The 57671-nt window shown below is 48.1% G+C and carries 41 protein-coding genes and 1 tRNA gene (2 of these 42 cut by a window edge); 10 read left to right on the top strand and 32 right to left on the bottom strand.

Annotated features, from left to right (window positions below; all coding sequences use genetic code 11):
* Positions 1-1499, bottom strand: the 5' portion of a protein-coding gene (locus ACUZ8J_RS10460; protein WP_446693775.1) for a DUF3369 domain-containing protein. Its footprint begins 88 nt before the window's first position; only the first 1499 of its 1587 coding nucleotides appear in the window; it begins with the start codon at positions 1497-1499; the stop codon falls past the left edge of the window.
* 171 nt (positions 1500-1670) lie between these two features.
* On the opposite strand from ACUZ8J_RS10460, the gene ACUZ8J_RS10465 reads away from it, so the two are divergent.
* The gene (locus tag ACUZ8J_RS10465) at positions 1671-1889 is read left to right on the top strand and encodes a hypothetical protein (protein ID WP_446693776.1); all 219 of its coding nucleotides are present in this window, start codon (positions 1671-1673) and stop codon (positions 1887-1889) included.
* Between the two features lie 61 nt (positions 1890-1950).
* A complete protein-coding gene (locus tag ACUZ8J_RS10470) occupies positions 1951-3246 on the top strand; it encodes a tyrosine-type recombinase/integrase (RefSeq protein ID WP_446693777.1) in 1296 nt (431 codons plus the stop codon).
* 143 nt (positions 3247-3389) lie between these two features.
* Here ACUZ8J_RS10470 and ACUZ8J_RS10475 read toward each other — a convergent pair whose 3' ends face one another.
* The 5 genes from ACUZ8J_RS10475 to ACUZ8J_RS10495 form a co-directional block, all read right to left on the bottom strand.
* Positions 3390-6377 carry a Tn3 family transposase gene (locus tag ACUZ8J_RS10475; protein ID WP_446693778.1) on the bottom strand — a complete coding sequence of 996 codons (2988 nt, stop codon included), beginning with the start codon at positions 6375-6377 and terminating at the stop codon, positions 3390-3392.
* 200 nt (positions 6378-6577) lie between these two features.
* The gene (locus ACUZ8J_RS10480) at positions 6578-7327 is read right to left on the bottom strand and encodes a superoxide dismutase (protein ID WP_007645336.1); all 750 of its coding nucleotides are present in this window, start codon (positions 7325-7327) and stop codon (positions 6578-6580) included.
* 53 nt (positions 7328-7380) lie between these two features.
* Entirely contained in the window at positions 7381-8748 is a 1368-nt protein-coding gene (gene chrA / locus ACUZ8J_RS10485) for a chromate efflux transporter (protein WP_007645338.1), read from the bottom strand.
* The gene (locus ACUZ8J_RS10490; protein ID WP_007645340.1) at positions 8741-9679 is read right to left on the bottom strand and encodes a chromate resistance protein ChrB domain-containing protein; all 939 of its coding nucleotides are present in this window, start codon (positions 9677-9679) and stop codon (positions 8741-8743) included. Before ACUZ8J_RS10490 ends, chrA begins: the two co-directional genes overlap by 8 nt.
* A gap of 157 nt (positions 9680-9836) precedes the next feature.
* Positions 9837-10844, bottom strand: coding sequence for a site-specific integrase (locus ACUZ8J_RS10495; protein WP_446693779.1), 1008 nt, complete (start codon positions 10842-10844; stop codon positions 9837-9839).
* A 205-nt stretch (positions 10845-11049) separates the two neighbouring features.
* On the opposite strand from ACUZ8J_RS10495, the gene ACUZ8J_RS10500 reads away from it, so the two are divergent.
* The gene (locus ACUZ8J_RS10500) at positions 11050-12105 is read left to right on the top strand and encodes a DNA-binding protein (protein WP_446693780.1); all 1056 of its coding nucleotides are present in this window, start codon (positions 11050-11052) and stop codon (positions 12103-12105) included.
* 1173 nt (positions 12106-13278) lie between these two features.
* Here the strand turns inward: ACUZ8J_RS10500 and fdhE are convergent.
* The 7 genes from fdhE to ACUZ8J_RS10535 form a co-directional block, all read right to left on the bottom strand.
* Positions 13279-14178, bottom strand: coding sequence for a formate dehydrogenase accessory protein FdhE (fdhE, locus tag ACUZ8J_RS10505; RefSeq protein ID WP_446693781.1), 900 nt, complete (start codon positions 14176-14178; stop codon positions 13279-13281).
* A gap of 2 nt (positions 14179-14180) precedes the next feature.
* Positions 14181-14804, bottom strand: a complete 624-nt coding sequence (locus ACUZ8J_RS10510; protein ID WP_446693782.1) for a formate dehydrogenase subunit gamma — start codon at positions 14802-14804, stop codon at positions 14181-14183.
* Positions 14801-15703, bottom strand: coding sequence for a formate dehydrogenase subunit beta (gene fdxH, locus ACUZ8J_RS10515; protein ID WP_133181055.1), 903 nt, complete (start codon positions 15701-15703; stop codon positions 14801-14803). The genes ACUZ8J_RS10510 and fdxH overlap by 4 nt, the downstream gene beginning before the upstream one ends.
* A gap of 2 nt (positions 15704-15705) precedes the next feature.
* Positions 15706-18723, bottom strand: coding sequence for a formate dehydrogenase-N subunit alpha (fdnG, locus tag ACUZ8J_RS10520; protein WP_446693783.1), 3018 nt, complete (start codon positions 18721-18723; stop codon positions 15706-15708).
* A 524-nt stretch (positions 18724-19247) separates the two neighbouring features.
* Positions 19248-20150, bottom strand: coding sequence for an SMP-30/gluconolactonase/LRE family protein (locus tag ACUZ8J_RS10525; protein WP_446693784.1), 903 nt, complete (start codon positions 20148-20150; stop codon positions 19248-19250).
* A 99-nt stretch (positions 20151-20249) separates the two neighbouring features.
* Positions 20250-21101, bottom strand: coding sequence for a DMT family transporter (locus ACUZ8J_RS10530; protein WP_446693785.1), 852 nt, complete (start codon positions 21099-21101; stop codon positions 20250-20252).
* 99 nt (positions 21102-21200) lie between these two features.
* Positions 21201-24566: a LamG-like jellyroll fold domain-containing protein gene (locus tag ACUZ8J_RS10535; RefSeq protein ID WP_446693786.1), complete on the bottom strand. Its 3366-nt coding sequence runs from the start codon at positions 24564-24566 to the stop codon at positions 21201-21203.
* 587 nt (positions 24567-25153) lie between these two features.
* Between ACUZ8J_RS10535 and ACUZ8J_RS10540 the strand changes: the two genes are divergently transcribed.
* The gene (locus tag ACUZ8J_RS10540) at positions 25154-27964 is read left to right on the top strand and encodes a TonB-dependent receptor (protein WP_446693787.1); all 2811 of its coding nucleotides are present in this window, start codon (positions 25154-25156) and stop codon (positions 27962-27964) included.
* Between the two features lie 175 nt (positions 27965-28139).
* On the top strand, positions 28140-28895 hold the full coding sequence (locus ACUZ8J_RS10545) for a sulfite exporter TauE/SafE family protein (protein WP_446693788.1): 756 nt from the start codon (positions 28140-28142) through the stop codon (positions 28893-28895).
* Positions 28896-29072: 177 nt separating this feature from the next.
* On the opposite strand, the gene ACUZ8J_RS10550 is transcribed toward ACUZ8J_RS10545, so the two are convergent.
* On the bottom strand, positions 29073-30977 hold the full coding sequence (locus ACUZ8J_RS10550; RefSeq protein ID WP_446693789.1) for a family 43 glycosylhydrolase: 1905 nt from the start codon (positions 30975-30977) through the stop codon (positions 29073-29075).
* Positions 30978-30979: 2 nt separating this feature from the next.
* A complete protein-coding gene (locus tag ACUZ8J_RS10555; RefSeq protein ID WP_446693790.1) occupies positions 30980-32047 on the bottom strand; it encodes a family 43 glycosylhydrolase in 1068 nt (355 codons plus the stop codon).
* 206 nt (positions 32048-32253) lie between these two features.
* Here ACUZ8J_RS10555 and ACUZ8J_RS10560 point away from each other — a divergent pair, with 206 nt between their 5' ends.
* The gene (locus ACUZ8J_RS10560) at positions 32254-33699 is read left to right on the top strand and encodes an MFS transporter (protein ID WP_086904285.1); all 1446 of its coding nucleotides are present in this window, start codon (positions 32254-32256) and stop codon (positions 33697-33699) included.
* A gap of 107 nt (positions 33700-33806) precedes the next feature.
* Positions 33807-36194 (top strand): beta-L-arabinofuranosidase domain-containing protein, encoded by a 2388-nt coding sequence (locus ACUZ8J_RS10565; protein WP_446693791.1) that lies wholly within the window; start codon positions 33807-33809, stop codon positions 36192-36194.
* A 269-nt stretch (positions 36195-36463) separates the two neighbouring features.
* Here the strand turns inward: ACUZ8J_RS10565 and ACUZ8J_RS10570 are convergent, their stop codons facing one another.
* The 10 genes from ACUZ8J_RS10570 to ACUZ8J_RS10615 form a co-directional block, all read right to left on the bottom strand.
* Entirely contained in the window at positions 36464-37054 is a 591-nt protein-coding gene (locus ACUZ8J_RS10570; protein WP_446693792.1) for a DUF4303 domain-containing protein, read from the bottom strand.
* Between the two features lie 283 nt (positions 37055-37337).
* Positions 37338-38339, bottom strand: a complete 1002-nt coding sequence (locus ACUZ8J_RS10575) for a family 43 glycosylhydrolase (RefSeq protein WP_011622757.1) — start codon at positions 38337-38339, stop codon at positions 37338-37340.
* A 61-nt stretch (positions 38340-38400) separates the two neighbouring features.
* Positions 38401-39537 carry a glycoside hydrolase family 43 protein gene (locus tag ACUZ8J_RS10580; protein WP_446693793.1) on the bottom strand — a complete coding sequence of 379 codons (1137 nt, stop codon included), beginning with the start codon at positions 39535-39537 and terminating at the stop codon, positions 38401-38403.
* On the bottom strand, positions 39512-40474 hold the full coding sequence (yjfF, locus tag ACUZ8J_RS10585; RefSeq protein WP_446693794.1) for a galactofuranose ABC transporter, permease protein YjfF: 963 nt from the start codon (positions 40472-40474) through the stop codon (positions 39512-39514). The genes ACUZ8J_RS10580 and yjfF overlap by 26 nt, the downstream gene beginning before the upstream one ends.
* Positions 40471-41688 carry an ABC transporter permease gene (locus ACUZ8J_RS10590; protein ID WP_446693795.1) on the bottom strand — a complete coding sequence of 406 codons (1218 nt, stop codon included), beginning with the start codon at positions 41686-41688 and terminating at the stop codon, positions 40471-40473. The genes yjfF and ACUZ8J_RS10590 overlap by 4 nt, the downstream gene beginning before the upstream one ends.
* Positions 41689-43188 carry a sugar ABC transporter ATP-binding protein gene (locus ACUZ8J_RS10595; protein WP_282634311.1) on the bottom strand — a complete coding sequence of 500 codons (1500 nt, stop codon included), beginning with the start codon at positions 43186-43188 and terminating at the stop codon, positions 41689-41691.
* A 29-nt stretch (positions 43189-43217) separates the two neighbouring features.
* The gene (locus tag ACUZ8J_RS10600) at positions 43218-44159 is read right to left on the bottom strand and encodes an ABC transporter substrate-binding protein (protein WP_446693796.1); all 942 of its coding nucleotides are present in this window, start codon (positions 44157-44159) and stop codon (positions 43218-43220) included.
* A gap of 93 nt (positions 44160-44252) precedes the next feature.
* Positions 44253-45308: an aldose epimerase family protein gene (locus tag ACUZ8J_RS10605; RefSeq protein WP_446693797.1), complete on the bottom strand. Its 1056-nt coding sequence runs from the start codon at positions 45306-45308 to the stop codon at positions 44253-44255.
* An 80-nt stretch (positions 45309-45388) separates the two neighbouring features.
* Positions 45389-46159, bottom strand: a complete 771-nt coding sequence (locus ACUZ8J_RS10610; RefSeq protein ID WP_140907324.1) for an SDR family NAD(P)-dependent oxidoreductase — start codon at positions 46157-46159, stop codon at positions 45389-45391.
* A 60-nt stretch (positions 46160-46219) separates the two neighbouring features.
* Complete coding sequence (locus ACUZ8J_RS10615) at positions 46220-47953, bottom strand: IlvD/Edd family dehydratase (protein ID WP_446693798.1); 1734 nt, start codon at positions 47951-47953, stop codon at positions 46220-46222.
* Between the two features lie 176 nt (positions 47954-48129).
* Between ACUZ8J_RS10615 and ACUZ8J_RS10620 the strand changes: the two genes are divergently transcribed.
* Positions 48130-49077, top strand: coding sequence for a glycoside hydrolase family 43 protein (locus ACUZ8J_RS10620; protein ID WP_446693799.1), 948 nt, complete (start codon positions 48130-48132; stop codon positions 49075-49077).
* Between the two features lie 87 nt (positions 49078-49164).
* On the opposite strand, the gene ACUZ8J_RS10625 is transcribed toward ACUZ8J_RS10620, so the two are convergent.
* The 5 genes from ACUZ8J_RS10625 to ACUZ8J_RS10645 all read right to left on the bottom strand — a co-directional run bounded on the left by ACUZ8J_RS10625 (position 49165) and on the right by ACUZ8J_RS10645 (position 54713).
* Positions 49165-49881, bottom strand: coding sequence for a FadR/GntR family transcriptional regulator (locus ACUZ8J_RS10625; protein WP_446693800.1), 717 nt, complete (start codon positions 49879-49881; stop codon positions 49165-49167).
* Between the two features lie 235 nt (positions 49882-50116).
* Positions 50117-50725: an HAD family hydrolase gene (locus ACUZ8J_RS10630; RefSeq protein ID WP_446693801.1), complete on the bottom strand. Its 609-nt coding sequence runs from the start codon at positions 50723-50725 to the stop codon at positions 50117-50119.
* A gap of 76 nt (positions 50726-50801) precedes the next feature.
* The gene (gene araA, locus ACUZ8J_RS10635) at positions 50802-52304 is read right to left on the bottom strand and encodes an L-arabinose isomerase (protein ID WP_446693802.1); all 1503 of its coding nucleotides are present in this window, start codon (positions 52302-52304) and stop codon (positions 50802-50804) included.
* 38 nt (positions 52305-52342) lie between these two features.
* The gene (locus ACUZ8J_RS10640) at positions 52343-53038 is read right to left on the bottom strand and encodes an L-ribulose-5-phosphate 4-epimerase (RefSeq protein ID WP_011626173.1); all 696 of its coding nucleotides are present in this window, start codon (positions 53036-53038) and stop codon (positions 52343-52345) included.
* A gap of 1 nt (position 53039) precedes the next feature.
* Positions 53040-54713, bottom strand: a complete 1674-nt coding sequence (locus tag ACUZ8J_RS10645) for a ribulokinase (RefSeq protein ID WP_446693803.1) — start codon at positions 54711-54713, stop codon at positions 53040-53042.
* Positions 54714-55082: 369 nt separating this feature from the next.
* On the opposite strand from ACUZ8J_RS10645, the gene ACUZ8J_RS10650 reads away from it, so the two are divergent.
* Complete coding sequence (locus tag ACUZ8J_RS10650) at positions 55083-55613, top strand: hypothetical protein (protein ID WP_446693804.1); 531 nt, start codon at positions 55083-55085, stop codon at positions 55611-55613.
* Between the two features lie 231 nt (positions 55614-55844).
* Here the strand turns inward: ACUZ8J_RS10650 and ACUZ8J_RS10655 are convergent.
* Positions 55845-55935, bottom strand: a tRNA-Ser gene (locus tag ACUZ8J_RS10655).
* A gap of 80 nt (positions 55936-56015) precedes the next feature.
* The gene (gene punC, locus ACUZ8J_RS10660) at positions 56016-57287 is read right to left on the bottom strand and encodes a purine nucleoside transporter PunC (RefSeq protein ID WP_446693805.1); all 1272 of its coding nucleotides are present in this window, start codon (positions 57285-57287) and stop codon (positions 56016-56018) included.
* A 115-nt stretch (positions 57288-57402) separates the two neighbouring features.
* Here punC and punR point away from each other — a divergent pair, with 115 nt between their 5' ends.
* Positions 57403-57671 carry the 5' end (the start) of a DNA-binding transcriptional activator PunR gene (gene punR / locus ACUZ8J_RS10665; protein ID WP_039977075.1) on the top strand. 634 nt of this gene lie beyond the right edge of the window, so the window shows 269 of its 903 coding nt (coding positions 1-269); its start codon is at positions 57403-57405; the stop codon falls past the right edge of the window.

Genomic DNA, 57671 nt, shown 5'->3' on the forward strand with positions numbered 1-57671 from the left:
GGGTCAAAATGTTTACCCGCACCTTTACGCATTTCGACAATAACATCCTCTAATGGCCAGGCAGCTTTGTAGCATCGTGCGTGTGATAGGGCGTCGAACACATCTGCGATAGCAACTATGCGGGCAAAAATGTGAATTTGATCTTGTTTTAAATTGCTTGGATAGCCAGAGCCGTCAAATTTTTCATGGTGTTGTAGGGCGATAATCGCCGCAGCTTTTAAAATTGGCCGTTCGGAATTGGCGAGGATCTGGTATCCAATGCTGGGGTGCTGACGCATTACAGACCATTCTTGGTCATCTAATTTGCCAGGTTTAAGTAATACCGCATCGGGGATCGCGATTTTACCTATATCGTGCATTGGAGAGGCGCGGCGCAACAAGTCGGCTTCGGTCTCGGTTAACCCCGCCAGTAACGCCAGTTGGGCACAATATTCCGCCATGCGCTTAACATGATTGGCGGCTTCTTTAGAACGACTCTCGACCACATCGCCCAAACGCAAGATCAGTTCTGATTGAGTGTCTTCCACCTCTTGATTTAAGAGGAGATTCTCAAAGGCAACCCCGACATTTATCGCAAAGATATCGACCAGCTTTTTATCCAAATCATCAATTTTATCAATGCCATCCATATAAAGCAGGTTAATAAGGCCGCTCTTTGTTGGAAAATAGCCGATAAAACAATTGTCTTCGTACAAGCAGCGCTTTTGCATTAAGGCGCTACGCAACAGCGTGGCAATATGCTCAGGGAGCTCTTTATGTGAAGGGCTATTGGCAAATTGCCCTGTACCGGCGAGGATTTCGATTTCAGCCGTATCCACATGACCACTAATCGCATCCATGGCATTGCAGGTCAGCAGCAAGGTTTCGGTATCAAGATTAAGCAGAGTCGCAACTTGAGTGAGTAGGCCATCGGCAAATCGATGTAAGGTTCTGAGTTCAAAGAGACCCGAGGTGGCTTCAAGCACCCGCTCTAAGCCCTTACGATGATTCACTTGCGCTCGCCTTGCTTGCTCAATTTCCATAATGTCGCGATAGGAGCGTAGGGCAGAGTAGACGCTGGTCATGAGTTTGCGGGAATCGAGTTCAGATTTAGCTTTGTAATCATTGATATCGTAGTTGACTATTACATCCTCTTCGGGGGCTTGTCCGGGCTGGCCTGTTCGGAGAATGAGTCGAATATTTTTGTTCACTTGCACTTCGCGGATCCATTTAACCAGCTCGAGTCCCGCATGGTCGCTTTCCATCACCACATCGATAAAAGCAACGGCAATATCTTGTTCATGGGCGAGCAGATCCTTTGCCTGTTCGCCACTGTAGGCATTAATAAAGGTGAGGGCACGGCCATCGAGGCGAAAACGGGAAAGGGCGAGTTTAGTCACGGTATGGACATCGGGCTCATCATCGACAACAAGGATCTTCCAGGGGGCCCCAGAGGTAGATGTTTCAGTGGTTTTCTTAGTGGAGAACAACGGCTTTTTGTTTGTAAGATCAATCACCATCCGGTACCTCAACACGTAAAGGAGCAGCACACAGTTAGAGTGTAGTAGAAGCCAATCAGATCAGTTGAAAATAATTAAGATAGTGGGGGAGTTAGCATTATTGCATTAAGCTTGTTGATAACTATTCTCATTTTAGTATTATCGACACAGGGTTAATCGCAGGGGATTTATATGGCTGAACGTATCAATCTATCCATATCAGAGGAAAAACTCGCGCAGCTTATTCGCGAAGGTACGTTATGTGCGGCGGACTTTTCTTGTCTCGATAGTCAATCAAAACGTAAAGTCTGGCAGCTTTGTCTGATTTGCTGCCAAAAACGCATCGGTTGCCAGCAATGTACACAAATGAGCTGTCCACAAATTGAGTTTTTGGTTAATGCCGATAAATAACGTTATCGGCATTTGCATTTAAGTATTATCATGCAATAAACCATTAAATTTTAAAGTTAATATGCAGCTTCCTCCAGTATTACCATTATTTGATTCAATTCAATTCATACAAGACGGAAACAGTGTGGTGAATCAATACATCACACAAGTCAGCCTTGCAGATGTACCTGATGCGGGTTTAGTAATGGAACACGCAACTGATTGGTTATTCGAGCAAAAACACAGTGAAAACAACTACAAAGCCTATCGGAGTGAAGTAACAACGTTCCTACATTGGTGTTTTGATGTCGCGAAAATGTCGCCCACACAGGTGTTGCGTAAGGATATGAGTCGCTATGTGGATTATTGCTTGGCGCCACCAATAACGCTAATCGGTTACTTTAACGTGCCACAGTTTAAACTCGATAAATTGCGGGATGAGCGAGTGCCTAACAGCCTTTGGCGGCCATTTGTCGGCAAGAAAACCCTTGGGCAAGTACAGCCTTATGTACTGAGCGATAACGCCTTAAAGACCAAGATTGCTATTTTATCCTCGTTTTATAGCTATTTAATGAGCGAGGAATTTTGCGAGCGTAATCCTGCGCAAATTTGGTTGAATCACAGTCGTTTTGCGCAAAACAAGCAGTATCAAAGACAAACTGATGAAGATGAAAACAGCTTGGCTTTCACAGAATTACAGTGGTCCTATGTGATGAGCACAGTGACTCATCTGGCAGAAACGACACCTGAATTACACCAACGTAGTTTGTTTTTGATTTCATTGATTTATTCCTGTTATTTGCGAATTTCAGATGTTTCGGCTCGGGTTGGCTATTCGCCCGTTATGGGGCAATTTAGGCAAAATCCACAGACTGGAATTTGGAGTTTTCACATTCCACTCAGTAAAGGTGGGAAAAAACGTAGCGTGGCGATTTCTAAGGCGTTACTCGTTGGTTTGGTTAAATACAGGCAATTTTTGGGGCTGTCAGATTTTCCAAGCCAAGGTGAACATCATCCTTTGTTTGTTCGCCATCGCGCCGCCGGTCGTGGCCGCGACGCGGGTCTTGTAAATGCCAATCTCGGGATCCGGCAAATTCGTGAAGACATTCAAACCATTATCAATCTCGCCGCGGATAATGCTCAAACCGATGGCTTTAACCAGGATGCTGAGCAAATGCGAAAACTCACCGCGCACAACATTCGGCACACGGGGATCACTCATGATATCAATATCAATCGTCGGCCGTTGTCACACGTACAAGCCGATGCTGGCCATGAGAGTATCGACACCACATCGAAATATTTGCATACCACACAAATAGAAAGACACGAAAGCGCCTTCAATAAGCCATTAGACCATTTACGAGGGATTGACTAGTACCGCGCTGGCATCCCAAATCCCTCCCATACAAAACTGCGTACAATGTATATTATGTTAAATAATATAGGTGAATATGAGGTCCGGCCGGTAAAAGTGTTGGAATTAGCCACTTCGAGTATAACTAACTGAATAATAAAGATTTAATCAACCAGCAACTCAAATGACATTGGTTTAACCTGCTTGGTCAAATCCAGCTCAAAGCTTCCCAATCTGCCCAAGTGCTCGGTATGGTACGGCGAGAATGCGGCCATGAGGTCGCGGGTGATATTGTGGCCCTCCGACTTCAACTGGTTAAACACTTCCGTCATCGCGTTCACGTTGTATAGGATTGTGAAGTTCGCCAGCAAATGATTGTATTTCACGATTTTGCTTTGCTCATGCTTTAGGTTAGCGGGAATTTTTCCGGCATTCGCAAAAAACAACCAACGTGCAAACTCGTTGAACTCCTCACTCTTACAGGTCGCTGCCTGGATCGTTTTGCGTAGATCAACATCGGTGATGTATTCCAAAAGGAACATAGTTCTGACCACTCGCCCGAGTTCGCGGAACGCAAAATACAGCTTGTTTTTCCGGTTCTTGGTGCCGAACCGGCGCAGGATTGTCGAGGCGGTAATTTTTCCTGCTTTAACGGACATAGCTGTTCGCATCATATCCGCATAGTGCTTTTCAATAAGGTCCCACTTGATAGGCTCTTTGAACAAGGACTGAATATGCTTAAGCACCATAGCGCGGTCAGGCTTGTAGAAGCTGAGATCTTTGATATTTCGGATACGCGGCATGAGCTTGATGCCCAGTAGGTACGCCAGGCCAAATACCGGTGTTGATTGCGCCTGCGTATCCCCGTGAACGGTGTCTGGATTAAAATCTGATTCGTCGTTGAGCAGACCGTCCAGGATATAAATCGCCTCGTAGACACCACAGGGGATAAACCGGCTGAACAACGCAATGTAGGTGTCTGAGACGTGGTAATAGGCAATGCCGCCATAGCTGCCGTAACGAATATGGTATTCCGATAGTAAATTATCTTCGTAGAGATCCCAGAGCTTGCCATCAGCGGACACACTGTTGCCCGAACCCCAACACTCAATGAGCCGGTATTTCTTGTACTCGCTGTTGATCTTAGCAATCGCTTTATCGAGACGGGCTTCCGTAGTGCGCTTTAAGTTAAGCCATGCAACTTGCTTGCGCGACACACCCTGCACGGATCGCACGGTTTCGGTAGGGCCAATATTGGTGCCGTAACAAAACACAGTCAGAACAAAACGTAACACCGGGTCGCTGATACGTGACTCGAAACCCGACAACGGGCCAAAATGTTTGTTCAAGTTCAACCATTTTTCGACATTAATGATTACATCGAGCAGGTTGATCTTGTCCAAGCGATCGCGCAAGAGCGCTCCAATTTCTTCGACCTCTGGCGAAGGTTGATCCGGTTTTGGTTTACCGATAATCAGGTTCCCGTTTTCTATACGGACCAGTTCATCCTCTGGAAATTGGCTATCAGCTTTCTGGCAGCTCGCCTCCATGGACTCCTTCAGTGTTCTTGCAAATTCAGTATCACCGGCGATAAGTCCTACCTCCTCGCAATAGGTAGGCAGCTGCGCCTCGTATTCTTCCCAGGTGATCATTTGCTCCCGGTAATCATCGAAGGTTTCACTGTAGGGAATGAACAAGTCACCGGTACTCAGTTCTTCGGCGATCCGTTCAAACACACACAGCTCAAAACAGGTTTTATTGACCTCGGTGACTTGCGCTGATTTAGTCGATTTTCCTGTGACCAGTTTCCACCAGCTTTCGCGAATCCAGCGAATGTTGATGACATTTTTGGAGGATGGATCGTTTGGATCACTTTGAATGGACAGGAACTCGGCGCGCCGTTGTTTGTATTTCAAAATAAATTGAAATGCATTCAGCAGATCCTTGTCTTCCGTGGACGAAGCCAGATTGAGTATTTCAATCGTGCGAAACAACGTTGATCGCTGCTTTTTGTAGAGTTGAACCATGAACGGCAAGTAGTTGTTACCCGCGAACGCCATGTAGTGTTCACACATTTGCAGCAACTGATCGCTGTTCTTTCCCAGGACAGGATCAAAAGCTGACACCGATTCGGGTTTATCCAAATAAACCTTGACCGTTCCAGTCAGCACAGAAATCAAATGATCAGTTTGCTTTTGATGGTCTGCAAGGTATTTCTCCAACAGTTTCTGCGCCGAGCGATCCATTTTTAACAGCAGTTTGATAAAAATATCGGCGGCATTATCCAGAGTTCGTGCGTATTGGTGTCGGATTAAAACGATGACCAGAGCGAGTCGCTTGTTCAGCTTTAGCTTCATCAATTCGGCGTAATCCAGGGCCTTGGCCTCGTCGATAAACTGCTGGTGTTTCACCGGTGGCAACCCCAAATCCGCAGGCAGTAGTGTTTGCAGGGAGGTCAGCCATTCCAGGTAGTGGATGTACGCATGGATATTGCGAGGAGTTGGGCGTTTCGGTTCATTTTTCAGCGTGCTCCAGCCAAAACCATTCGGCCCGGTGCTGGAACGGAGAATATCCGTGATGCACTGGCGACTTTCAGCCGTCAAAAATTCACACAGTTGACCGTAATACCGGGTGTTGACTTCCGCTCTGGCTGTTTGGCAGATTCGCTCAAGCACGCTGAACGCTGGCAACTCGTATCGCTCCTTGACCAAGTATTCCAACGTGACATTGATGATATCCGGCAGGGCTTCTTTAGTTGTTGCTGCCTCTTGCGCCCAACCCTTTGTTAATCCGGAGGTCTTGGCTGCATCGTAGGGTTTTATATCGAGATAACGTCGAATCAGTTTTACATGACGATCCTTTGCCCCTGACACGTAATAGGTTTGAAGATCCTTGAATGATGCTCTTGAACGACACTGGCTTTTGATGTGTGCGATGATGACGTTTGGAATTTCACCCAATGTGACAAATCTGCCTAATCGTTGGGTCGTCTTTAACTGGATTAGTAATCCCAGAAAGGAAGTGCTCGCCCGTTTGCAATGTTTCACAGCAAACTGCTGCTCTTCCGGTGTCGGTGTGTAGACATCCCCTAACTCGACATGCGTGATATCTGACTTGATCCGCGGATAGGCTGTCTGGTAAATGGCCGCCATCGATCCGCTACTTTGTTAATGGCAGTTTCAGTTGGGACAGTTTTCGCAGGTGGGCTAGTTGCAGGTTTCTGGTCGCCATTTGGTTTTCTCTTAATTTAGTCACACGTCACTCAGCGCCGGATCAATAACGTCCGTGTCCTTGATTGGTTGCGCCGAAGCGAATGGTATGCCCCCTAAGAGAAGGCATACCAATAGCGTTTTTAGGATGTTGTCTTCGTGTGAGTGGCTTGGAGCCGATGAGCAACCTCATCCCAATTAATATTATTGAAAAAAGCATCAATATATTTACCGGCAGCCGCGCCAAAGTCCATGTGATAAGAATGTTCATACATATCCATGACCAACAACGGAACTGTGCCTACCGGGAAATGTGCGTGATCACCCATCCAATAATTTTCCAGCTTATTGAAATGCGTGTTATACCCCAGAACAACCCACCCGGAACCACCGCCCAAGCCTTGGGCGATTTTGCGGAATTCGGTTTCCCAGCGATCAAAAGTACCAAATTGTTTGGCGAAAGCTGAGCGTAATTCACCATCGGCTTTGCCATTACCGCCCAGGTTATCAAAATATAATTCGTGCAAAATGACCGAGCCTGTGCGAATCAAATGCTCCCGCTTGAGATCATTGTAGAGAAACGCTGGCGTGTCGGGGTTTGCGAGTGCCTGACTCAACTGATCATTCACCGCATTCAATGTTTTTACCGAACCGCTGTAATTGTTAGTCCAATGCGACTCGATCAAATTGGCAGAAAGGCCTTTTAATTTTGCGGCATTGAAGGATAAAGGTTTTGGTTTTATTTCGGTGATCATCCAATTTGCTCCTTTAGGTGCTGCCTGAGACGACGATTCAGCTGCGCTAACATTTGATGCCGATGCAATAAGCAACCCTGCGGCAGCGGTCGCACTGGTAGCCAGGAAATCACGTTTGTTTTGGTTAAAATCATTCATTGGTTTTCCTCCGTTAAGTGTAAGCAATGAGTTCGAGCAGATCGAAAGATGACTTAATTAATCCCCATTAACGACACCGCAAGCCCAACAAGCGCCGACATGCCAATCACCTTCATCACATTCATTTTGTAACGAAATAATGCGATACCCGCTGCAACAGCAATTACCGCTGATATCCATTCAAACCGCCCATCAAAGCCTTCTGGCCACAAAATGTGGTAACAGAAAAACAGGGCGAGATTCAAGATCACACCTACCACCGCCGCCGTGATGGCCGTGAGTGGCGCAGTGAATTTCAAATCATTGTGCGTCGTTTCAATAAAGGGGGCACCCGCAAAAATAAAAATAAACGAGGGCAAGAAGGTAAACCAGGTGACAATGGTGGCGGCTACTGCGCCCGCGAGAAATACCATGTCGGTGCCAAATACGGCTTGTACATATCCCCCAATAAAACCGACAAAGGCCACCACCATAATCAGCGGCCCTGGTGTGGTTTCACCGAGCGCGAGGCCATCGATCATTTGCGTGGGCGTGAGCCAACCATAGTGGCCGACCGCACCCTGATAAACATAGGGCAATACCGCATAGGCACCACCGAAAGTGAGTAGTGCCGCTTTGGTAAAGAACCAGGCCATTTGTGTCAGTGTGTGATCCCAACCGAAATAACTCCAAAGTGCAAACAGCGGAACAGCCCAGAGTAATGCACCGGAGATCAAGATCATGCTGAAACGCGACCAGCGGAACATGGCGTGCGCGGGCGTGGGTGTGTGATCATCGAATAACGCGGTGCCGAAGGATTTATCAGCCTTGCCATGGCCACCGCCGCTGTTGAAGTAGTCAGGTAGAAACCGCCCACCCAAATAACCAATCAGTGCCGCTGCAATCACGATGTAAGGGAATGGGATATTGAGTGCAAAAATGGCCACAAACGCGGCGGCAGCAATCGCCCACATCACATTATTTTTCAACGCGCGTGAACCAATGCGATGGGCGGCATGCACGACGATGGCAGTCACCGCCGGTTTGATACCGTAGAACAAACCGGCTACCCAACTTACGTCGCCGTAAGCGATATATACCCACGAGAGTCCAATCAAAATGAAGAGTGATGGCAACAAAAACAGCACACCCGCCACTATACCGCCCCAGGTACGATGCATTAACCAGCCAATGTAAGTGGCAAGTTGTTGCGCCTCCGGACCAGGCAACACCATGCAGTAATTGAGCGCATGCAAAAACCGTTTTTCGCTGATCCAGCGCCGGCGCTCCACCAGCTCCTGGTGCATGATGGCTATTTGGCCTGCCGGGCCACCAAAGCTGACAAACCCGAGCTTTAACCAGAAACGGAAGGCTTCCCAAAAACTGACCGGCGCAGGCGCTTCAACCGGCTGGTGAGCTATTAATTCGGTGGTGTTACTCATGGTGTGTTTCCTTATCTGTAAAAGCAGCCAGTAAGGCATCGAAGACACCATTAGCCGTGGCGATGAGTTGATCGTCGTCATGAATACTGTTGCGCAATCCCCACAGGATTTGCTCCAGCCCACTGGCTTCACTGGGCTGGATACCCCCTACGTCCAGAAAATGCACCAAGGCTCCCAAGCGCGTTAAGCCGGGGTGATCGAGCCTAAAACTGTCAAGCAGAACCTCAAAAGTGACCTTGCCATTCAGGTGAGTGAAACTGGCTCCGTCAAAATCAAAGCCCAGCGCATCGGCGGGACAATCCTTCGGTGCTTGCAACCACACAAAGCGAGCCTCCGGATCGATAAAACGGCGGATTAGCCAGGCACAGGCAAGGCGATCCACCCAGGGACGTTGACGGGTTGCCCATAACCGCCCGCGATAGAGGCTGATATCCAACCGTGGGATTTCACCGGTGTGCTCATGGGGTTCGTTGGGCGATAACTGGCGATTGAGCTGAAGTTCAAGCTGTTGCAGCGCCTGCTGGGTTTGTGCCTGCGCTTCACCGGGGAAAAAATCCGTTGCGGCGATAGCGGTGAAGTTTTTGCGCAGTTTACGCAGCTGTCTGGTTGCTTCTTGCAGGGAACTACTGGCCAATTCTTTTATTGGGGGCAGCTCGTGTAAAAGATGGGCGTAATCATCCTGACGATCAAACAGGCCGCTGAATTGGCCAGCATCTTCGGTATCGACCAGGAGCACATAGGCTGAGCCTTCACTTGCCTCTACTTCTTGCAGCAAGCCATCGAACAATTGCTGATGTTCTGGTCGATGGGGAAGCAGATAAACGCCGTCACGCAATACTGCTGCACCGGAGGACTTGAGGGTTCGCCATACCCGCATACGCACTGTCGCGTTTTGGGTGGGCAGGGATAAGATCAGTAATACCCATTTCATATATTGTAGATCTAGTTACACAAAGGTAGGAAAATCTACAATATTTTATCGATGGTGTAAAGCGGCCAGAATGATCCATGATCGTGGCGGTAACATTACCAGCTTTGGTATTTGGGTTTGGCCCGATACATTGATTCTGCCCCGAATGTTGACCGAATCATTCAGCATCCATCAGGGTTGCCATCTTCTCCATTAAGATAATTGACGCATTATTGCTGAGCTGCTGGCCTTCCTCGATATACTCCCAGACGGTGGCATCGCTCTTCCAGCCGCCTTGTTTCTTGATCAACTCAAAATCCACTCGCTCACGCGCTGCCGATGTGGATAACCCTCTACGGAAACTGTGGCTACTGAGTTCAGGCACAAAATCAAACTCACAGGCTTGCCCCAGCGTTTTGAGCAAAGCATTGACCGCACCTGGAGCCAGCGCTTTTTCCTGAATGTGATCCCAGCGGTTGGTGGGACGAAACACCGGACCGTTGGTGATGCCCGCTGCATCTAACCAAGTTTTCACGGCGGTAGCCGGACAACAAGCGGCCTTTCCGTAAGGTAAAGCTCGCATTAAACCCATGCCTTGCTGGTCGGTCTTGGAGCGCGGCAACCGGATGAGTAGCCCCTCCGGCTCCCAAACCAGATCATTGACCTGAAGAGCAACCAGCTCACTGCGACGCAAGGCGCCGAAGAACCCGGTGAGTACCAAGGCAATATCCCGGTATTTCTTTTTGTTGTCCGGTAAGTGCCGCAAGTAATTTACTAGTTGGGCGATGTGCTCCAAGCGCAACGCCTTGGCCTTGCGCTTGGGCTGTCCATGGGTGCGGCGAATGCCCTCCATGGTTTTACATACCAGCGGATCACGAACCGGGTCAGTCAACCCTTGGTAGTGGTGCCATTGGCTAACGGCCGTGAGGTGAAGGGCGAGAGTCCGGCTATTCAGCACATCGGCCTTGGCCACCAGGTAACGCACCAGAGTATCCCGATCCGTGGGCAACCGCCCGCCCCATTTTTCGAACTGCCGAATCGCTGAACGGTAGGCCGTTCGCGTGTTATTGGAGGTCGCCGCTTGCAGATAGTGGCGCAGTGAGTCGGATTCTGCCAGCGACGGCAAAACTGATTGCTCACTACACAATGGCGAATCCGATGTGAGTTTGGGTGTGTAGTTATCCATGGTTATCCCTTTTCTGTGGGTCGCTGGAAGGCACCAATGTACTGGTGTTACAAACATCAATTTTTCATTTCTCACTCATAACCCACGATAACATTCATTATCGAAGGTTACTATTTAATTTTTATTGGCTGCATAAAAGTCAATATATTATGTTATATTACGTGCTATGTAATACGTTACTAAATAATCACCGAGGGAAACTGTCATGGCTCGCGCCGGAATCACTTACTACGATGTCTCGAAAGCCGCAGAGGCTATCAAAATCCAGAACCAGGAGCCTACCGTAGATCGTGTCCGCGAGCATTTGGGAACCGGCAGCAAAAGCACCATTGCACCACTACTCAAGCGCTGGCGGTCAGATAATGGGGAGGTGGTCGATGTGAGCGGGTTGCCGAATGATCTCGTCGAGGTAGTAAAAGCCTTACATGAACGGGTTCAGCAGATGGCCGACCAGCGCATCGCGCAATCCCGCGACGAATTCAAGGCATCGAATGATCAACTCCGGAAAGAATTGACTGAGGCCCGTAACAGCATCGCGCAGCTTACCGACCGCCAACAGGATCTGAACGCCCAGCTATCGCAAATTACCGAAGCAAAAGCCCTGCAAAGCAAGTCCCTGGAAGATGTACGCATTAAGCTAGCAACGGCAGAGGCTCAACGCGACGAAGCCCTTTCACGAACTGCTGAATTAAAGGAAAGCGTTGCAGAACTCAAGCAGGAAAATAAGGATATTCGTGATCACTTTGAACACTACCAGCAACGCACCGCCGAAGATCGGCAGCAGGAACGCGAGCAATTCCACGTGGTTAACCGGGGCCTGAAAGACCAGATTCAAGACCTGCAACACCGGCTCATCCAAGCCGAGTCAAGCGCGTCCGAACTGATAGACACTAATGCGCACTTACAACGACAAACGCATGAGCTCGAACAGGCCAATGCGATGAACAAAAGCACCTTGGATAGACAAGTGGTCGATATCGAGAACTTGGAGCATCGACTTAACGACGCCTCGGCAAAAAGCCGGGAGCAGCAACATAAAAGTGAACAACTGGCGGATAATATTGCCGCACTTACCAGCCAGAAAGCAGATGCCGATAAGCAAGTGGCCGTACTATCCCAAGCATTGGAGGCCACTAAAACGGATCTGATAGTCTCTCAGAATAGAGTGGAAGCTCTGTCCGATGAGAACAGGTTGATTCTTCAGGAAAAAGCGGTGATTCAGGGACAGTTTAAGCAGCTTCAGGATTCGCTATCTCGGTAAGGATTTTATCCAGCCCTTGTCAGAAAAGCTAAATGAATCAATGTCTTATTTGCAAAGTGGCTAATTCCAACGCTTTTACCGGCCGGACCTCAATATGGTTGATTACCTTCCGTATGCAAATGACAGAGTTTCATTAATCCCTCTCATTAGTCACTCACATCAAGGGTTAAGAATGCCCCTCGTTTTAACACTCACCGTTGATTTTTAATCATCAGCCTAAGGATGTGTTTAATGGATTTATCTAAGGCGTTTCTACGCGAATATTTGGCTAGGATTGCCCTGCAAGTTGTGCAGATTTCACGTAGCGCACGAATGTGACTAAAGGATTGTGATTAACAAGGATTGATGATTTAGCGATAAGTTCAGATGGACTCGCTTAACGCGCTATTAATGAGTGCGTTGATTTACCTGGTTAAATCGCGTTGTTTAGTCACGCCTATTTTTGGTGAAAACTCACAATACGCAGATCCCCGCAATCTACCATCAGTTGAATCGTCTTTGAGCAAAATGCCTGTTGTGCAATGCGCCTAAATTATCCAAATTCCCAGAGCATTACGATTCAATGCTATTAAACCTACCACACAAAGAAGTCTGTTGGCTTGAATGATGATTTCAATTCCCCGCTCGAAATCCCTGTCGCATTCGAGTGCAAGATGAATAATGCTATTGTTGTTTGTCGCAGGATTTCTAGGTTTAGACAAACGGGTTTGAGCGACGAAAATATTCTTATGGAGTGAAAGTATGCTTATGGAATGATTGAAGCTTCTTGGTTCGCTTTGTGGAGAAAAACTTTGTAATGCCGAGTGTAATCTTGACACAATATAACCACTATATTTAGCTAAGTAATTATAAATAAAGCAGTTTAAACTCAGCTCCGCAAAATCCAATATTGTTTCATCTAGGCATTCCACATGGTGTTTTATAACCATTAGCGTCTTGATAATGTGGATATAAAATGAAGGGGCCGTACTGTGTTAGAGATAATGCGAAGGGGCATTCAAATCGATACACCGTATGCCAAAAAACCTGATAACCGCCCCACTCTGACTTTATCGATGAGTGAGTTTGATATCACAGTCAATGATCATTCGGTCACAACTTAAGTGGTGACCGAATGGAACATGTTTATCAAAGGCCATCCATAGCCTTGTTTATTCAATCCTTTTTTATTGGTTAGGCCTCATGTGCAAGTAACAGCGGATTTACCGTTGTCGCACCATAGCCCTTTGCATTGAGCTCGGCATCCAACCCCAGCGTTGCGATATCATCCGCAGCTGCATCTAATAATGGCAAACGGTTGGTAAACAACATCTTAGTGTAGCCCTTACACGTCTCACAGCTCTCAATTCGCACGTTGGCTTTATGATCGTCAAAGGACCAAATGGACATCTCCCGAGATTGTTCGCAGCAAGTACAATGGGCACGCACATAATGCCACTCAGTTTCGCACAGACTGCAATGCAGATAACGCAGCCCTTCGCGGGGTTTATCGACAATCATGCTGGCGACGGGATGACTGCCGCACACCGGGCAAAGGCTAGACTGTTTAACCTTATTCACATCCATTCGCGCAATCACCATGGGTGCCCAGTGTGACCAATACAAGGACAATCCCGCCCAAATAAATAGGCTGAACTGTGCAGGCACGGCACTAAACTCCCCTTGCCTCAGTTGAGTGCCCCACTCTAGCAATAGAGTTGGCGACTGCTGCTGTAACTCCTGGAGAACAGGTACTAAATGCGCGGGCACTTGAGATACCAATTCTGTTAGCAATGCTTGCAATGCTTTTAACCAATCCTGAGCCGTTTGAGTTTGGCTTAGGGACAACGGATATGGCACCTCTGCGTCAATCATTGGTGCTGTGCCCATATCCGTTGCCGCAAGTTTTTGCTGCGTCGACACTAGGATTTGGCAGAGCTTGAGATAATCCGCCAGCGGAGAATCCTGCGCTAATTGGGCTAAACGACGTGCTCTATGTTGGTAAATTTTCTCAGGATTTGCCGCTTTTAGCGGTTTTAATGCCAAGGGGGATTTATCAACAAAACTTAACGGGATATCGCTGGCCATCTTCATCGCTATTTTCCCTCGTGTTCTTCTAACATGGCTGGGTGGTGCTTACGGGCCCAAGCCTTCGAGACTTTGCCGTAAAGCATCCCTGTGATCGAGCCTTCAATCCAGCAGGCCATCCATACGTGTACCACTAGGGATAACAGCATTAATATGCCGCAGGCCGAGTGGACTAAGGTGGCCCAATTGACGGCTTCTGCCGAGAACATGGGAGCAAAATAAGGTTGCCACATCATGATACCGCTGATCAGAAACGCCAGTACAAAAACCACAAAGGCGCGGAATAACATTTTCTGACCTGGGTTGTAGTGGCCCACGGGCGGAATGTTCTCTTCTTTTTGCAGTAACACCCACACCACGGCTTTCATCCAGGGCAAATCGTACTTATTCCACTTATTGTGCTGGTAATAGCGGATCAGCATCACCGCCAGCAGCAAACACATGGCGATCCCGAAGAATGGATGCATCACTTTTGCCAGTTGTGGGGTGCCAACAATGCCACTCAGCCACTGGAACGAAGGGTAAAAAAACGAGAATCCCGTTAGAAAGGTCACTAAGCCCACAAAGACTATGGTCCAGTGACATAGACGATCATCGAGCTTATGGCGCACTATCATCTCTTTATGACTCATTGCTTTTCCTCCTCTTTGACACCGGCATCAATGTAACCGGGTTGATCTTCTTCGACGATGTTGCGCCCTACCGCAATGCGGTGCATCAGGGCGAACGCCGCCGTTGCGAGCAAGCCTGCGGTGCCTAAAGGTTTGAGCCAATCTTGACGCCATTCGGTGGCGGCGGGGATTTGCGGATCCTTTGGCATACCATAGGTTTCGGGTTGTGTGATGTCGTGGAGGATCATCATCATATGCGTTCCGCCAACACCTTCGGGGTTATAAAGTCCCGCCTTGCTGAAACCACGCTCCTTTAACTGCTCGACGCGTTTTTCAGCATAGAACAACATGTCTTCGCGGGTACCAAAACGCAGTGCTCCTACGGTGCAGGTTTTAACGCAGGAAGGCTCTAGGCCAACGGCGAGCCTATCGGAGCACAGGGTGCACTTATAGGCTTTGTTATCTTTGGCGCTGATCTTAGGCACATTGAAAGGACAGGCACTGGCGCAATAGCCGCAGCCAATACATTTGTTCGAGTCAAAGTCCACTGTGCCATTAGCATGTTGCACAATCGCGCCGCTAGTTGAGCAGGCTTTTAAGCAGGCTGGATCGGCACAGTGCATACAGGCAGTGTGGGTAAATTGCCAACGCAACTTATTGTTATCCATCACTTCGTGATACTGCATAATGTTCCAGCTTTCGGGTGACAGTATCATCGGGTTCTGATAACTGCCTTGGAAAGTACCGACATCTTCACGAAGGTCATTCCATTCGGAGCAGGCAACCTGACAGGCCTTACAGCCGGTGCATTTAGTCGCATCAAACAGCTTAGTCACCTGCTGGACCGCACCAATGCGTGCTTGAGACGCGGGGGTGATGTCCGTGGTGCCTGAGATGCGGATAATATCTTGAGAAGCCATAATTAGAAGCCCTCCGCTTTGGCAATATTCACAAGGAATGCTTTATATTCAGGGGTTTGGGTGTTGGCATCGCCCACAGATGAAGTTAGCTCGTTGACGATATAACTCTTCTGCGTCAAGGCCTCGTAACTGCCATGGCGTGGAATACCAATGGTGTGGACTTTTTTGCCCTGAACCATCATGGGTTGGAGTCGTTTAGTGACATAGGCCTTAGTGACAATATGCGAGCGTTTAGAGCTCACTTTGACCCAATCACCGTTATTGATGCCCTTTTCTGCCGCCAAGGTTTCATCGATTTCGATAAAGTGTTGTGGCTGGGTAATTGCGGCCAGCTGGCAATGCGTGGTCCAGTTGTTGAAGTGCTCCGTCATCGAGTAAGTAGTGCCGACATAGGGGAACTCTTCGTTGGTACCAAAGCTTTCACGTAAGCCTTTGAACATCCGCGCCACCGGGTTATTGGTGACTTTAGGATGCAGTGGGTTACTCGCCAGTGGCGATTCGAACGGCTCATAATGCTCTGGGAATGGACCATCTTTTAAGTCACGCAGGGCAAATAAATGGCCAACGCCATCGGCTTGCATGATGAAAGGATGGGCCGAATCTTCCGCATTCAACTTGGCATTAAAGTCTGGCACATCAATGCCCTGCCACTTGTTGTCCTTGTATTCGAGCAGCACACGGCTAGGATCGCGCGGCTTACCTTGCACGTCGCAGGAGGCGCGGTTGTACAAAATACGGCGGTTTGCAGGCCAAGCGAATGACCAATTCGGGGTAATGCCTTTGCCGGATGGATCGCTATTATCGCGACGTGCCATGAGGTTGCCCGCTTCGGTCCACATGCCTGAGTAAACCCAAATACCGCATGAGGTTGAGCCATCGGCTTTTAACTCGGAGAAGCCATTGAGTAGCTTACCGGTCGTGAGATCATAGCCATTCATCTCCTGCGCGATTTCCTCGGAGCTGGGTTCATGCTCCATCGCATAATCCCATTTGATGGCTTCGATAGGCTCAGGTAAACGGCCGCCCTCTTCACGGTATAAACGTTTTAATTCCAGCATGATGCCAGAAAGAATTGCCGGATCAGATAAGGCTTCGCCGGGTGGATTGGCGCCCTTAAAGTGCCATTGTAACCAACGGCTCGAGTTAGCAATTGAACCACTTTCCTCAGCAAAACAGGTTGTGGGTAAGCGGAAGACTTCAGTTTGAATGCTGGTGGTATCCACATCGTTAAACTGACCCGCATTACGCCAGAAGCTGGAGGTTTCGTTTGCCAGCGCATCGAGCACTACTAAGAACTTCAGATTAGATAAGCCCTTAGACACTTTTTGCTTATCAGGCTGGGAGTTAAGTGCGTTGATACCTTGGATAAAGTAGCCATTAACTTCACCGTGAACCATCATGTCGATTTGCTTATTGATATCGTACTGTTGGTCCCACTTTGGCAGCCAGTCATAACCATAATCGTTTTCTGCGGTGGCATGATCACCGAAAAACGCTTTTAACAACGACACGGTAAAGGCTGGGTAATTGTGCCAATAGTTGGTTTGGTTTGGCCTTAAGGCTTTTGGGGTGTAATGGGCTAAATAGCTTTGTAAATCAACATCTTTATCTTGAGGCAGTTTAAGGTAGCCAGGTAATCCTTGGCACAATAAACCTAAGTCTGTCGCGCCTTGAACGTTTGAGTGACCACGCAGCGCGTTGACGCCGCCGCCCATGATCCCCATATTGCCAAGCAGCAATTGGATCATCGCCATGGTGCGGATGTTTTGCGCGCCGACGCTGTGCTGAGTCCAACCAAGTGCATACAGGAAGGTTGCGGCTTTATGGTCAACATGGGTCGCCCCAATTTGCTGACACACTTCAAGATAGGCGTCTTTCGGCGTACCCGTGATGCTGGACACTGTATCAGGATCGTAGCGATCAACGTGTTTTTTCAGCAGATTAATCACGCAGCGAGGATGACTTAAGCTAGGGTCAACCTTAGCGTAGCCCTCTTCATCTAACTCATAGAACCAAGTGGATTGGTCGTATTTATGGTTAGCTTCGTCGTAGCCACTGAATAAACCGTCGTTAAATTCAAAGTCTTCCCGCACGATAAACGTGGCGTTGGTATAGGCTTTGACATAGTTAAGGTTGATTTGCTGCGTCTCGAGCAGATAGCGGATCATGCCGAGCAGGAAGGCAATATCAGTGCCCGAACGAATAGGCGCATATAAATCGGCGACGGCGGCACTGCGGTTAAAGCGAGGATCGACCACAATCAACTTGGCGTTGTTATGCTCCATCGCTTCTGTCACCCAACCAAAGCCGACGGGATGTGCTTCTGCAGCATTACCACCCATCACAATGGCCAGATCGGTATTTTTCATATCCGCCCAGTGGTTAGTCATAGCACCGCGGCCAAAGGTGGGCGCCATTGCGGCCGGTGTTGGGGCGTGGCAAACGCGGGCGATGTTATCTATCCCTAGCATACCAATGGCACGACCGAACTTGTGGGTGATGTAACAGCCTTCGTTTGCTTGGGCCGATGAGGTCATCATGCCTAGGCTGACTAAGCGGTTAACGGTTTGCCCCTGGGCATTTTTCTCAACCAGATTGGCATCACGCTCGTCTTTGATGAGTCTTGCGATACGCTTAAAAGCCTCATGCCAGCTAATGCGCTGCCATTTATCCGAACCGGGTAAACGCACTTCGGGATATTTCAAACGGTGCGGGCTGTTTACATAGTCAACCAAGCCTGCGCCCTTAGGACACAGAGCACCGCGGTTAATCGGATTATCGGCATCACCCTCAATATGAAAAATGCTCTGCTCCGCATTCTTCCCGTTGCTGCTATGGCTGTACATCAACAAACCACAACCCACAGAGCAGTAGCAACAATTGTTACGCGTCTCTTTTGCGCGTAGTAATTTAAAACCTCTGACGGATGCAAATGCCTTTTCGGACATCAACCCCAGTGCAGAAATAGCAGAAGTCGCGGCTCCTACAGCACAGAGTTTAAAAAACTGTCGTCTATTCATTGTCATTTCACACACTCTCTTTTAATGTGCTCACAAGTTGCAGCGAATACGCTGCAGGCTTGAGTAGAGAACTTAACCCTACTCATGGTGCGAGTATAAAAAAGTGACTAATAATGACAATTTCTAACAGGTAATCAAAATCACATTAAGCCTTCAATGGAATAAATATCTAAATAAAAGGATTTGTTGCGAGGTTACAAGATTAATGCCTTTGATTTTCGTCAATGTATAGAATTAAATGCTTTTTATGATATGGACATTTTGATTGGCCATTTTGTCCACTTTGTACCAATTTCCGATGGGTGTAAATCTTATTGTTGATGCGCGTCACAAAAGTGGCGCCAGTTGCTCAGATTGTGAGTGAAAATACCGATTAGCTGCTTTTTGAGCAAGATCACAATTTAAGGTAAATGATTGGGGCAACAAAGGGGGATTTTACCTGAAATTACGGTAAATCGTTTTTGTCTAAGGGATTGGTGAGTGGCTGTGATAACAAGATTTACGCTAAAAACGCTGATCTAAACTTATAGCTGCCCGCCAAAACGAGGGCTGTTTACACCATAAATACCCTGTAATGGGTAGATAAACACATCGCCTGCTTGCGGCTCTTGGTCTAATTGCGATGCGTCAAGTGAGTGTTTGGCACTGGTGACTATCAGTAAATCACGCTTTTCGCCGCCAAAAGCAATGCTGGTTGGGTGGGTAACGGGCAATTTGAGAATAAGATCGACTTCACCATCGGGACGATAGCGCACTACCTGGCCACCGCCCCACTGGGCATTCCAGAGATAACCCGCCGCATCGACATCTGAACCATCAGGGAAAATATGATGGCTCGTGCTCGCAAAGAGGCGCTTACGACTCAATAACCCCTGCTCAATATCAAAATCATATTGATAGATTTGGTGTTTTGGCGAATCAGCATGGTAGAGCGTTCGCCCATCCACGCTCCAGCACAGGCCGTTGGAGATTTCGAGATTTGTAAGGTGTTGGTGGCAATGCCCTTTCTCATCTAGACAATACAGGGCTGCGGTTTGTTGCAAAGTATCGCGCTGCTCAACCATAGTGCCCGCCCAAAAACGCCCTTGCCTATCAATGCGACCATCATTAAAGCGATTGCCAGCAAAATGAGATTCTGGCTGCGCCAACCATGTCAGGCTTTGATCTTCAATATCATAGATTGCAATACCGATATCGAATGCGACGATAAGTGTTGTAGGCTTTGCCGTGAGGCCAAAGGAGCCGACGCGGTGCGGCATGGGGAAAGTCTCTAAGGAGCGGCTCGCGAGATGAAAACGATAAATCACAGAGGATAAAATGTCGGTCCACCAAATAGATTGGTGTAAATCATCCCATAGCACACCTTCACCAAGGCGGTTGCCCACAGGGATTGTCATCAACAGATCGCCAACCGTGACCGTTTGCATGATTTACTCAAGACGTCCTTTTACCCAGAATGGCCTTATTCTTAAACAAGGCGTTGGCAGACGCAAGGGCAAAAGGAAAAGATAAATGTTTCTTTCTATTTAGCTTTTATTTTGTGGTGCAGATTTGCTGAGGACAACTAGTGCAATGCCACCGAGGATGGCACAGGAGGCTAGCAGTAATCGAAGGCTTAGGGGTTCACCCAGCAATAGCACTCCGCCAACCGCGGCAATTAACGGCACACTCAACTGTACAGTGGCGGCGTAGGTGGATGACAATAAAGGTAAAATGGAATACCAAATCGCATAACCTAAGCCTGAAGCGATGGCGCCCGAGGCTAACGCATAGATAATTCCCATCTGACTTACTGCTAAGGGATCTCGAACTAATAACATTAATAACAGTGCCATCGGCACAGTGCGGATAAAGTTGCCTGCACTGACAGGAATGGGATGCTTGGCTCCCTTACCCTTAATCGAATAAATCCCCCAAGCGACCCCAGCGCTTATCATCAGCAATGAACTCATTAGTGGCGGCGCCGACAGCCCAGGTAAAAGCAGAAAAATCAAACCGGCAGCGGCGCAGGCCAATCCAAGCCATTGTCTGGTATTAAAGATTTCTTTTCGGTACAGCCCATAGCCAATCATGGTGGCTTGTACGGCGCCAAAGAGTAACAGAGCCCCCATTGAGGCCGTCATATTGATATAGGCGTAGGAAAATCCGGCTGCGTAGACAAACAATGCCAAGGCTGAGCCCCAATGTCCCTTGGCCTCCAGCGCAGGTTTGTTAAGGCTTAATAGCCAGAGCATGATGGCACCCGATAACAACCGGATCAGGGTAAAGCTGCCCGCATCGATACTGCCATCCTTTAACGCGAGCCGGCAAAGTATCGAGTTACAGGCAAAGGCAAACATGGTGAGCGTTGTCAGCGTAAATAGACGAAAAACAGTCATTAGATTCCTTAGTCACGGATAACCAGAATTCAGTTACCATGCTGCAAACAATAAAAAAGCACCCGAATGGGTGCTTTCAGTATAGACAGCTAATCTCGATTATTGATTAGATTCACCAAATAAATCAGCTACATCTTGCTCAGTAATCGCTTCGTCATAGAACTTGATTTCATCGATTGCCCCTTTAAAAGGTGCATCCCAGAAGTTGACCCCAACCGCAAACTTAGTGGTCGGTACTGAGAAGATGTTCGGGAAGTTCGCGCCGGTAAACTTCAATTCACCATTGATATAGACCTTCACATCACCGCCATTCACAGTGTACGCCAGGTGCGTCCATTGGGATTTTGGCACCACAAAACCGGTTCTACCGTCGTACCATGCTGTGCCTGACCATAACACCATGCGCTCATAATCATTTTGACCGCCTGGTAAGACGCTGGTCCAGCTAGAATCAGTCGCATAACCAAACAAGGCTGTAGTGTACTTATTCAGCTGCTCAGGGTTGAGCCACATTGACACTGAATAGGTGTAGTCTTTGATAAGGTTATTCGGCAATACAATACCAGAGGCACCATCAAAGACCGCCGCCTTGCCTACCGCGCCATCCACATAGCTGATTTTACCGCCTTCAACGCCAATCAGGTTACCCACTACAGTGCCCGCGCCGAAGTTAGCGGTACTGTCGTTAAGATTGTCTTCAAAGCTGTAGACTGCGACCGGTGTTGGCGGCGCCTTAGATTTAACGGTGGCGGAGAAGACTTTCGTCTGCGTCGCTTGACCGAGTTTTAAGGTTGCCGTGAGGGTCACCACCTTATCGGTTTCCTCACGGCCAGGCTGATTGACTGTGCCGCGGGTATCGATAATGGTTGGATCGGAAGAGACCCAAGTAATTGCCGAAGCATAAGGACCCGTTACTGGCAGTTCGATGTTTTCACGCACCGCCGATAAGTCGCCTAGCTCCAGAATGGCCGTTGCTGAAGACAAGAGTTCACTGTCGGCTAACTTGTCGATATCGAGGGCTTTGACTTCTTCAGCCGTTAATGCCGCTTCATATACTTTCAGCTCATCGATAAGGCCGTTGTATGGCAGATCCCAGTAGTTAACACCAAGACCGAAAATACCCTGTGCACCCGTATAGTAGTTGGCAAGGTTACCGCTACTGAAGCGCTCAACCCCGTTGATAAAGACTTTAACTAGCCCTTTATTGACGGAGAACGCTAGATGCGACCAAGTGTTTTCAGCGATGCGCTCACCGGTGACACCATCAAACCAGGTCTCCAGCACTGAGCTGCCGCTGGTATCGATATTATGGCTCCAGAACATGGTATTGCCGTCCCAGCCCTGTGGCAGCAAGCTGACCCAAGTATTAGAGAACTTGCTACCATCTTCAGCGGTTTGCTCGTTAACTGCGCCGAAGAATGCCGTGGTAAATCCTGTGATAACCGCAGGACTTGCCCAGAAAGACACTGTGTACTCGTAGCTGGAGATAATGCCCGATGGCAGTAACACCCCGTGGGCACCATCTAATGAGAGGGCTTGTCCTTCAAAACCTGTGGCGTAGCCAATGGCATCACCTGCTTTGTAGATCCTATCGCCAGTGGGTTGACCATCACCAAATAAGCCTAAGGAATCCTTGAGGTTATTCTCGAAGCTGTACTGGGCAATACGGTTATAGGTTTTACGGGCAAATACGGTGATTTGGAAGGTTTTAGTCACCTTCTTACCATTGACCATGATCGTCGCGGTTAAGGTGACGACCTTATCGCCCTCGCCCACGTTGGGTCGGATAATGGTGCCATCGGCACGGATCACTGACTCGTCGCTCGATTGCCACTCGATAGTTGATCCACGGGTACCTTGTGTCGGTAAGGCGATTTTACCTTCGGTAGCTTCGGTCGGCAGGCTAATGCCGTTTGCCGATGCCGTTAAAATTTCCTCAGTGGTTTTATCGGTGAGCTTCACGCCCCAAATACTCACCCCATCATTAGAAATGGCGCTAAATGTCGGCATGAGTTTGTTTTGCTCAGGATCCCATTGCCAAGCGAGTACGCCTTCAAAAGTGCCTAAATTGTCTAGCATTAAGGTGATTTGGTTGTCATCGCCCTGTTGGTATGTACCAGTCACATCGCCAGAAACACTGCCTTTATCGGTCCAAGTACGGGATAACTTAATGTGCAGGGAGGTGTGCGCCGCCGTATTGATATCTTTTGCGTGATTAATGAATTGATAATCACCAGTGACATCGATTTCATCGACAATGTTATCGCCGTTGTTCGGTGCATAACGCTGTGGTGAGGCAACTAACCAACCATCGCTGTTGAGAAATAGCTCATGCACGCGCACGCTGTGACCTTCGCCGGTATCGGGGAAGCGCGTATGGAATACTAAGAAGTATTTGCCCGTTTGTGCATCATAAAAAGCGGAGTTGTGGCCGGGTGACAGGTAACCGTGATCATGACCCACATCGCCCGGGTGGGCCACAAATTGGAAACCGCCCATCAGTTTGACGCCATAGTCGGCGATATTGCCTGCGGCTGTTGCGCCAATCATGTCCAGACCCGCAGCATCCACATAGGGACCGTTAGGATTTTTTGAGCGAGAGATACGAATGTTGTAACCGTCTTTCTGGGCGAAGCCACCAAAGGAGGTAAACATATAATAGTATTCTGATTCAGGGCTATAGATAACATAGGACCCTTCAATCGCACTGTAGTTGCCGCCCATGATCTTAGTGCCATAGCCCTGATCCGCTAACGGTTTACCCGTTGCTGGATCTAACTGCATCACCCAGATCCCGCCGGAATAGGAACCATAGGTCATCCATAGACCGCCATCTTTATCGTAAAACACGGCTGGATCGATAGCGTTAGGGTCGACAAAGCCATCGTAAATTTGACCGTTTGCGCCAGGGTTTTCAGCCCCCTCTTGACCTGATTTCAGGATCAAGCCTTGGTTAACATAGGGACCGAGAATATTGTCCGAGGTGGCCATCCCCAAATAGGAGCGCGATACGCAATCAATCTTATCAGGGCCGCCACAGAAGTCGTAATAGAAATGGTACTTACCGTCGGCAAGCTTTATCACATCCGGTGCCCACGAACCAACAAAGCCGCCCGTCCATGCTGTGCCTTCCGCGATTTCTGACTCATAGGTATTAAACAGGCTGCTCTTTGCTGCACCATCCGAGGCAATTTGTGTCCAGTTCATCAAGTCTGTAGAACTGGCCACCGCCAAATGTGAGCCGAAAACATAATAGGTGCCATCGGTATCTTTAATGATGGAAGGATCATGAACTACTGCGTTTTTGTAGCTCACCTCACCTGCAATTGTTGGATCTGCCGATGTCACCGGGGCTGGAGGGGTAAAGGTATTTGTGTCGTTCGCACTGTAGCTGCTGTCGTCCCCACCACAGGAGGCTAGTGCCATGATCAAGCTTGCTGACACGAATGAGCGTTTAAGCACCATGAGCGTCGTTCCTTTTATTGTTGTGTTTGATAATTAGGTTAGCGTGTATCAATGTATCAAATGTAAAAGTAATACAATACTACTGTAACACTAAAGTTACATTAGCATTCTGGGGATAGAAGTAAATATCTTGTGACAGAGATTTGTGAGATTTTGCAAAACATTTGACGTTAAGGTCAGCTTGCTGGGTCTGTTGTGCCTATTCAATTCAGGTCGTGTTTTCACCACTAAACCATCATTATTTTCAATTAATTCATTTTATTTCATATGGATAAATGTGATTCATCCCATTTTCCGCATTTTAACGAAATGTGATCTTGCTTTCCTATTGCGTCAAACAGTGAGTTGACATGTAAATAGTCATACAATATGATTTTAACAGTTGTGATAAATTCTTAACCTCGCCCGTTGGAGCGTAATTGACTTAACGCGGCGCACTATACGCTACAAAATAGGCTACAAAATTCTAAATTTTCAGGGACACTGTGGGGATGTCCGTGACTCTGAAGTGGAATAAAAAAGACCGGGACGTCAGATGGTGTCTTAGGCTACCGGGTCAAATAATAAAACTACCGGAGATTAACTAGATGTTTAAACAGACTTATTTGGCAAGTGCTATTCTGCTTGCTCTTGCTAGTCAAGCGACGTATGCGGCAGAAACTGAAGCGACACAATCGCCTCAGGCAGAAGAAACGGCACAGCCCTCTTCTGGCGGCAAAGCGCAAAATAATAATGAAGAGATGGAGATCATACAGGTTCAGGGGATCCGCGGTAGTTTAAATAAAGCGGTAGAACTTAAACGTCAAAACATTCAAGTTGTCGATGCCATCGTTGCCGAAGATATTGGCAAATTCCCAGATAATAACGTGGTTGAAGCCTTACAACGGGTAACCGGTGTTCAAGTGACTGACCGCGCGTCTGGTGAGGCGAATGTTGTCAGTATTCGTGGTTTAACGGATGTGACGACCACAGTGAACGGCCGTCAAATCTTCACCGCAACAGGCCGCTCAGTTGCTATCGCCGATATTCCCGCCGCACTGCTTGGCAGTGTTGAAGTCTTTAAAACCCGTTCTTCTTCTCAAGTGGCCAGCGGTATTGCGGGTCAAATTGATATCCGCACCCATAAGCCTTTCGATTTTGAAGACAGTAAAGTCTCAGTTGCTGCTAAAGGCATCTATTCAGACCAACCCGATACTATCGACCCTAATTTCAGTGCATTAGCAAGTAACCGTTGGGATACCAGTATTGGTGAAGTGGGCGCTTTAGTTAACGTGTCTTATATCCGCACTAACTATAAAGATGAAAGTGTGTCACCTGGTGCATCCTTCCCCTACTTTGTTGAAGATGGTACTCGCATTACCAGTGGTTGGAACGTGGGTTCTGCCCATGGTATCGATACCAGCGCTGGCGCCACCATCGATGGCAAAGAATATCTACTGGCTCGCGATGCGATGTTTGGCAACATTCTCGAGGGCGAGCGTGAACGTCCTGCGTTTAATATCTCATTGCAATGGGCGCCAAATGATAGCTCTGAATACACCTTCGAAGCCTTCTACAATGGTTATCGCAATGAAAGTTTTAACTCAATGTTGTTTAGTTTTGTTGATTCTCCTGCGAACTGGCAGCAAGTGATCCAGGATGGGATTGAAGTGTACGATGGCACCAATGTGGTGAAATCGCGCACCGCATACAATGCCTACAACTTCACCAGTGGCGATCACTCTAAAGCCAGCACAGATAGCTATGTCTTCGCCTTAGGGGGTAAATGGGACATTACCGACGAGTTCCAATTAAAGTCGGAAGTGGTTTATCAACAGAGTACCTATGAGAATGAATTTACAGCAATGCGCGGTGATGCAACGGTTTATGGTGTCGAGATTGATGCTAATGCCGACGATGGTATCCCAAGCTGGAGTTATTTAGATAATCCCGATACTGTACTCGATGAGTCAGACATGACAAATCCAGATCTATGGCAAACAGCTGATTTCTTTGATAATGGCAGCAAAGACGAGGGTGATTCCTTGTCTTGGACAATGGATGGCAGCGTGTATGTGGATTATGCCATTTTCACTAAAGTGCAATTTGGCGCTCGTTATGAAAAACGTGGCGCTACTAACTTCAGCCGCACTGTCAGTAGCGCTAAGAAAATTGCCTATGCTGATTTAGATCCTTCCATGTATATGGTGACATCGGGCTTCTTTGAAGGCCGCGCGAATGTGCCTGACTCATGGGCAGTAATCAATGGTTATAACCTATACAAAAACCGCAGTGAGTTTGAAAAGCTTTGGGGCTTCGAAGCCAGAAAGTTACAACTCATGAAAACCTTTGATATCTCTGAACAAGCTTGGGCTGGCTACCTGATGGCTGACTTTGATACTGAAGTCTTTGGTAAGCGTTTAGATGGTCAAATGGGTGTTCGCTACGAAGGCACTAAAGCGGATATGGACTTCTTTGACAATGATGCCAAAGACGCTAATGGCAATGTTTATACCGCCATTAGCAGCGACACCACTGACAGCTCAAAATTGTTACCTAGTTTAGTGATGCGTTACTGGTTAACGGATGATTTTGTTGCGCGTTTCGCCTATACCGAAACCATTCGTCAACCCGCCTTTGCGGATCTGAACTCTTTCACCTATTACGTACCTGACTTATCTAAGACAAATTATGGTTCTGCCAGTGGTGGTAATCCTGATTTAGAGCCTGTGACCTCTAAAAACTATGACTTCACCCTCGAGTATTATTTTGGGAATGGCAATTCGATTTACGGTACTTATTTCCGCCGCGATATTGAAGGTTTAGTATATAACTCTCTATCGACCACGCTCTACGACTATGATGGCGATGGAGTAGATGAAACCTATATCCTAAGTCGTCCTGGTAACACTTCTAACGGTAAGTTAACGGGCTTTGAATTAGGTGCAGTGTACTTCCCCGAAGGATTACCTAGTCTGTTAGACGGTTTAGGCGCTCAGCTTAGTGGGACACTGCTGGATTCTTCACAGGATATTCCTGAATATAACACAGGGACGGGTGAGCGAATTGGTGTTACAACCCGTGATATGTTTGGGGTATCAGACGAGTCTTATAGTGCCGTGTTGATTTACGATAAGGATTTCTTCAGCGCGCGTATGTCTTATACCTGGCGTAGTGAGTTCTTAAACTCCTATGATGCTCCTAACTTTGCCATGCCTCGCGGTATCTATCGTAAGCCTGAGCAGTCATTGGACTTCCAGTTAAGCTACAACATCAGCGATGACTTAGTCGTGAGCTTCGATGCGACTAACCTGCTGGACGATGTGTATCAGGAATACTATGAGGATTCGACCCTATTCAACCGTACGAACAATATCTTCACTCGTACCTTTGCTCTGGGCGTTCGTTACTCCTTCTAATTGACCACTGTTGTTTAAACCGAAAAAGCTAATCCAGTGGATTAGCTTTTTTTGCTTTTCATCTAGATGTACAGCGAAAGCTTTAGCCGCGAAGAACTCGTTGGCCATCAAACTGCTTTTGTCTCTGAGCAAGCTTTGCTAGTTTAAGGATCCCACTCTTCCTCGAATATTGACTATGCATACCGCCTGGTTCGACTTTACGCTGATCCCTATCGATATCTTTGCCCTGCTGACAATTATTGCGGCGTTTACTTCGTTTTTTACCGCCTGCTTCGGGATTGGTGGTGGCGTAATGTTATTAGGCGTGATGGCGCAAGTCCTTCCGCCTCAAGTGATAATTCCCCTCCATGGCGTGGTGCAATTGGGCTCGAATCTGGGCCGCGCCCTATTAGGTTGGCAGCATGTGCAGTGGTGGCTTATCAGTCGTTTCTTACCCGGCGCGCTCGTTGGCGCCGCCTTGGGGAGCTTAGTGTTAGTCGCATTGCCGCCAAAGGTCATGTACCTCACCATAGCCCTGTTTATTTTGTACTCCTGCTGGGGACCGAAAATTCCCCGTGTGGTGCTGGGAACAGCCGGGACGATAATCGCTGGTGCGTTAACTACCTTTATCTCGTTATTTGTCGGCGCGACAGGTCCCTTAGTGGCGGCCTTTATCAAACAATTAGACATTGACCGTTTTCGCACTGTCGCGACCTTTGCGATGGCGATGTCGTTGCAACATGGCGTCAAAATTATCGTTTTTGAGGGGCTGGATATTCCTATCCTGCCGTGGTGGCCGCTGCTACTTTGCATGATTTTAAGCGGCGCCTTGGGAACCTGGCTTGGCTTTAAGATGTTAGCGCGGGTGACGGATAAACATTTCGGCGTCGCCTTTAATTGGGTGCTGACACTGCTGGCGATACGTTTATTGTGGCAGGCCTTCGTGGGATAAAACTTGGGATAAGAGAGCCTGAATAAAAAAGAGCAGCAGATGCATACACAACTACTGCTCTGGTGCCGAGCAAACAAGGCTCAACCAAGATGCCGTTAAGCGACCTCAACTTAAACGACATTACAAGCACGCGTTTAGCCACCGCCGTGGTGATGCTCAGTTATTTAGAGGGATGAATTATTTCACCTCTCTAAAATAGAACTGTTGTGAAATGGTGTTTTTCCACACGTCTTCCACTATGTTATCGCCATTGGCATAGGATCCATTGGCCACTTTCATGGACGAACCGCCCTTGCGTGACACTAGCCTTAATGAGCCATTGGGCATCAACTCGCTACGGAACTCACTGTCGATTGCATTACACGCCCCTAGCTCCAGATTACCTTCGTTGGTCACAAGGCATTGTTGCGCCTTGTTGTTTGAAAGTTGGATGGATTGCAGACGGTAAAATCCATCGGTTGTCGGCATTGCTTGCCACTGCTGACAGGCATCGCCGGTGTATTCAAACTGAGCCACATTGGCATTAGGTTTAAGCTGACATTGTTCGGCGCTGACCACTCGGCCGCTATGGGCGTTGACTATGGCAAATGTTGAGACTGGCTCAATCCGCCAATCGGTGCATTCACTGACACGGTTTTCGCCCGCAATCACCTCGGCACCGGCCTTTTTACTGCAATTTTTCGCCTGTAAATTACCTATGGAGCGATCGTTTGCAAAGCGGAACCAGCCTTCACGAGTCGAATCCACCGACCAACGCTGACAACGTGAGGCGACCCAAGGCGCCGTATTCAGTGCCGTTGAAGACTCATCTTGGCACTGAGCCTGAGTTAAAAAGGTTCCCTGCCCCACATTGGCAAAGCGGTATAGGCCATCGTTACTCGGGTCGATAACCCATTGACTGTTGTCATCCTCGCACTTACCGATACTGACCTGGCCCTTGGCATTGGTCACGAGGCATTGACCGATTTCACGGCTCACGATGCGGTATTTTACGCCTTCCACTTGAGTGGTTATCGGGCCAAACTCGCCACTTGGGACGGGCAATTGCTTTTTATCCGCCATCGGTTCGCCAAATTTAGGCAAGCCTTTGTTATCCCATGTAAAGGGTTGAGCACGTGCCGCTCGGGTACCACTACAGCCGTCGGAGGCCGAGGAGTTGCCATGGTATATAAGCCAATCTTCTTTCCCATCGGGTGACTTGAAGAAACCATGATGCCCAGGGCCATAGACGCCATTGGCTTTGCTAAAGAAAGGTTTGTCGTACTTGGTCCATGCGGCGGGATCCATAGGGTCGTCACCGGTGAGTTCGACCACGGCTAAGGAATAATCCTCAGTGTTACAAAAACTTGCCGAGTGAACTAAGAAGGTTCTGCCCTCGTGCTGAATGATCTCTGGGCCTTCATTGACGTTTAAGCCTGATTTTTCCCAGTCGTGAATAGGTGCGGTAATCACCTTATGTTTGCCCTCGACGGTCCAAGGGTTACTCATCTTGGCAATCAAGTTCACTTGATCTTGGCCGTGCCATTCGGACCAGAGAAAATATAACTGGCCTTTATACTCCAAATAGCTGCCGTCGATATTCCAGTGATCGGGCATTGGCGTGCCCTTAAACTGGTATGGCCCCATGGGGTCACTGCCTTCACTCTCGAGGATATGGTTACGCTGGCCATCGAAGTTTTCTGCCACGCCCGAGGTGTAAATCACATACCAACGTAATCCTTGCGCAGTTTGCAGAGGGTGGAATTCGAATGCCCAAAAATTACAGCAGTTGGACTTATCGGTGCCGCTCCAAATATTGTGGGCTGGCGCATCGGCAAGCCCTGCAATGGTGGGCGATTTACGCATCACCAGCTCAGAGGTCCACGTGGTGGTGGTTAGATAATAGTTACCATTGTGGTATTCGAGCCAAGGATCTGCACCGTTACGAAATAACGGATTGGCGAAAGTGGCTGCGGTAATGCGGTTTTCATCCGCGCCCTTCGCACTCTCTGCTGCATGTAGGTTACCTTCCCCCAAGCAGGTCGCACTAAGTCCCATGGCCAACGCAAGCGTAGCCATTCGTTTGTTGATTGTGTGAGTCATTATTATTTTGTTCCTTCGGGTACAACTAATACGCTCTGGTATTGATTGAGCACCTTAGGATCGACCACGGGCCAACCTTGGCGCCAGCTCAGTTCCGCCATCTTGAGTTTTTGTAAGCCATTATCGGCGGATTCATAGGCATGAAAGACTAAGTAATCTTTACCATCGAAGTTATAAACACTGTTATGGCCCAATCCAGGCCAGTCCTTAGTGCCTTTCAGTAATACTGAGCCACCGCCCTGTGCCATGTCTTTGCCCTCTTTATCAAGGTAAGGCCCAGTCACCGTTTTGGCTCGGCCCACGGCTAAGTGATAGGTGCTGTCATCCCCACGGCAGCAAAGGCCATAGGAGACAAAAAGGTAGTAATAGTCATCTTTTTTATAGATAAAAGGCGCTTCGATTTGTGCTGGGCCCGGTTCGGTTTCACCAAGCAATGCCGGGCGTTCTAACTTGGCTAAGGTGTGCCATTCTTCAGGCTTGGCAATGGAGATAAAGTCTGGGTTGAGTTTGACCAGTTTTAACCCTTGCCAGAAGGAGCCAAAGCTCATCCAAGGCGTGCCCTTTTCATCGACAATAATATTGGGATCAATCGCGTTCCATGCATCACGATTTGGCACAGATTGGATAACGATGCCTTTATCTGTCCACTGGTAGTCCTTCGAGTTTTTGTCGAGGGTTTTATTGACTGTCACGCCAATGGCCGAGGTGTTTTTACCAAAGGCAGATACCGAGTAATACAGATAGAACAAGCCGTTATGCTCAATGATATCCGGCGCCCATAAATGGCCGTTAAACCCAGATGCCACCTTACTCGCCCAGCTAGGTTCGGTCTCAAATACTCGACCCGCCAGCGTCCAATGGATTTTATCTTTTGAGGAATAATAGGTAATGCCAGGGCCAGTGCTAAAGAGATAATACTGTCCGGCCTCTTTCGCCATCACAGGATCATGAATACTCACCTGCTTGGCACTTACTTGGCCTAGAGTTGCCAATATGCCTAGCAGCGCACAATTGAGCATCTTAAAGTGACGTTTTAGGGCTGTTTTCGGTGTGATTCTTATGGCTGGCATTAATTCTCCTTATTACCTCATCCTATTTAATAAAATAGCTATTATGCTATTGTATGATGAATTAAGTTATCATACTATCGGACAAAGAAGTAACAATCAAATGCAAAAAAATTAACAGGAGAAAAATGTGTTAACATTGCGGATGCGATAAATCGCAAAATAACACAATAACTCACTGTTTATAATAAATATAATAAGGATTTCTGATGAGTTCTCATAAATTGTCAGTCATTGAAAAGATCGGTTACGGCTCCGGGGACATGGCCGTTAACGTGGTGATTTCGTCAATGATGTTAATTATTACCTTCTTTTATACCGATATTTTTGGGTTAAAGCCCGCCGATGTCGGGATTTTGTTCCTGCTGGTCCGTCTTATCGATGCCATTACTGATCCTTTAATGGGCATTATTAACGATAAAGTGACGACCCGCTGGGGAAGATATCGTCCCTACTTCCTGTTTATGGCGATTCCCTTTGGTATTTCGGTCTTCTTAACCTTCTCAACCCCGGATTGGGATTACAATGCCAAACTTATCTGGGCCTATTCGACCTATATTCTGGTCACTATCATCTTCACCACTGTGACTATTCCATATATTTCGATTATCAGCGTGATCACCGACGATCCTAAAGAGCGGTTATCCGCCAACGGTTATCGTTTGTTCTTCGCTAAGATTGCCGCCTTTTTAGTGACCATTATCGTGCCTATGTTGGCGTCATCTTGGGGCGGTGAGAACATTGCCGCGGGCTATCAAAAAGCCATGGGCGTGATGGCATTGATGGCGACACTACTATTTTTATTCTGCTTTTTCACTACCACAGAGCGCGTGGCCTACAAGGTGGAAACTAAGCCTGTTGGCATGCAATTGCGATTATTGTTCAAAAACGATCAATGGTTAGTGTTAGTCGCGATTTGTGTGATTGGCACCATTGGCTATGTGATCCGCGGCTCGGTAGCAGCCTACTACGCCACCTATTACTTGGGCGGCGATGCGAAAATGCTCTCGGCATTCCTGTCGACCGGTGTGGGCGCTGCGATTCTGGCCATGGTCGCTTCAACTTGGATCACAAAGCGTTACTGCAAACTAAAACTCTTCCGCTATAGCCAAATCGTGGTTGGGATCTTAAGCGCCATCATGTTCTTTGCCGTGCAGCCGGGCGACATAGTGCTGGCCTTTGTACTCTACTTTGCGATTTCATTCGTGGTGGATTTACATGCGCCAGTCTTCTGGTCGGTGATTTCAGAGTCGGTGGATTATGGCACAGTCAAAACGGGCCACAGGGTCTCTGGCCTTGCTTTTGGCGGGATTTCATTCGCCCAAAAAGCGGGTATGGGCGCGGCGGGATTTGTGGTGGGTATGCTGCTGACCTACTTCAACTATCAACCCGGTGAAACCCAAAGCGAGTTTGCGTTGACCGGTATTTCGTTAATGCTGACGGTGATCCCTGGCGCATTCCACGCGCTGATGGGCTTACTGATGTTCAAATACAAGATTTCTGACCGCGTTTATGAAGAAATCAAACAGGCTTTACCCGAGCAGGCCCATTCAAGCCAAACGGACGCCAACCTGACGTCTAAGGCTCTAGCCTCTAGCTCTGAAGCCTCTGAGGCCGTAACGCCTAAGACTGCAGCGCCTCAAGTATCGGCGTAATCTATCTGCGATAACACCCTAAGCCCCTACCCAGGGGCTTTTTTATCACGCAAAAACTGAGTTAATCCAAACGTAAAACTCCAATCCGTATAATAAAGGGAGCCAAGATGAACACTGCCCGATTGTTTGGCCTTTGCCTGTTATTGCCATTAACTTGCCCATTCGTATCCCAGCCAAGTTTTGCTAGCCTTACCCCCATTCCCCTAAACGATGTGCGCCTCACAGCCGGGCCGTTTCTGCATGCCCAGCAGACCGATTTGGCTTACATCATGTCGATGGATCCCGAGCGACTACTGGCCCCTTACCGTAAGGAAGCGGGAATCGCGACTACCGCCGACAACTACCCCAATTGGGAAAATACGGGCCTCGATGGCCATATCGGTGGGCATTATCTATCGGCATTGGCCCTTATGTATGCTGCTACGGGCGATCAGGCGGTGCTTGAGCGACTCAACTACATGGTGGCCGAGTTGGAAAAGTGTCAACAGGCCCATGGCAATGGTTACGTGGGTGGTGTCCCCCATGGAGACAAATTATGGCAGCAGGTCGCCGCTGGTCATATCGAAGCGGATCTGTTTACGCTCAACCAATCATGGGTGCCTTGGTATAACCTGCATAAGGTATTTGCCGGCCTGCGGGATGCCTATCTTTATACTCAAAATCCTACGGCGAAGAAAATGCTCGTCGGTTTTGCCGATTGGATGCTGGATTTAAGTCGCAATCTAACTGATGAGCAGCTGCAGCTTATGCTGCGCACTGAATACGGTGGCTTAAATGAAACCTTAGCGGATGTGTACAGCATTACTGGTCAAAACAAATACTTAAATCTTGCGAATCGCTATACGGATCAAAGCCTGTTACAACCCCTGTTGCAGCATCAAGATAAACTGACGGGCCTACATGCCAATACACAAATTCCTAAAATTGTGGGTGTGGCACGTATTGCCGAGCTCAGTCATAACAAGGCCTGGTTAGAGAGCGCCGATTACTTTTGGCAGCAAGTGGTACACCAGCGCACCGTTTCCATTGGTGGCAATAGTGTGCGCGAGCATTTTCATCCCAGCGAAGACTTCAGCAGTATGCTCGATTCGGTCGAAGGCCCTGAGACCTGCAATACCTACAACATGCTGAAGCTGTCTAAATTACTCTATGAAAACAAACGTGATTTACGTTATATCGATTACTACGAGCGTGCGCTCTACAACCATATCCTCTCGTCCCAGCATCCGCAAACTGGCGGCCTAGTGTATTTTACGCCAATGCGCCCAGACCATTACCGCGTCTATTCCTCGGCGCAGGAAAGTATGTGGTGTTGTGTCGGCTCAGGCATTGAAAACCATGCTAAATACGGCGAGCTCATCTATGCCGAGGAGGACAACAATCTGTTTGTGAACCTGTTTGTCGATTCCGAGGTCAACTGGAAAGCTAAGGGCATCAGCCTTAGCCAAAAAACTCAGTTTCCCGATGACAATACTTCGCAGATGATTATCCATCAGGAAGCGGACTTTACCCTCAATCTGCGCTATCCCACATGGGCTAAGGGTGACGTGACCGTGAGCATTAATGGCGAGCCGCAAAGGTTTACACCGACTCAAGGGCAATATATTCCCTTAACACGGCAGTGGCGCAAGGGCGATAGCGTGACTATCACCTTACCCATGGACATTAGTCTTGAGCAGCTACCCGATAAAACCGCCAATTACTCAGTGCTTTATGGACCAATTGTGTTAGCGGCAAAAACGGCGCCTATCGCCAATGAAGCCTTAAACTTTATCGGCGATGCCAGTCGCATGGGGCATATTGCCAGTGGCCCTATGTGCGAACCCAGTCAGGCGCCGATTTTTATCAGTGATGGTACCCGCTTTTTAACCGATATCCGCCGTGAGCCCATGAGTCAGCTGCAATTTACCACGGGGAAAGCCCGTACAAATCAAGCGAGCCCCATCACGCTGATCCCCTTCTTTCGCCTGCATGACAGCCGCTATACCTTGTATTTTGGCCAGAGTGCTCCTGATGAATGGCAACAGAAACAGCAAGAGTTAGCTCAAAAAGCCCAGATGGAAGCCAAGCTGATGGCGCAAACCTTAGATAGTGTGCAGCCCGGAGAGCAGCAACCTGAGTCGGATCATTTCTTTAAGGCATCAAAGAGTGAAGCGGGCATTAATGGTAATCGGCATTGGCGCCATGCCGAGGATTGGTTTAGCTATCAACTCGATGCCAAAGGTGAACCGCAACCCATATTACGCTTAACTTACTTTGGCTTGGATGCTGGGCGACGTTTCGACATTTTGATCAACGATAAACGCCTTGCCGAAGTCACTCTGCCTGCCGATAAGGGGCCGACATTTTACGACGTAGACTACCCTATTCCCGCCGACATGCTTTCGGATAGCACTGTGCCCTTCAGGGTGAAATTTGTGGCAAAACCGGGCTCGATTGCTGGCGGTTTATATGAGGTGCGCCTACTAAAAAGTGAGCCAAGCTCGACTCTGTAAGCGAGCATCCCGAGCGCATGTAGGCACTCGGGCTTAAAACACTGATTCAGATAAGGGAAAGTGAAACGCTTTCCCTTGTTTTTATCCCCTAACCCAGAGTTTCTGCGCTTGGCACTACCTAATGTTTGCTGGTGGCCCTATGCGACTCGCCGTAAATAACAGTCACTAGCCGTCAATATTTCAGTCAGCATTTCAGTCAATATTGAGTGGGACCTCGTCGGTAATAGACGAAATAAGCCAATTGAGTTGAAAATTTTTGTTGGCAATATTCAGCGCCATTGCTGATAAAAACTAGCGATAATCTCTTTATCATTACAATTTTGAACAAAATAATCGATATCAGCATCGCTTTGATCGCCAAACCAAACGGAGAACAATATTGCCTGCGGGTTTAGCGGGCGCATGGCTTTAACCTCATTGAGCGCCCTGACTAATATGGCGTACAAGGCTTTAAGGTAAGCATCGTATGCCTCTTCGGACTCGAGCGCCTCAGCGTCTTCTTGCAGCAATTGCAGTTTGTCGTTAATCGCCTCTAAAATATCTTCATTTTCATTGTGATGTGGAGAGTCACAGGCCGACCAGCGCAGCGTTTGCTTAAGCTGTGCGAGGGATTTATGCAGAAATCGATCATCGTTTTGATATTGATCTGCGGCGGCCGTCAGGCCTTCCTCGGTGAAAAGGGTGACGCCTAAATATTCCACTAAGGGCGTACTGTATAGGCAAAAACCGTAGAGGGTCTGCACCGGATATTGTGACAGCCACCAATCGTAATATTTCGCAAGTGCCTGGGTGAGTTCTTGAGCAAACTCATCCATTCTTGCTTCAATATTTGCACTAAGTTTGTCCTTGTTTATCGCCATTTCCCTACTCCTCGAACTTGGCAAAATCATCATCACTGATATTCACTTCCACACGCAGGCAGTACTTCTGCCCACCATCTGAATGCTCGCGCGGCAATATAACATCATTAGGTTCAAAGGTTGAATCGGTTAAGTGATTGAAATAGCGACTGGAATAGCTTGTTGTGCGTGCGAGCCTAAAAATCGCTATTCACCTAAGCAATAGCGCTTAAGTCAGGCATAAAAAAGCGGGGCTGCTGAAGCATGCCCCGCGGGTGTCACATCATTTATGGCGGCAAATGAATTAGTAGAGGTTGAACAAGGGGCGCCCGCTCTCATCAAATGACACCGCTAACGTTCGCGCATGGCGATTGGGATCATAGAGTGGATCTTTAATGATTTGCGCTAATGGACGGGTATCTGTCTTTGGCACCACGCTAGGATCGCCCACCGCATGTTCATAATCACGGGCATGGTAAACACAGATGGGCGTTACACCATCTTCTGCCACGGTGAAACTGTTATGACCAGGGCCGAAGATTTGTTTGTCGACATCCGTGCACAGCACTGGCTGGCGGGTTTTCTTCCAGGAGTTACGATCGAGCAGATCAGCATGCTCATCGGCTTCCATATAACCCATGCAATAACAAGCACCTGTCGCGCTGGCTGAGAAGGTAATGAAGATTTTCCCCTGATGTTTAAGTACAGCAGGCCCTTCGTTAACCCAAAAATCGACGCGCTCCCAATCGTAATCTGGGGTGGTGAGCATAAATTGCGCCGTCTTTAACTTGATGGGCGATGCCATTTCCGCAAGATACAGGTTGGATGCCGCAAATTGTCCACCGGTTTTCTCCGCCCAGCAGAAGTAGCGCTTACCGTTGTTTTCGAAAATGGTCGCATCTAAGGAAAAGTCGATAAATGATTTATTATCACCCTCGGCCGCCTGCATCATGCCAAGTTCAATCCATTCATCATTTAATGGATCTTGTCCTAGACACTCAAGCACATAGGGGCGTAAGGCCCAAATATTTTCCTCTTCGCTGGCCGCAAAGTAGATGTACCATTTGCCGTCGAGATAATGGATCTCGGGCGCCCACACGTGGCGGCTCATTGGGCCGCTTTGGTGTTTAAACCAGATATCGAAGGTTTGGGCGTCTTTCAAGCCGTCTAAGGTCTTGGATTTACGCAGTTCAATCCGATCGTAGGTCGGAACAGAGCCCGTAAAGTAGTAATAACCGTCGCTATGTAGGTACACAAAGGGATCGGCGCGCTGCTCGACGAGGGGGCTGTTTGTTGCTCTTATCATGGAAAACCTGTCTATTTCGATTACTTAAGTGTGCTGTTCGTGTCTATTAAACGCATTTCGCTTATTCGCGGGATTGCGTGTCTTGCTGATTAAAGGTTTGGCTATCGCTGTGCTGATTATCAAATACTGGGAAACCGTCCTCCGACCAGCGAATGGCGCGGTAGTAAGTGTGTCTATTACCGTCGGTCAATGGTGTCCCCTGCAGCTCAAGGTAATTACGAGCATGGTAAAACATCAGCTCGGTTTTACCATCCTCTGCCAGCACAAAACTATTATGGCCAGGACCAAAACGATTCAAGCTAGGCTCTGTGGTAAAGACTGGGCTTGGCGATTTATGCCAACTCTTAGGATTGAGTAAATCGGCATTTTCATCGGCCCATAACAGCCCCATGGCATAACGGTCATCCGTGGCACTGGCGGAATAGGTCACGAAGACTTTACCGTTTTTAACCAACACAGCGGCGCCTTCGTTGACTTTAAAGCCTAAACGTTCCCAATCCAATAAGGGCTCGCTGATAATGGTTTCGTTATCAGAGAGTTGAGTTGGCGATAGCATTTTGGCAATCACTAAGCCGGTGTTGTAACGCTTGGCTTTGTCCTGCTGCGCCCAAATAAAATAACGCTCGCCCTTCAGGCTAAAGCTGGTCGCATCGAGGGAGAAAGCATCCTGTGCCGATTGTAACTTGCCAAGCTCTTGCCATTGGCCTGTCATCGGTGAGTCGCCCTCGAGTCCTAAAACAAACATGCGGTTATGAAAACGTACATCCTTATTGCTGGCCGCAAAATAGATATACCAGCGACCATCGATTTTGTGCAGCTCAGGCGCCCAAATATCGATACTCATGGGGCCAGTTTCATGCTTGTGCCACAGGGTTTTAGGTGTAGCTTGGCGTAAACCGTCGATGGTTTTGGCGTGGCGAAGTTCGATGCGGTCAAACTCAGGCACCGAGGCAATAAAGTAGTAACTGCCGTCATCGTCGCGGATGACCCAAGGATCCGCCCTTCTCTCGATAAAGGGCGCATTCGCATCTAGGGTTTGCGCCGTGGCGCTTTGGGATTGTGCGCGGCTAATCTCAAGTACAGGCACAGCTTGCGCTAATGGCAGCGCCAATGCGGCGAGTAAGCCACAGGTCAAAGGCAAGCGCCGAAAGACCGACAGGTTAGGTTGACGATTATCCATGTTGTGTTTTGCGTCCATTCAAGAGTTTCTGTAACAGGATGAAGAAGAACAGTAACAGGCCAATGACAATCTTGGTCCACCAACTGCTTAAGCTGCCATCGAAGGTAATATAGGTTTGAATCACTCCCATCAAAATCACCCCGAGCACAGTGCCGAGCACAAAGCCACTGCCGCCAGTTAACAGGGTGCCGCCAATGACCACGGCCGCAATGGCATCCAGTTCGACGCCAATGGCGCCAAGCGCATAGCCAGAAAAGGTGTAAAAGGTAAAGACAATGCCCGCCAGCGTCGCCAGAAAGCTACTGATGGCGTAAATACTGATGGTGGTTTTAGCGATGAAAATCCCCATCAGCTCGGCGGAATGTTGATTGCCACCAATGGCATACACATTCGTACCAAAACGGGTGTAATGCATAACCACGGCGATAATCACAAAGAACAGGATAAAGATCAGCGAGCTTAAATCGAGCGCGCCATTGCCTGGTAGTGCAATGCTCATCTCGGCCACCGCATCGTAAAATGGATGGTCAATGGCAATCGACTCTTCGCTGAGCGTCGTCGCTAAGCCCCGCGCCAGAAACATCCCCGCAAGTGTCACAATAAATGGCTGCAACTTATACACATGGATAATAGTGCCCATGAGTGCGCCAAACAGAGTGCCCAGGGGCAGGATAACCGCAAAGGCTAACAATGGATGCCACTGATACTCGGTGATCAATAAACTGGTGACGACCCCACTTAAGGCGATGACGGCGCCAACAGAGAGATCGATCCCACCAGAGATAATCACTAAGGTCATGCCTAATGCGGTGATCAATAGGAATGCATTGTCACGCAACAGGTTGGTGACTACTCGGCCACTGGCAAAACCGTCAAACTGAAAGGTGCCGACCAAAAACATGGTCAGCAGCAATGAGGCGGTGATCCACAGCGGGATAAAACGTCTTGCTATCATAGTTTTTCTCCTGTTGCAGTACTGGCTTTTGCACTTGTGCCCTTTTCTGCTGGTTTGGCATCCGCTTCGCGCTTGGATGTGAACAGCGCCGACAATTGGCGCCTAAATTTAGCCGATTGCAACAGCAGCACGGTCAGGATAACGATGGCCTTGATCAACAGGTTAAACTTAGCAGGTAAACCACTGACGATAATGGTCGTCGCTAAGGTTTGAATGATCAGCGCGCCGACGACCGACAGAATCAAGGAGAAACGCCCGCCCGTGAGCGCAGCGCCGCCAATCACGACGGCGAGCACCGCATCGAGCTCAAGCCAAAGCCCGGCATTATTCGCATCTGAGCCTTGAATATCGGCGGTGCTGATCATGCCGGCCAACGCCGCGCACAGACCCGCAATGCCATAGGCAAACAGTTTGATGGATTTATCGTTGATCCCAAGGTAACGACTCGCCTTGGCATTACAGCCAACCGCTTCGATAAAAAGCCCTAAAGCGGTTTTACGCAGCAGTAATTGGCTGAAGGTTAGCATCCCAATCACAATCCACACTGGCATCGGCAGGCCTAAAAACTGGCCCACGCCAATGGCGGCAAAGCCTGGGTGCTGGAAGGTGATAATTTGCCCTTGGTTGATAAGCTGAGCGACACCGCGCCCTGCCACCATGAGCAGCAAGGTCGCGACAATTGGTTGAATGCCTAAGAAACTCACCAGACCGCCATTAATACAGCCAGCTAAGAGCCCAACGATCAAGCCTGCTGCGATAACGGTGACTAAGCTAATATCCGGCACTAACAGTAGATTGGCGCAAACCGCGCCCGCAATCGCCATCACGGCACCAACCGACAGGTCGATTCCGCCAGTGGCAATAACGAGACTCATACCAATTGAGAGCAGCGCCACGGGTGCACTGCGATTTAAAATATCAATCAAGGAGCCATAGAGTCTGTCGTCTTGATAGCTGATATTGAAGAAACTGCTGTCAATAAACAGATTGGCCAGTAACAGAATAGTTAAGGCCAATAGTGGCCAGAGGTATCGACCAATGGAGGTCGACTTGCCCGCTTGGTAACGGGCGTTTTTTTCTTTCACCATGGTCTTATGACTTTCCTGCATCCGCGGTTGCCGCTCAGATGAATGCGCCTCAGATGCATTCATCTGGGGTGAGATCAAATCGGCGGATATGCGTGTGGATGATAGGGTTTCGGCTGAGCTTTTCATTTATCCCTCCGCAATCGCTTGCATGACGTGCTGCGAGGTTAATTCCGCGCCTGAAAGTTCACGTACTGCATATCTGTCGCGTAGCACCACGACTTTATTTGAAAAGGCCACAAGCTCATCAAGCTCGGACGATGCGACCAATAGTGACATGCCTTCATCACACAGGCTTCTGATAAGCTTGACGATTTCAGCGTGGGCACCAATATCGATGCCACGGGTCGGCTCATCCAGTACCAATAAAATCGGCTCTATGGCTAACCAACGCGCGAGGATCACCTTTTGCTGATTACCGCCACTTAATTGCTCTATGGGTTTATCTGCGTCCGGTGTCGCAATCTGTAATTTATCGATAAAGAACTGGGCAATTTCCTGCTGCCGAGCTTTAGATAAATAACGCCACCAACCGATACGCGCCTGCAGCGCGAGTATGATGTTTTCACGGATAGACAAAGGGCCGATAATGCCGTCAATCTTACGATCTTCAGGGCACAGGGCTATCCCGGCGCTGATCGCATCCACGGGTTGCGACAGCTTGAGTTTCTGGCCCGCCAAATGAATACTGCCGCTATCGACTAAATCCAGCCCAAATACGGCGTTGCAGACTTCGCTGCGCCCCGATCCTAAAAGACCCGCAAGTCCGACCGCCTGCCCCTTAGGTACGGTAAGATTCATCGATTGAATCGAGCCTTTTACCGACACACCTTCAAGGGATAACAACACCGCATCGGCGCTGGCAACCGTGCGTTCCTTTTCCTGCTTATCGACCAATTGCTCCTGCAAAGAACGCCCGAGCATGGCTTCAATCAGCTTAGGTTGTGGCAGCTCGGCCGTAAGATATTCGCCAATAAAACGTCCGTTACGCAGCACGGTAATGCGATCGCTTATCTGGTAAACCTGATCGAGGAAGTGAGTGATAAAGACGATGGCCACACCCTTGGCTTTGAGCTGGTTTAAGATCCCAAATAGCACTTGGACTTCTGTGGCATCTAAGCTTGCCGTAGGCTCATCGAGCACTAATACCTTGGCCGACATGGCAACACCGCGGGCGATGGCAATGAGTTGTTGCACCGCGATGGAATAGTCCGACAGCGGCGCGCTAACATCGATATCCAGCTTGAACTGGGTTAACACGGCCCGCGCGTCGGCATACATTTTTTTAAAATGGATCAGCCCAAGACGGCGCGGTTCGTAACCGAGGAACAAATTTTGTGCCACGGTCAGGTTAGGCACTAAGTTCACCTCCTGATAAACCGTGCTGATCCCCGCCTTTTGCGCATCCATTGGTGTGTTGAAATGTTGCGGCTCACCAAGAAAGAGGATGTCGCCCATATCTTTTGACTGGGCGCCTGTCATCACTTTGACCAGCGTCGATTTACCCGCACCGTTTTCGCCGAGCAGGGCGTGAACTTCCCCCGCAAATAACCGCAAACTCACATCCTCAAGGGCTTTTACGCCCGGATAGTGCTTACTGATCTGCTTGAGTTCTAAAATAAGGCTCATAGCTATTCCCCAAGAAAGCGTCAATCTGACTATTGCTGGCGACGCTTTTCGTACTCGGCGGCAGCGGTTTCTTGGGTAAATACGTCACCCGTGGTGCTGATAAGCTTAGGCTGTTCCTTGTTACCCTTCAGGTACGCATCAATCGCATCAAATGCTGGGCCGCCTAAGTATGGGCTAAGCTCAACCGTGGCATTGACATCACCATCGGCCATGGCCTTAAAGTAATCGGGGACACCGTCCACGGAGATGATCAGAATATCTTTGCCCGGTTTTAAACCCGCTTCTTTAATGGCTTGCACGGCACCCAGAGCCATTTCATCGTTATGCGCCCAAACGGCGCACAGTGGCTGACCGTTTTGTGCCTTGAGGAAACCTTCCATCACTTCTTTACCCTTAGCACGGGTAAATTCGCCGGTTTGGCTGCGAACAATCTTGGCATTGGGATAATTGGCAATCACTTGGTTAAAACCTGTGGCGCGATCAATCGCTGCGGTTGCCCCGACTGTGCCCTGTAATTCGGCGATATCGCAGTTGCCTTGGGTTTTATCCATGAGCCATTGGCCAATCTTGCGGCCTTCTTCGGTAAAGTCGGAGGCGATACGGGTGAGGAATAGGGAATCATCATCGACCTTGATATTACGGTCTACTATCACTACAGGGATGTTGGCGCGTTTCGCTTCTCTCAGCACTGGCTTCCAGCCTGTTTCCACTACAGGCGCGATAATAATGGCATCCACGCCTTGGGCGATAAAGCTACGCACGGCTTTGATTTGGTTTTCTTGTTTTTGCTGAGCGTCGGCAAATTTTAAATCGATACCCCGCTGTTTGGCCTCAGCTTTAACAGCTTCACTGAAGCTCGTTCGCCAACCACTCTCGGATCCAACCTGTGAAAAGCCCACCGTAGTGGCGTAGGCACAAGTTGCACTCACAGCCCATAATCCCAATGCGGTAATGATTTTATTATGTTTCATTATTATTCCCTTTATAATTTTAGGTAACAGAGATCACCAGCCTGCTAAAATCAGCAGGCTAACTCGTATAAATATTATTTCGCCTTGATTGAATTAAATATTCTTAAACTTATGTACCGTAATTTGTTGATATTGAGTATTTGCTTCAAGCATCACACTCGGAAAATGGTCAATATTGACCGCATTCGGATAACCGTGGGTTTCTAAACAGAGCCCATGGAATTGATTAATGCTATAACCTTCATCGTCAATATGGCTGCCATCGAGAAAGTTGCCACTGTAAAATTGCACGCCAACTTCTGTGGTGCTAATTTCGAGTTCTCGGCCAGAAAGCGGATCTTTTAATACCGCAGTAGTCTGCAAACTGTTTTTATTGTCAGGATTTCTATCCATCACAAAATAATGATCATAACCATTAGCTAATTGCTTAATATCCGTGGCAATAGCCTTTGGTTGTTTAAAATCGTAGGCGCCATTGTCGACTAGGATTAATTCGCCTGTTGGGATCTGTTCATTATCGAGCGCCAGGAAATGACTGGCTTGAATGGAGAGTTCGTGCCCTAAAATGCCTTGCTGTTTGTTGGAGGCAAGATTCCAGTAAGCATGATTGGTTAAACAGACGGGGGTGGTTTGATCGCAAACGGCTTGATAGTTCAGGGTTAATTCATTGTTTTCATTGAGGCGGTATTCTAGCTTAATGGCAAGATTACCCGGAAATCCTTGATCGCCATCGGGACTGGTAATGCTGAAAACCGCCGCCACTCTGTCACTGTCCTGCAAAGTCTCAACCTGCCAAGTGCAATGGCTTAATCCTTTAGGTCCGCCGTGAAGTTGGTTATTGCCTTCGTTGGCGACTAATTGAATCGTTTTACCTGCTAAAGGAAATTGTGCTTTACCAATACGATTTGCGACACGGCCGGCGGTAATACCAAAATAATACGGATTAGTCGCCCAATCTTTAATATCTTGATAGCCAAGACTTAATGAAATAGGTTGCTCATCTTTGCCATAAAGTTTTACCGACCAAATGCTAGCGCCGTAATTTGATAGAACCACTTCAAGCCCGTGGCTATTGGCAAGCGTGACTAATTGTAATTCATCCGCAAATGCGGCATGTTTTACATTTTTTTTAGAGACGGAGAGTTGCATGGTGAGTGCTTTACCTTTTATTTAAAAATAAACTCAGCACTCACCTCATTATTCAATGAACTGAAATTTTATTGTGATATTTAAATCCAACCACCATCGACAATAAAATTTTGTGCGGTGCAGAGTTTGCTATCATCTGCTGCTAAAAATAACGCCATAGCAGCAATATCTTCGGGCATTACATATTCTTTAATACATTGGTTATTTTCGATATGTTTTGCCGTATCTTTATCTACCCAGTGTGTGAGTTGACGTTTTGTCATCACCCAACCCGGCGTTAAGGTATTAATCCGGATTTTATCTTTGCCTAAATCGGCGGCTAAACCTCGAGTTAAGCCCATGACACCAGCTTTTGAGGCCGTATATCCCGCCATTCCCGCTTGACGATTGTGCCAACTCATAGATCCAAAGTTGATAACAGAACCCCCGCCGAGCCGCTGCATTTGCGGCCTGACCGCTTGTACGGCAAAAAAGTAGTGCCGCAAATTGGTATTTAAGCATTGGTCCCAATATTCTGGCGTGACTTCATCTATGCTATGCCTTTCATCGCACGCGGCATTGTTAATCAATACTGAGATAGGGCCTAAATCGTCTTCAACCTGTGCAATGACGCTTTTAAGCGCAACTACATCGACAAGATCACAGTGATAAAATTTCACACTGGCGTCAGGCTGAGTCTGCTTAAGGCCTGTGACAAGTTGAGTCGACTCCTCAACTAAAATGTCGACAAATGCCACCTTAGCGCCCTGCTCTAAAAAAGACCGTACTAAGCAAGCCCCAATACCCGTACCACCGCCACTGATAAAAATGGTCTTACCTTGTAAACTCGGGTATTGATTAGTCAACTTCATAACTCAACCTTTTATTAAAATAATTATTTGGTTTCATTATAAAAGAAAACGAGTTCATATTTAATGGGAATGTGCGGGTATCTCTGCACCTCGACATCCCACGAGAAAATCAAAATCACATCCCTCATCCGCTTGGAGCACATGGTCTTTAAAGAGCGAGAGATAGCCGCCATTGATTGGAATGGATTTCACCGCCGCGAGTTTTGCTAGGCGCGCCTGTAACTCTTGGTCGCTGATCTCCAGCTGTAACTTTCCTGCAAAAGTATCCAGTTCAATCATGTCACCATTTTGTACTGCGGCGAGCGGCCCAAGGGCTTGTGCTTCTGGCGCAACATGGAGAACAACGGTACCAAAGGCGGTGCCACTCATGCGCGCATCAGAGATCCTCACCATGTCTTTAATTCCTTTTTTCAACAGCTTAGGTGGAAGTCCCATATTGCCGACCTCGGCCATGCCCGGATATCCCTTAGGACCACAGTTTTTAAGCACCATTATACTGGTTTCATCTATCTCCAGTTCAGGATCACCAATGCGGGCGTTGTAATCATCAAAACTTTCAAACACAACCGCTTTGCCACGGTGTCGCATCAGGTGCGCGCTGGCGGCGGAGGGTTTGATTACTGCGCCGCGAGGCGCGAGATTGCCGCGCAGTACGCGAATGCCACCATTTTCAACCAAGGGATTTTCAAGTGACATAATCACCTCTTGGTTATAACAAGGCGCCTCTTTGACATTGTCCCAGAGGCTAGCGGCATTGACTGTGAGCGTGTTTTTGCTCAGTAAATCATGTTCAAACAGCTGCCTTAATACTGCTGGCAGGCCACCTGCGTAGTAAAAGTCTTCCATTAAGTACTGACCCGAAGGCTTAAGATTCACTATGGTCGGTACAGTGTAACCATGGCGCCAGTCATCGAGTGACAGCTCTACCCCTATCCTGCCGGCAATCGCCTTTAAATGGATAACGGCGTTGGTTGAACCACCAATGGCAGCATTGACTTTGATGGCATTAATAAAAGCATCACGGCTTAAAATTTTACTTAAGGTCAAATCCTCTTTGACCATCTCCACAATTCGCATTCCCGACATATGCGCCAATACTTGGCGGCGAGAATCCACCGCAGGAATAGCTGCATTGTGTGGCAAACTCACCCCAAGGGTTTCCACCATACAGGCCATGGTCGATGCTGTGCCCATAGTGTTGCAGGTGCCCGTTGAGCGTGACATATCCGCTTCGGCATTCATAAATGCGGCGAGACTGATGTTGCCCGCTTTATATTCTTGATGCAGTTCCCACACGAGTGTGCCCGAACCGACATCCTTGCCCTTATGCTTACCATTGAGCATGGGACCACCGGTAACAACGATTGTCGGTAAATCACAACTGGCCGCGCCCATCAATAAAGCCGGAGTCGTTTTATCGCAGCCCACTAACAGCACAACACCGTCGATGGGGTTGCCACGAATGGCTTCTTCCGTGTCCATGGCCGCAAGGTTACGGGTAAGCATGGCGCTTGGGCGTAAATTGGACTCGCCATTCGAAAACACTGGAAACTCCACTGGAATGCCACCCGCTTCCCGAATGCCATTCTTTACTCTTTGCGCCAATTCCCGTAGATGACCATTACAGGGCGTCAATTCTGACCAGGTATTGCAAATACCAATCACAGGCTTATTTTGAAAGTGATGCTCGGGTATGCCTTGGTTTTTCATCCAACTGCGATACATAAAGCCATTTTTGTCATCACTACCAAACCAACTAGCCGAACGAAGTGTTTTCGGTTTTTTATTATTCATATGACACCTTCGTCTTCCAAGGCACATGCCCTGCCCGAACGATTGAGTAACACTCAACATAAAACAAACGGACGAACCTAATGCCCTGAGTTAACAATTTGTACTTTAATATTGCTAGCACGTAAAAGTATTGGTATTACTATAATACCAAAATATCAAAAAACAATAGAGGAAGTATGAAAAAGGCATTTTTGAGTGTGTGTTTGGCATTGAGTACGAGTGTCAGCACTGCAGCGATTGCTGCTAACCCTCTGTTTACGGATGTATTTACCGCCGATCCTGCCGCCATAGTGCACCAAGATACTGTCTATCTTTATACTGGCCATGACGTTGCAAAGGACAATCGCACCTTCTTCGAAATGCATAATTGGCTCGTTTTTAGCTCTAAGGATATGCACAATTGGACGGCCCATGGCAGCAAGTTATCTGTGAAAGATTTCAGCTGGGCTAAAGGAGATGCATGGGCTAGCCATGTGATCGAAAAAGAAGGTAAGTTTTACTGGTATGTAACGGCAAGGCACAACAAAATCAATGGTTTTGCTATTGGTGTCGCGGTTGCAGATAGTCCACTTGGCCCCTTCAAGGATGCCCGCGGCAGCGCCCTTATCACCAATGACATGACCACAGATACCGAGATTGATTGGGATGATATCGATCCTGCTGTCTTTATCGATGATGACAAGCAAGCCTATCTGTTTTGGGGCAACACTAAGCCAAGATTTGCCAAGTTAAAACCCAATATGATTGAACTCGATGGCCCAATACACGCCATTGATGTCCCTAACTTCACCGAAGCGCTTTGGGTACATAAAAAAGATAAAACTTATTATCTTTCATACGCTTCAGGCTTCCCTGAAAAAATTGCCTATGCGACCAGTGATAGCATTCAGGGGCCGTGGAAGTACCAAGGCATCTTAAATGAAGTGGCGGGCAACTCGCCGACAAACCATCAAGCGATTATTGAATTTAAAGGTAAATCCTACTTTATCTACCATACCGGCGCATCGCAGGATGGTGGCGGTGAGTTTAGACGTTCAGTGGCAATTGACCCGCTGCATTACAATGCCGATGGCACCCTACAGCGCATTCATATGACGAGCGAAGGCATTAGCGAGCCGCAGTAATCCTATTTTTTGCTCGCGCCAAAGTAAAAAAGGTGAACCTAAGTTCACCTTTTTTATGGGTAGAGTGCGTTCAAAATGAATAACTCGTTATTTACGCTCAATATTTTTATGCACTGTATCTTGAGACGTTGAGAGTAATTTATTCATCTCGGCTTTCGCGCCTTCACTGTCTCCTGCGGCAATCGCAGTATAAATGGCCTTATGGCCTGGGAGTGATTGGATAAAGTCATCCTGAATTGTGCTACTGAGTCTAAAGATTTCGAGCAGCGCAGATTGGATCGACACGCCGAGGGACACCATAAACTCGTTATTGGTCGCATCTAAAATCGCCATGTGGAAATCGATATCCGAGGTATAGACTTCATCTGTACCTAATTCGGCCGCTTCCATCTTGGCATAAGCCGCCGCAATCACCTCAAGCTGCTCAGGGGTGCGTTTTTTCGCCGCCAGTTCCGTTGCTGCGGGTTCAAACACTTCACGGATTTCATAGAGAGAAGTGTAAAACTCGGGCGAAGGTTTAGATTGGGAAAACCAGTTTAAGATCACCGGATCGAACATATTCCAGTGGCGACGCTCACGAATGCGGGTGCCAAGTTTAGGACGAGATTCAATAAGCCCTTTTGCCGTGAGCACCTTAAAGGCTTCCCTTAAGGAGGTGCGTGACACTTCCAGCTCTTCACAGATAGCATTTTCATTAGGGATATATTCACCTGGCGCATAAAAGCCGCCCACAATGCGAGAACCTAATTCGCTTGCCACCCAGTTATGGATATTCTGCGGACGGTTATTTGCCTGATTTGCCATAGTGCCCTCTTTAACTCTCAATCTCTGTGCTCAATCCAATCAGCTGGATAAGGTGCTTAACGCTGATAAACAAATGTTATGATACTACCTTTCCTGATAAAGGTAATAAAAATTTTGTTAACGCTAAGAATTTATGGGAATTTCCTCAAACTTACTGTCCCTACCTTACCCCAAACTTTTACATTGTAAAGCCTAATTTTGCGTTTTAGCCAGTGATTGGACAAGCTCGCAACGGCTACCGAGTGCCTAGGAAATAGTCATTTTCAATCTGTAATTCGGCATGTACATCGACCACAAACATCCCCGCAGCTTCGGCGGCTTGGATGCCCGCCTTCGCATCTTCAAATACGATACAGCGCTCAGGCGCTATGCCCATCAGTTCGGCGCGGCGTAAAAAGGTATCGGGCGCAGGTTTGGGTGACGCGACTTGGTCGGCGCCCACCACATAATCGACTAATTCCAACAATCCACATAGGGTCAAGATTTGAATTGCTTCCTCTGTGTAGGCGCCTGTGCCGACTGCCATTGGGCGTTTGCCCTGATTCTGCTTGGCAAATTCGGCTAATGCTGTCGGTTTCACATATAAATGCATAGTGTCGCGCACTAGGGCTTCTTTATACTCGTTCATGGCCTCATAACTGGCCGTTGGCGTGACGCCAAAATGGGCGATCAAAATCTCTAAGGTGCCAATGGTGGGCACGCCCGCTAACGAGCGCATCAGTGCAGGCTCTACCGGGATCCCAAAGTGATTCAAGGTTTGTCGCCATGCCTGCTCATGCAACTGACCGCTGTCGACTAAGGTGCCATCCATATCGAAGATAATGCCGTCAAATTCTGTATACATCTGTGTTAACCCTATGAAATGAATGGTGCCAGAAAAATGAAAGCCGCCCGAAGGCGGCTTTATTGCTGCGCGAGAATTATAAACCTCTTGCTAAACCGTAATAAACGGAATTTTGGCGAAGCTCATTCTTAAACTCGCGGATCTTAGTGTCGGCATCGATGATAACCAGTTCAGCACCGGCCATTTCAGCAAAGTCGACAATCTGATCCGTCGTGATGGCTTGGCTGTAAGCTGAGTGGTGAGCCCCACCGGCGTGGATCCAAGCAGCGGCGGCAACCGCTAAATTCGGACGAGGCTCCCACAGCGCAGACGCGACAGGCAGATTTGGCAGATCCTGTGGTGGCGTTACTGTATCTAATTCATTAAGAATGATACGGAAACGGTTGCCTAAATCGATAGTCGATACGTTGATTGCTGGGCCCGCTTTACCTGTGAATAACAGACGTGGCACGTCACAACGCACACCAATGGTGTGGCGGTGAACTTCTAAACGCGGTTTTGCTGCAGCAATCGATGGGCACACTTCTAACATGTGGGCGCCAAGAACTTGGTCAGTCGCCCCAAAGTTATAGGTGTAGTCTTCCATAAATGAAGTACCACCGGCACGGCCTTGGCCCATCACCTTCATGATGCGCACCATGGCAGCCGTTTTCCAGTCGCCTTCGCCGCCGTAACCGAAACCGTTCGCCATCAGACGTTGGGTAGCCAGTCCCGGTAATCCTGTCATACCGGTGAGGTTTTCAAAGCAGTTGGTAAAGGCACCAAATCCACCTTGGGTTAAGAATTGGGTTAAGCCGAGTTCAATCTTGGCTTCTTTTCTTAAACGGTCTAATTGGTATTCATCGCCAAATAGCTCGTTACCCACTTGGTATTCGCTGGCGTAACGGTCGAGCTGTGCAGTCACATCGCTTTCGGCAATGGCTGCAATCGCCTCATTGAGTTCACCTAAGCTGTAGGCGTGCACTTCGTAACCGAATTGAATTTGTGCGGCAACTTTGTCGCCTTCGGTCACGGCCACTTGACGCATGTTGTCGCCAAAGCGGGCGATACGCAGGTTTTGGCTCTCGTGCCAACCCGCCGCCGCGCGGCACCAATCATCGATTTGTGCCTGTACATCGCTCGATTGCCAGTGACCTACAACCACTTTGCGCTCTTTACGCATACGAGTGCCGATAAAACCAAATTCGCGGCAACCGTGAGCACTTTGGTGGGTGTTCATGTAGTTCATGTTGATTTCGCTCCAAGGGAGCTCGGCATTGAACTGAGTGTGTAAGTGCATGAATGGCTTGCTTAATTCATTAAGACCAGCAATCCACATCTTGGCGGGAGAGAAAGTGTGCATCCACAGAATAACGCCAACACAGTTTTCATCGCTGTTGGCCGCTTGGCATACGGCGTGAATTTCCCGTGGAGATTTGACGGTTGGCTTATACACCACTTCGATGGAAATGGCGGATGATTCATTAAAGCCATGAACAATTTGCTCACTGTTTTTAGCGACTTGCTCTAATACTTTCGGGCCGTATAAATCCTGCGAACCCGTGATAAACCACACTTGTTTTTGTTTGAAGGCTTTCATATTACTCTCTCTAGTTTGAAATGAGACCCGACTGGCAATTACTTGCTTTGGCCGTAATAAGCGTCTTTTCCATGCTTACGCAAATAATGCTTATCAATAAGCTCTTGTTTTAACTGACTAATACCTGGTGATAAGGTTTTGGTGAGATACGCCATCCGAGCGATTTCTTCGAGCAACACGGCGTGGTACACAGATTTAGCCGCATTCGCGCCCCAAGTGAACGGTGCATGGCCTGCCACTATCACCATGGGTGACTCGTTGGGATCTCGGTCGGCGAAACAATCGAGGATCTGCACGCCGGTTTCTTCTTCGTAGTCGCGACTGATCTGATCGTTGCGCATCACTGCTGTGCATGGGATTTCACCATACACATAATCGGCTTGTGTCGTGCCTAAGCAGGGAATCGCTATCTGCGCTTGCGCCCAGGCGGTGGCATAGGTTGAATGGGTATGGGTAATGCCACCAATACTCTGCCACTGGCGATACAAATAGGTGTGTGTCTTGGTATCGGATGAAGGACGCATGCGCCCTTCTACGATTTGATTCTCAAGGTCAACAATCACAATGTCTTCAACCTTCAAATCTTCATAGGGCACACCGCTGGGCTTGATACCAATCACGCCGAGTTGGCGGTCAATTTGTGAAACGTTGCCGAAGGTGTAAGTCACCAGTTTGCGTTTCTCAAGCTCCATGTTGGCTTCGTATACTTCGCGTTTTAGCTCTAAAAAAGACATCTTATTTCGCTCCATCAACATAGTGGCCAAGGGCTAAGTACCCTTGGTAAAGCGCTTGATATTTCTCTGCGTTTTCAGGATTTGGCTGATAGGTTTTCGCAACGTTTGAGGCCATGGCAGCTTGGGCACTTAGCACATTCGGATAAACCCCGGCTGCAGTTGCAGCATAAATAGCGGCGCCTAGGGCACAGCTTTGCTCGCTCTCGAGTACGTCGATGTTGCAATTCCACACATCGGCGCAGGTTTGCATAATGAAGTCGGATTTTTTCGAGATCCCACCAATGGTGACCACATGGTCAATGCAAACGCCTTCTTGTTTGAAACGCTCGATAATGGCCCGTGCGCCATAGGCACTGGCTTCCACTAAAGCTTTGAAGACTTGCGGTGCTTGGCTGCCCATGGTTAATCCTGTGATAGCCATGGCAACAGATTGGTCGGCATCGGGCGTGCGACGTCCGTTAATCCAATCGAGCGCGACAATACCTGTCTCGCCAACGGGGATTTTCGCGGCCGCATTGCCTAACATTGTCAGAGTTTCAGATTCGAGTTGCTGAATGAGTTTGGCCTTGGTGTTGTCATCAAATAAGGCTGATGTGTCAAGCTGTTGCATCGGCCATGCAGTGAGATCCCTAAACCAAGCGTAGAGATCGCCAAAGGCAGACTGACCCGCTTCCAGCCCTATCATCCCGGGCAATACTGAGCCATCCACTTGACCGCAAATGCCTTTGATACAACGCTCACCAATATCTTCATAACTGGCGACCGTAATGTCGCAGGTTGAAGTCCCCATCACCTTGGTTAAGACACCAGGTTTAACATTGGCTCCAACGGCGCCTGCGTGGCAGTCAAATGAGCCAAAAGACACGATAACCTCGGTCGATAGTCCTAAATGCTGTGCCCACTCTGGTGTTAGCTGGCCGCAAACTTTGTCAGATGTGCAGGTTTCAAGCGGTAACTTGTCTCTCAATCCATCGAGTAAGGGGTCGATACCAACGAAAAAGTCATTCGGCGGATAACCATTCCATGACTCATGCCACATCACTTTGTGACCGGCGGCGCAGCGCCCTGCCTTAAAGACTTTTGGATGTGTGGTGCCTGTCATTAATGCGGTGATCCAATCACAGTGTTCGATCCAGCTATAGGCCGCTTGTCTGACTTCTGTGTCGTGACGCAGTACGAATAGCGCTTTCGCCCAAAACCATTCTGAGGAATAAATTCCCCCTTCATATTTCAGGTAATTTTCACTTGAATTGTTTGCCGCAGCGGTAATTTGCTGGGCTTCGAGAATGGCGCTGTGATCTTTCCAAAGCAAAAACATGGCATTGGGATTACTCGCAAACTCAGGTTTTAAGGCTAAAGCAACACCGGATTCATCAACTGCAATCGGGGTTGAACCTGTGGTATCAACACTCAAACCGCAGACTCTTTGCGCGGCGCCACTGGGAGCTTTTGCCCAGAGTCCTTGTACTACCTCGATAAGGCTTTCGATGTAATCGAGGGGATGTTGTCTAAATTGATTCTTGGCAGGATCGCAAAAAAGCCCCTTCTTCCAACGTGGGTAGTACACCACATTTGTTGCTACTTCTGCGCCCGTTTGGGTATCCACCAATAACGCGCGTACTGAATCTGAGCCGTAATCAAGCCCTAACGCGTAAGCCCCTAAAACATTCGACATTTGCATCCCCGTACATTTTATCTGCGTCCGATCCGGTTTACGCAGGTAGAGTGAATATTATTTAGTACTACAATATTACTACAGCTCAATAGTAATACAATATGATTTTAGTTATTGAGTGATAAAATTTTTAACATTAAGGCTGAGCATGTAACGATTTAGGGGATGAAGCATAAGGAAGGTAGAAGCAGTGCTGAGCTTGACTCGAGCATGAAGAAGTCGAATAATGGCGCCAGGTTGCAGAGACGCCTATCCGCAGAAGATGACATCACTCTGACTCATATCTCGATGTTCGCATCACACGTATGACACAACAATTGATTAGGTTTGGCTTAGCGGAGATGCCAATAAAACTTAGGAGAATTGTTTGTGATACAACAAATTACCCCAGCACCACGCGCCTTAACCGAAGTTAAAATCCTCGCTAAAAAGCACCTTAAAGCCTGCCAAGCTGGCGATGCTGTGGCGCTAGATAAACTTGCCCCCTTGATGAATAAGCAAGGTTTAACCCAGCAGGATATTCAGCTTAAGCATTGCCAAAGCCTATTGGCTCGTGAGCTCGGTTTTACTGATTTTAATCACTGTCAAAGAGTGTTATCGGGTCAAGCACAAATCGGTGAAGACTTAGGTACCCTATTCCATAGCAGGCGCTGCGATAGCTTGCTCAATCACTGGTTCAGCGGTTTTGATGAGGCGCAGGCTTTTTTAAAGCAATCACCACAGATGGTGTTGTTGCCCTACAAAAAGCAGTTCTTTGTGGTTAATGGCGCCTACTATCTTGACGCTCTGGGGCTTAAATTGAGTGACCCCGCCAGCATCGACTGTATATGGGTGGGAAGTGAAACGGTTGCAGCCTATGAAGATTTTGCGCTAAGTCTTATCAGGCATAAGCTCACTTAGCTTAGCCTTACTTAACTTAGCCTTATTTAACCTAAGCAGGTTTGCTATTTGAACAACTAGGCTAATGGGTAAATGAAATCCATTGCGAAAGAAAAAGGCCGCTAATCATTAGCGGCCTTTTTATCTGAATTTGGTGAAGGTACTGTGGTTAGCATGAGGAACCCTAGGGTTCAATTTCCGGAACTGCAAAAACAAAAAAGCCATCATTGCTGATGGCTTTTCCGTAGAATATGGCGGAGGAGCAGGGATTTGAACCCTGGGTGGGCTATAAACCCACGCCGGTTTTCAAGACCGGTGCATTAAACCACTCTGCCACCCCTCCGAACGATGCGCATAATATAAGTTAGTTTACTGACTGTAAAGCACTAACTGATAATTATGCGCTAACTGCTCGTATTACATTCAATCTGCTTGATTTTGCTTCGTATCTGCATTGATCCCAAGACGAGCAGGATCCGGCGCAGTAAAGTGTTTGGCAAAATCCGCCCAAGTTTGCTCGGTTTTTAACAGGTAACCCAAGATCACCACTAATGAACAGCTCAGAATGCCCCAACCAATGGCGACTTCTCCTGAACTTGCCCAGAGTGCGACTAAACTCGAGGCGCCAAAGGCGATGGTGATTTGCAAAAAGTTCTGTAATCCTGCCGCCTTAGCCGCATTTTGAGTGAATTGCTGCAAAGCACTGTTCACTACTATGGGATAAATCGCCCCGTTTGCCGCTGCGAGTATCGAGAAGGAAATCAGCAGTGGGAAAATGGTTTCCGCCTTCATTAATAAGGTGAAAAACACAATCGAGATAACGCAGAGTCCAAAAATGGCCAGCAATACGTTGAGTGTACGGTCGGCACCAATGCGTTTTATCAATAACTTGCTTGCGTATCCGCCCACAATAAACATGATGGTTTGCGGAATAAAGCTCAGCCCAATCTCTGTTGCCTGATAGCCGTGTTGCTCCATCACAATCGGCCATACAGTAAGATATGCGAAAAACGCACCCGAACAGGCACCAAAAATCACCACATTGCCTAGGTAACGGGTATTTTTCAAAATCTTGCCGTAGGAAACAGCGCTTGGCTTAGCATCCTTATGCTCTGCATGGCTCGGCACGAAGTATAAGGTCATCAACACCAATAAAAAGGCAATCACACACAATGAGATAAAGATTGCACGCCATCCAAAATCGTTCAGAATATAAGCGCCAAGGATGGGGGCTAATGCGGGTGATAATGCCACTAACGGCATAATGTTACTGAAAATCCCCTGGGCTTTTTCGGCATCATATTGCTCGACCACAATCGCTTGCCAGATGACCCCTGCACTACAGGCGCCAACGGCTTGGAAGAAGCGAGCGATGTTCAGCATCAGTATCGAGTCGCTATTGGCGATGGCCACACTGGCGAGCGCAAAAATGCCAAGGCCGAGGATCAGGGCGTAACGTTTGCCGAGTTTACTGACCAAAGGGCCATAAATCAGTTGCCCTAAGGCTAAACCAGCCAAGAAACAGGTGAGCGACATCGCCACTTGAGACGGTGAAGAATTGAACGAACTTTCAATTGCTTTGAAAGCAGGCAAGTACATGTCAGTGGCAATAAATCCTAACATGCTTAATAAGGCCAAATAGAATAAAAATATAAAAAACTTCATATTTACAAAGATATTACTAGACGTTTTCATAAAATAATCATGTCAAAAGACTTAAGGCGTGCAGTCTAAATACTTGTTAATTTGATTGGAAACGTTTATTTTTGACAGATGCTATCAATTATTTTCATCACAATGGATGTCAGCTATGCTCTCGGAACAAGCGTTAGAACTCATTGATATCGTGGCCCGTGTTGGGAGTTTTACGGCGGCAGCCAATCGACTGCACAAGGTCCCTTCTGCGGTCAGTTATGCCGTTAAACAAATCGAAGAAGAACTTGGCGTAGTGTTATTTGAGCGCCACCACCGCAGCGTGACCCTGACCCCCGCGGGAGAGCATTTTGTTAAGCAAGCCAGAAACTTGCTGACTCAAATGGATGAAATGAAACGCGGCACCCAGCGTGTGGCCAACGGCTG

It is taken from the genome of Shewanella sp. Koi 1, assembly GCF_052907445.1.

What these genes read in the sequence shown, in the direction of transcription:
- ACUZ8J_RS10465 (WP_446693776.1), top strand. Translation starts at nt 1,671, where the DNA reads ATGGCTGAACGTATCAATCTATCCATATCAGAGGAAAAACTCGCGCAG.
- ACUZ8J_RS10470 (WP_446693777.1), top strand. Translation starts at nt 1,951, where the DNA reads ATGCAGCTTCCTCCAGTATTACCATTATTTGATTCAATTCAATTCATA.
- ACUZ8J_RS10475 (WP_446693778.1), bottom strand. Translation starts at nt 6,377, where the DNA reads ATGGCGGCCATTTACCAGACAGCCTATCCGCGGATCAAGTCAGATATC.
- ACUZ8J_RS10480 (WP_007645336.1), bottom strand. Translation starts at nt 7,327, where the DNA reads ATGAATGATTTTAACCAAAACAAACGTGATTTCCTGGCTACCAGTGCG.
- chrA (WP_007645338.1), bottom strand. Translation starts at nt 8,748, where the DNA reads ATGAGTAACACCACCGAATTAATAGCTCACCAGCCGGTTGAAGCGCCT.
- ACUZ8J_RS10490 (WP_007645340.1), bottom strand. Translation starts at nt 9,679, where the DNA reads ATGAAATGGGTATTACTGATCTTATCCCTGCCCACCCAAAACGCGACA.
- ACUZ8J_RS10495 (WP_446693779.1), bottom strand. Translation starts at nt 10,844, where the DNA reads ATGGATAACTACACACCCAAACTCACATCGGATTCGCCATTGTGTAGT.
- ACUZ8J_RS10500 (WP_446693780.1), top strand. Translation starts at nt 11,050, where the DNA reads ATGGCTCGCGCCGGAATCACTTACTACGATGTCTCGAAAGCCGCAGAG.
- fdhE (WP_446693781.1), bottom strand. Translation starts at nt 14,178, where the DNA reads ATGAAGATGGCCAGCGATATCCCGTTAAGTTTTGTTGATAAATCCCCC.
- ACUZ8J_RS10510 (WP_446693782.1), bottom strand. Translation starts at nt 14,804, where the DNA reads ATGAGTCATAAAGAGATGATAGTGCGCCATAAGCTCGATGATCGTCTA.
- fdxH (WP_133181055.1), bottom strand. Translation starts at nt 15,703, where the DNA reads ATGGCTTCTCAAGATATTATCCGCATCTCAGGCACCACGGACATCACC.
- fdnG (WP_446693783.1), bottom strand. Translation starts at nt 18,723, where the DNA reads ATGAATAGACGACAGTTTTTTAAACTCTGTGCTGTAGGAGCCGCGACT.
- ACUZ8J_RS10525 (WP_446693784.1), bottom strand. Translation starts at nt 20,150, where the DNA reads ATGCAAACGGTCACGGTTGGCGATCTGTTGATGACAATCCCTGTGGGC.
- ACUZ8J_RS10530 (WP_446693785.1), bottom strand. Translation starts at nt 21,101, where the DNA reads ATGACTGTTTTTCGTCTATTTACGCTGACAACGCTCACCATGTTTGCC.
- ACUZ8J_RS10535 (WP_446693786.1), bottom strand. Translation starts at nt 24,566, where the DNA reads ATGGTGCTTAAACGCTCATTCGTGTCAGCAAGCTTGATCATGGCACTA.
- ACUZ8J_RS10540 (WP_446693787.1), top strand. Translation starts at nt 25,154, where the DNA reads ATGTTTAAACAGACTTATTTGGCAAGTGCTATTCTGCTTGCTCTTGCT.
- ACUZ8J_RS10545 (WP_446693788.1), top strand. Translation starts at nt 28,140, where the DNA reads ATGCATACCGCCTGGTTCGACTTTACGCTGATCCCTATCGATATCTTT.
- ACUZ8J_RS10550 (WP_446693789.1), bottom strand. Translation starts at nt 30,977, where the DNA reads ATGACTCACACAATCAACAAACGAATGGCTACGCTTGCGTTGGCCATG.
- ACUZ8J_RS10555 (WP_446693790.1), bottom strand. Translation starts at nt 32,047, where the DNA reads ATGCCAGCCATAAGAATCACACCGAAAACAGCCCTAAAACGTCACTTT.
- ACUZ8J_RS10560 (WP_086904285.1), top strand. Translation starts at nt 32,254, where the DNA reads ATGAGTTCTCATAAATTGTCAGTCATTGAAAAGATCGGTTACGGCTCC.
- ACUZ8J_RS10565 (WP_446693791.1), top strand. Translation starts at nt 33,807, where the DNA reads ATGAACACTGCCCGATTGTTTGGCCTTTGCCTGTTATTGCCATTAACT.
- ACUZ8J_RS10570 (WP_446693792.1), bottom strand. Translation starts at nt 37,054, where the DNA reads ATGGCGATAAACAAGGACAAACTTAGTGCAAATATTGAAGCAAGAATG.
- ACUZ8J_RS10575 (WP_011622757.1), bottom strand. Translation starts at nt 38,339, where the DNA reads ATGATAAGAGCAACAAACAGCCCCCTCGTCGAGCAGCGCGCCGATCCC.
- ACUZ8J_RS10580 (WP_446693793.1), bottom strand. Translation starts at nt 39,537, where the DNA reads ATGGACGCAAAACACAACATGGATAATCGTCAACCTAACCTGTCGGTC.
- yjfF (WP_446693794.1), bottom strand. Translation starts at nt 40,474, where the DNA reads ATGATAGCAAGACGTTTTATCCCGCTGTGGATCACCGCCTCATTGCTG.
- ACUZ8J_RS10590 (WP_446693795.1), bottom strand. Translation starts at nt 41,688, where the DNA reads ATGAAAAGCTCAGCCGAAACCCTATCATCCACACGCATATCCGCCGAT.
- ACUZ8J_RS10595 (WP_282634311.1), bottom strand. Translation starts at nt 43,188, where the DNA reads ATGAGCCTTATTTTAGAACTCAAGCAGATCAGTAAGCACTATCCGGGC.
- ACUZ8J_RS10600 (WP_446693796.1), bottom strand. Translation starts at nt 44,159, where the DNA reads ATGAAACATAATAAAATCATTACCGCATTGGGATTATGGGCTGTGAGT.
- ACUZ8J_RS10605 (WP_446693797.1), bottom strand. Translation starts at nt 45,308, where the DNA reads ATGCAACTCTCCGTCTCTAAAAAAAATGTAAAACATGCCGCATTTGCG.
- ACUZ8J_RS10610 (WP_140907324.1), bottom strand. Translation starts at nt 46,159, where the DNA reads ATGAAGTTGACTAATCAATACCCGAGTTTACAAGGTAAGACCATTTTT.
- ACUZ8J_RS10615 (WP_446693798.1), bottom strand. Translation starts at nt 47,953, where the DNA reads ATGAATAATAAAAAACCGAAAACACTTCGTTCGGCTAGTTGGTTTGGT.
- ACUZ8J_RS10620 (WP_446693799.1), top strand. Translation starts at nt 48,130, where the DNA reads ATGAAAAAGGCATTTTTGAGTGTGTGTTTGGCATTGAGTACGAGTGTC.
- ACUZ8J_RS10625 (WP_446693800.1), bottom strand. Translation starts at nt 49,881, where the DNA reads ATGGCAAATCAGGCAAATAACCGTCCGCAGAATATCCATAACTGGGTG.
- ACUZ8J_RS10630 (WP_446693801.1), bottom strand. Translation starts at nt 50,725, where the DNA reads ATGTATACAGAATTTGACGGCATTATCTTCGATATGGATGGCACCTTA.
- araA (WP_446693802.1), bottom strand. Translation starts at nt 52,304, where the DNA reads ATGAAAGCCTTCAAACAAAAACAAGTGTGGTTTATCACGGGTTCGCAG.
- ACUZ8J_RS10640 (WP_011626173.1), bottom strand. Translation starts at nt 53,038, where the DNA reads ATGTCTTTTTTAGAGCTAAAACGCGAAGTATACGAAGCCAACATGGAG.
- ACUZ8J_RS10645 (WP_446693803.1), bottom strand. Translation starts at nt 54,713, where the DNA reads ATGTCGAATGTTTTAGGGGCTTACGCGTTAGGGCTTGATTACGGCTCA.
- punC (WP_446693805.1), bottom strand. Translation starts at nt 57,287, where the DNA reads ATGAAAACGTCTAGTAATATCTTTGTAAATATGAAGTTTTTTATATTT.